The 43,033-nt window shown below is 72.7% G+C and carries 39 protein-coding genes and 1 pseudogene (1 of these 40 cut by a window edge); 10 read left to right on the top strand and 30 right to left on the bottom strand.

Features of this window, described 5'->3' with window-relative positions:
* Positions 1-2,540 carry the 3' portion of a S9 family peptidase gene (locus tag D2L64_RS16210; protein WP_119577384.1) on the top strand. Its footprint begins 196 nt before the window's first position, so the window shows 2,540 of its 2,736 coding nt (coding positions 197-2,736); the start codon falls outside the window, past its left edge; the stop codon is at positions 2,538-2,540.
* A gap of 90 nt (positions 2,541-2,630) precedes the next feature.
* Entirely contained in the window at positions 2,631-3,635 is a 1,005-nt protein-coding gene (locus D2L64_RS16215; protein WP_119577386.1) for an aminoglycoside phosphotransferase family protein, read from the top strand.
* Positions 3,636-3,671: 36 nt separating this feature from the next.
* Here D2L64_RS16215 and D2L64_RS16220 read toward each other — a convergent pair whose 3' ends face one another.
* From D2L64_RS16220 to D2L64_RS16240, 5 genes are all read right to left on the bottom strand, one after another.
* Complete coding sequence (locus D2L64_RS16220) at positions 3,672-5,462, bottom strand: IucA/IucC family protein (protein ID WP_119577465.1); 1,791 nt, start codon at positions 5,460-5,462, stop codon at positions 3,672-3,674.
* A gap of 71 nt (positions 5,463-5,533) precedes the next feature.
* Positions 5,534-6,112, bottom strand: a complete 579-nt coding sequence (locus tag D2L64_RS16225) for a GNAT family N-acetyltransferase (RefSeq protein ID WP_119577388.1) — start codon at positions 6,110-6,112, stop codon at positions 5,534-5,536.
* On the bottom strand, positions 6,109-7,389 hold the full coding sequence (locus D2L64_RS16230; protein WP_119577467.1) for a lysine N(6)-hydroxylase/L-ornithine N(5)-oxygenase family protein: 1,281 nt from the start codon (positions 7,387-7,389) through the stop codon (positions 6,109-6,111). The genes D2L64_RS16225 and D2L64_RS16230 overlap by 4 nt, the downstream gene beginning before the upstream one ends.
* Before the next feature lie 35 nt (positions 7,390-7,424).
* Positions 7,425-8,954 (bottom strand): pyridoxal phosphate-dependent decarboxylase family protein, encoded by a 1,530-nt coding sequence (locus D2L64_RS16235; protein ID WP_119577390.1) that lies wholly within the window; start codon positions 8,952-8,954, stop codon positions 7,425-7,427.
* A gap of 140 nt (positions 8,955-9,094) precedes the next feature.
* Positions 9,095-10,126 carry an ABC transporter substrate-binding protein gene (locus D2L64_RS16240; protein ID WP_119577392.1) on the bottom strand — a complete coding sequence of 344 codons (1,032 nt, stop codon included), beginning with the start codon at positions 10,124-10,126 and terminating at the stop codon, positions 9,095-9,097.
* A 70-nt stretch (positions 10,127-10,196) separates the two neighbouring features.
* Between D2L64_RS16240 and D2L64_RS16245 the strand changes: the two are divergent.
* From D2L64_RS16245 to D2L64_RS16265, 5 genes and pseudogenes are all read left to right on the top strand, one after another.
* Positions 10,197-11,293: pseudogene (locus tag D2L64_RS16245) on the top strand (FecCD family ABC transporter permease).
* Positions 11,290-12,312 (top strand): FecCD family ABC transporter permease, encoded by a 1,023-nt coding sequence (locus D2L64_RS16250; protein ID WP_119577396.1) that lies wholly within the window; start codon positions 11,290-11,292, stop codon positions 12,310-12,312. Before D2L64_RS16245 ends, D2L64_RS16250 begins: the two are co-directional and overlap by 4 nt.
* A 29-nt stretch (positions 12,313-12,341) precedes the next feature.
* Positions 12,342-13,154: an ABC transporter ATP-binding protein gene (locus D2L64_RS16255; protein ID WP_119577469.1), complete on the top strand. Its 813-nt coding sequence runs from the start codon at positions 12,342-12,344 to the stop codon at positions 13,152-13,154.
* Positions 13,151-15,193: a penicillin acylase family protein gene (locus D2L64_RS16260; protein WP_119577398.1), complete on the top strand. Its 2,043-nt coding sequence runs from the start codon at positions 13,151-13,153 to the stop codon at positions 15,191-15,193. The genes D2L64_RS16255 and D2L64_RS16260 overlap by 4 nt, the downstream gene beginning before the upstream one ends.
* Positions 15,186-15,734, top strand: coding sequence for a GNAT family N-acetyltransferase (locus D2L64_RS16265; RefSeq protein ID WP_119577400.1), 549 nt, complete (start codon positions 15,186-15,188; stop codon positions 15,732-15,734). The genes D2L64_RS16260 and D2L64_RS16265 overlap by 8 nt, the downstream gene beginning before the upstream one ends.
* A gap of 81 nt (positions 15,735-15,815) precedes the next feature.
* Here D2L64_RS16265 and D2L64_RS16270 read toward each other — a convergent pair whose 3' ends face one another.
* Genes D2L64_RS16270 through D2L64_RS16300 form a run of 7 tightly spaced genes read right to left on the bottom strand, consistent with a single transcriptional unit; the run spans position 15,816 to position 21,487 of the window.
* A complete protein-coding gene (locus D2L64_RS16270) occupies positions 15,816-16,523 on the bottom strand; it encodes a RibD family protein (protein WP_119577402.1) in 708 nt (235 codons plus the stop codon).
* A complete protein-coding gene (locus D2L64_RS16275; RefSeq protein WP_119577404.1) occupies positions 16,520-17,155 on the bottom strand; it encodes a GTP cyclohydrolase II in 636 nt (211 codons plus the stop codon). The genes D2L64_RS16270 and D2L64_RS16275 overlap by 4 nt, the downstream gene beginning before the upstream one ends.
* 11 nt (positions 17,156-17,166) lie before the next feature.
* Positions 17,167-18,147, bottom strand: coding sequence for a lysylphosphatidylglycerol synthase domain-containing protein (locus D2L64_RS16280; protein WP_119577406.1), 981 nt, complete (start codon positions 18,145-18,147; stop codon positions 17,167-17,169).
* 45 nt (positions 18,148-18,192) lie between these two features.
* On the bottom strand, positions 18,193-19,044 hold the full coding sequence (locus D2L64_RS16285; RefSeq protein WP_119577408.1) for a class I SAM-dependent methyltransferase: 852 nt from the start codon (positions 19,042-19,044) through the stop codon (positions 18,193-18,195).
* A complete protein-coding gene (locus D2L64_RS16290; RefSeq protein ID WP_199714560.1) occupies positions 19,041-20,075 on the bottom strand; it encodes a glycosyltransferase family 4 protein in 1,035 nt (344 codons plus the stop codon). Before D2L64_RS16290 ends, D2L64_RS16285 begins: the two co-directional genes overlap by 4 nt.
* A gap of 1 nt (position 20,076) precedes the next feature.
* Positions 20,077-20,502 (bottom strand): 6-pyruvoyl trahydropterin synthase family protein, encoded by a 426-nt coding sequence (locus D2L64_RS16295; RefSeq protein WP_119577410.1) that lies wholly within the window; start codon positions 20,500-20,502, stop codon positions 20,077-20,079.
* Positions 20,503-20,506: 4 nt separating this feature from the next.
* Positions 20,507-21,487, bottom strand: coding sequence for a zinc-dependent alcohol dehydrogenase (locus D2L64_RS16300; protein WP_119577473.1), 981 nt, complete (start codon positions 21,485-21,487; stop codon positions 20,507-20,509).
* A gap of 94 nt (positions 21,488-21,581) precedes the next feature.
* On the opposite strand from D2L64_RS16300, the gene D2L64_RS28605 reads away from it, so the two are divergent.
* The gene (locus D2L64_RS28605; RefSeq protein WP_119577412.1) at positions 21,582-22,373 is read left to right on the top strand and encodes a CDP-alcohol phosphatidyltransferase family protein; all 792 of its coding nucleotides are present in this window, start codon (positions 21,582-21,584) and stop codon (positions 22,371-22,373) included.
* Positions 22,374-22,387: 14 nt separating this feature from the next.
* Positions 22,388-24,130, top strand: coding sequence for a sulfatase-like hydrolase/transferase (locus tag D2L64_RS28520; protein WP_456080979.1), 1,743 nt, complete (start codon positions 22,388-22,390; stop codon positions 24,128-24,130).
* A 42-nt stretch (positions 24,131-24,172) separates the two neighbouring features.
* On the opposite strand, the gene D2L64_RS16315 is transcribed toward D2L64_RS28520, so the two are convergent.
* The 7 genes from D2L64_RS16315 to D2L64_RS16345 form a co-directional block, all read right to left on the bottom strand.
* Entirely contained in the window at positions 24,173-25,282 is a 1,110-nt protein-coding gene (locus D2L64_RS16315; protein ID WP_119577477.1) for a ricin-type beta-trefoil lectin domain protein, read from the bottom strand.
* 103 nt (positions 25,283-25,385) lie between these two features.
* Positions 25,386-26,411 carry a TRM11 family SAM-dependent methyltransferase gene (locus D2L64_RS16320; protein ID WP_233558979.1) on the bottom strand — a complete coding sequence of 342 codons (1,026 nt, stop codon included), beginning with the start codon at positions 26,409-26,411 and terminating at the stop codon, positions 25,386-25,388.
* A 24-nt stretch (positions 26,412-26,435) separates the two neighbouring features.
* Entirely contained in the window at positions 26,436-26,687 is a 252-nt protein-coding gene (locus D2L64_RS16325) for a hypothetical protein (protein ID WP_119577416.1), read from the bottom strand.
* 54 nt (positions 26,688-26,741) lie between these two features.
* Positions 26,742-27,398: an ATP-binding cassette domain-containing protein gene (locus D2L64_RS28525; RefSeq protein WP_407663116.1), complete on the bottom strand. Its 657-nt coding sequence runs from the start codon at positions 27,396-27,398 to the stop codon at positions 26,742-26,744.
* 106 nt (positions 27,399-27,504) lie between these two features.
* Positions 27,505-27,867 (bottom strand): PadR family transcriptional regulator, encoded by a 363-nt coding sequence (locus tag D2L64_RS28300; RefSeq protein WP_119577418.1) that lies wholly within the window; start codon positions 27,865-27,867, stop codon positions 27,505-27,507.
* Entirely contained in the window at positions 27,839-28,717 is an 879-nt protein-coding gene (locus D2L64_RS16340; protein WP_233558980.1) for an alpha/beta fold hydrolase, read from the bottom strand. Before D2L64_RS16340 ends, D2L64_RS28300 begins: the two co-directional genes overlap by 29 nt.
* Positions 28,718-29,052: 335 nt before the next feature.
* Entirely contained in the window at positions 29,053-29,667 is a 615-nt protein-coding gene (locus tag D2L64_RS16345) for a TetR/AcrR family transcriptional regulator (protein WP_119577422.1), read from the bottom strand.
* Between the two features lie 131 nt (positions 29,668-29,798).
* Between D2L64_RS16345 and D2L64_RS16350 the strand changes: the two genes are divergently transcribed.
* Entirely contained in the window at positions 29,799-31,031 is a 1,233-nt protein-coding gene (locus D2L64_RS16350; protein WP_119577424.1) for an acyltransferase family protein, read from the top strand.
* Between the two features lie 68 nt (positions 31,032-31,099).
* Here the strand turns inward: D2L64_RS16350 and D2L64_RS16355 are convergent, their stop codons facing one another.
* The 11 genes from D2L64_RS16355 to D2L64_RS16405 all read right to left on the bottom strand — a co-directional run.
* The gene (locus D2L64_RS16355; protein WP_119577426.1) at positions 31,100-32,299 is read right to left on the bottom strand and encodes an RtcB family protein; all 1,200 of its coding nucleotides are present in this window, start codon (positions 32,297-32,299) and stop codon (positions 31,100-31,102) included.
* 420 nt (positions 32,300-32,719) lie between these two features.
* A complete protein-coding gene (gene mnhG / locus D2L64_RS16360) occupies positions 32,720-33,097 on the bottom strand; it encodes a monovalent cation/H(+) antiporter subunit G (RefSeq protein WP_119577428.1) in 378 nt (125 codons plus the stop codon).
* On the bottom strand, positions 33,094-33,357 hold the full coding sequence (locus D2L64_RS16365) for a monovalent cation/H+ antiporter complex subunit F (RefSeq protein ID WP_119577430.1): 264 nt from the start codon (positions 33,355-33,357) through the stop codon (positions 33,094-33,096). Before D2L64_RS16365 ends, mnhG begins: the two co-directional genes overlap by 4 nt.
* Positions 33,354-33,983 (bottom strand): Na+/H+ antiporter subunit E, encoded by a 630-nt coding sequence (locus tag D2L64_RS16370; protein WP_233558981.1) that lies wholly within the window; start codon positions 33,981-33,983, stop codon positions 33,354-33,356. Before D2L64_RS16370 ends, D2L64_RS16365 begins: the two co-directional genes overlap by 4 nt.
* On the bottom strand, positions 33,980-35,557 hold the full coding sequence (locus D2L64_RS16375; protein ID WP_119577432.1) for a Na+/H+ antiporter subunit D: 1,578 nt from the start codon (positions 35,555-35,557) through the stop codon (positions 33,980-33,982). The genes D2L64_RS16370 and D2L64_RS16375 overlap by 4 nt, the downstream gene beginning before the upstream one ends.
* Positions 35,554-36,021, bottom strand: coding sequence for a Na(+)/H(+) antiporter subunit C (locus tag D2L64_RS16380; RefSeq protein ID WP_119577434.1), 468 nt, complete (start codon positions 36,019-36,021; stop codon positions 35,554-35,556). Before D2L64_RS16380 ends, D2L64_RS16375 begins: the two co-directional genes overlap by 4 nt.
* Complete coding sequence (locus D2L64_RS16385) at positions 36,018-38,846, bottom strand: Na+/H+ antiporter subunit A (protein ID WP_119577481.1); 2,829 nt, start codon at positions 38,844-38,846, stop codon at positions 36,018-36,020. Before D2L64_RS16385 ends, D2L64_RS16380 begins: the two co-directional genes overlap by 4 nt.
* A 203-nt stretch (positions 38,847-39,049) precedes the next feature.
* A complete protein-coding gene (locus D2L64_RS16390; RefSeq protein WP_233558982.1) occupies positions 39,050-40,027 on the bottom strand; it encodes an ion transporter in 978 nt (325 codons plus the stop codon).
* Between the two features lie 67 nt (positions 40,028-40,094).
* Complete coding sequence (locus D2L64_RS16395; RefSeq protein WP_119577436.1) at positions 40,095-41,135, bottom strand: extracellular catalytic domain type 2 short-chain-length polyhydroxyalkanoate depolymerase; 1,041 nt, start codon at positions 41,133-41,135, stop codon at positions 40,095-40,097.
* Between the two features lie 209 nt (positions 41,136-41,344).
* A complete protein-coding gene (locus D2L64_RS16400) occupies positions 41,345-42,178 on the bottom strand; it encodes a M15 family metallopeptidase (protein ID WP_233558983.1) in 834 nt (277 codons plus the stop codon).
* A 2-nt stretch (positions 42,179-42,180) separates the two neighbouring features.
* The coding region (locus tag D2L64_RS16405; protein ID WP_147376248.1) for a D-alanyl-D-alanine carboxypeptidase family protein at positions 42,181-43,033 on the bottom strand (853 nt) is incomplete at its 5' end.

The following is a 43,033-nucleotide window of genomic DNA, read 5'->3' on the forward strand; positions in this document are numbered from 1 at the left end:
TGGGCGCTGCCGCCGTCGAGTTCTGGTCGGGCGACGAGCGACTCGGTCGGGTCCGTCCGCACCCGGACGGCCGGACCTTCAGCCTCCGGCTCGACGGGCCCGTCCGGCTGGACGAGTTGACGGTGCGGGCCGGCGGCAGGCGGCTCGACCAGCCTGCACCACGCAGTCCGCGCCGCGCCCCGCCGGTCACCGCCACGCCCGGCCCACTGCCGGCCGGCAGCGTCGACCCCGGACTCGCCGGTCCCTACCGGCACATCACCGGGGAGTACGATCTGCCCGCCGTCAAGCTGCCCGATTTCCCGGAGAAGGTCGAGATGCGGGCGGTGGTGGTCGCGCCGCAGGGTGCCTCCGGTGCCCGGCCCCTCGCCCTGTTCCTGCACGGGCGGCACGTCAGCTGCTACCGCGGCGACGTGACCGTGCCGCTGGTGTGGCCCTGCCCGACCGGGGCCGAGCCGGTGCCGAGTCACCGTGGCTACCTCCAGGCACAGCGGCTGCTCGCCTCGCAGGGCTACGTGACGGTGTCCATCTCGGCCAACGGGATCAACGCCCAGGACTGGGAGCCCGAGGACGGCGGCGCCCAGGCCCGCTCCGCACTCGTGCGGCTGCACCTGGGCAAGTGGGCCGACTGGGCCGGCTCCGGCCGGGCCGGCGCCCCGGCGATCGTGCGTGCCGCGCCGCGCGCCGACCTGTCGCAGGTGTTCCTGATGGGCCACTCCCGCGGTGGCGAGGGCGTCAACCGCGCGGCGATGGACTCGCTCACCCCGCCGCCGGCCGCGAACGACGGCTATTCCGGTCGAGTCCGCTGGACGATCCGCGGCATGATGCTGATAGGTCCGACCATCTACGGCCACAACCCGGTGCCGGACGTCCCGTCGGTGACGATCCTGCCCGGCTGTGACGGTGACGTCTACGACCTCCCGGGCCAGTTGTACGTGGACGCGACCCGGGGCGTCAGCCGCAGTCGGGCGCTGCGCAGCGCGCTGTACGTGGTGGGCGCCAACCACAACTTCTTCAACACCGAGTGGACGCCCGGGCAGTCGGTAGCGCCCTCCGAGGACGATTTCGAGTGGTCCTCCGGTGGCGAGCACGACCCGGTCTGTTCCCCCGGTACCCCGACCCGGCTCACCCCGGCCCAACAGCAGAATCTCGGCGCGACCTACATCGCCGCCGCCGCGCGGCTCTTCGTCGGCGGCGACGACCGGATTCGGCCGCTGCTGGACGGCAGTGGCCGGCGGGCACCCTCGGCCGACCCGGCCCGGGTGTTCAGTCACGCCCTCGGCGGCAACCGCACACCGTTGATCGTCCCGGATCCGTCGACGAGGCTGTCCGGTGGAGCGCGGATCTGCGACCAGGTCAGCGACGACGCGGAACGCTCCTGCCTCGATCCGGCCGACCCGAACGCGCTGCTGGCACACTTCATGCCATTCTGGTCCGGCCCCGAGCCCGACCGGTACGCGGCGGCGTTGAGCTGGTCGGCCGCCGGGCGGCCGATCCGGCTGGCCCCGGCACGGCCGGTCACCGTGGCCGGTGCCGGTGCGCTGGCGATGCGCGTCATCGTGCCACCCAACACGACCGGGACGAGGCTGGACGTCACCGTCGTCGGGGTGGACGGCCGGCGCAGCCGGCTGGGTGAGGTACGGATCGACGGCCTGCCCGGCACCGACTACACGACCTCGTACTGGGCGCAGGAGGTACGGGTGCCGCTCAAGGGCGCACCCGCCCGGTTGGCCGCCATCGAACTCACCCCGCGTACCGCGTCCGGCCGCGCCTGGCTGCTCGACGCGTGGGGTTGGCAGCCGGGCACGCCCGACCCGGGCGCACCGCGCCTGCCACGGATCGACGTCGGCACCCTCCAGGTCCGCGAGGGCGACTCCGGCGCGAAGACGTACGAGATCCCGGTGAACGTGACGGGCAGCGGCAACGGTGTGGTACGGCTGTTCCTGTCCGACGAAGTGGCGTTCACGCAGCGATCCTGGCTGGCCACCGTGCGTCCGGGTCAGCGCAGTGTCCGGGTGCCGGTCGAGGTCGTCGGTGACACGGTGTGGAACTACACCGAGCGGCACACGCTGCTCGCCAAGGCGGAGCGGGGCGTCGTGGTCGGTGATTACCACGGAGGGCTCGCGGTCGTCAACGACGACCCGGACCCGGGCGTCTCCGTCGAGTCCAGCTCGGTACGGGTCGCCGAGGGCACGACGCTGAGCTGGCGCTTCACCACGTCCGCGCCGACCGAGGCGGGCATCTTCGCGTACTACCTGCCGACGGCTCCGGCCGACGGTGTGGAGTTGTCCACCACCGACGTGGACCCGGACTGGTACGCCCAGAACGCCTACGACTCGGTGGAGCCGTCCCGGCCGCTGTCGCAGAGCTGGCTGTATCCGTCCCTGTTCATCCCCCCGGACGCGACCGCCGGCGAGTTCTCCATACCGACGATCACCGATGCGCTTGTCGAGCCGGACGAACTGGTCGAGCTGCAGGTGTACGGCATCGCTGGCAGTCCGGTGCTGCCCGAGGTACTGACCGGCGTGGTCACCGACGGCTGACGGCGACGGGCCCGGGGCCGCCCAAGGTGAGTGCGGCCCCGGGCCCGGCACGGGTCGGACAGCGGGCCACCGGCCACATACCCTGGTCGGGTGTCGAGGCCCAGTCCCACCCAACGGACCCTCTCCCCCGATGACGTGGTCGACTTCGTGCGCGCCTCGTTCGGCCCCGACCACCGAGTGATCGACTGCGGACCGTTGTCCGGTGGCGGCTTCGCCGCGGTGTGGTGGGTCCACCTCGACGATGATCGCGCGGTCGTACTCAAGGTGGCCCCGCCGCCCACGGCACGACTACTGCGCTACGAGACGGACCTGCTGGCCGCCGAGGCCCGTTACTTCCGGCGGGTCGCCGAGGGCGCACCGGGAGTGCCGGTGCCGCAGGTGCTGCACCACGGTCGGAACCACCACCTCGGCGAGTGGCTGTTCACCACCCGGCTGCCCGGCCGGGCCCTGCCCGACCTGGACGGTGCCGACGCCGAGGCCCGCGCCGACCTGGGTGCGGCGGTGGCCGCCGTGCACCGGATCACCGGCGACCGGTTCGGCTACGACGGCGGCCGGGCCGCCGGGTCGACCTGGCGGGCCGCGTTCGCGGCGGTCATCGACGACCTGCTCGCCGACGCCGCCGACTGGGACGTGGCGCTGCCCGCCCCGCCGGAACGGTTCCGCGGGCTGGTCGCCCGGCACGGCGACCTGCTCGACCAGGTACGCCGACCGGCCCTGTTGCACTTCGACTGCTGGGACGGCAACGTGCTGGCCGCGCCCGACGACACCGGCACGTACCGGATGTGCGGCCTGGTCGACGGCGAACGGTTCCTTTACGGCGACCCGCTGCTCGACCTGGTCTCCCCGCTGCTGTTCCGCCGTGCCGAGGACGAGCCGGACCACCCGTTCCTGCGTGGCTACGCCGCCGCCACCGGCGGCGCGCTGGTGTTCGACGCCGGGATACGCCGCCGGTTGGCGCTGTACCGGATGCACCTGCACCTGCTGATGACCGTGGAGATGCCCAGCCGGGGCATCACCGTCGACAACGACCCCGGTCGGCACACCCTGCTGGCCGAACTGCTGGAACGCGACCTGGCCGACCTGGCCCGCGACTGAGCGCGTCGCCTAGGGGCAACCCCACCCCCGCGCCGGCTACCCGGACGTGGTGGCGAACCGGGCGAGCGGGTTGGCCAGCGCGCCGACGAGTTGCAGGGCGGCCGACGGGTCGGCCAGGTCGACCATCTGCTGGTTGTCGCGCAGTTGCAGCCGGTTCAGGCAGGACAGGGCGAACTCGGGGGCGAACAGGTCGTAGCGGGCCAGCCGGTCGGCCAGCTGCGGTACCCGGGCGGCGTAGTCGGTGGCGCAGTCGGCGACCGTACGCCAGAAGGTCTCCTCGTCGGCGATGCCCTGGTCGGCGAGGGTGGCGCCGAGGAAGCGGAAGAAGCAGTCGAAGACGTCGGTGAAGATGGACAGCAGCTTCATGTCCTCCGGCACGTCGGCGCGGATCCGTTCGACCGCCGGAGGCAGGGTCGCCTCGGTGCTCATCACCACGATCTCCTCGGCGATGTCCTTGAAGATCACCCGCTGTACGGTGTGGTCGCGCAGCACCAGGATGACGTTCTCGCCGTGCGGCATGAACGCCAGGTCGTAGGCGTAGAAGGCGTGCAGCAGGGGGGTCAGGTAGGCGCGCAGGTAGCGGCGTAGCCATTCGGCCGGTGCCAGCCCGGAGGCGGTGATCAGTTCGGCGGCGAAGGACCGGCCGTCGGCGTCGACGTGCAGCAGCGACGCCATGGTGGCCAGCCGTTCGCCGGAGGCCAGGGTGGGCACCGGGCTCTCCCGCCAGAGCGCGGCCAGCATCTTCCGGTACGGCGAGTAGCGGTCGGTGGCGGCCTCGTACTGCCGGTTGCGGTAGCCGACGGCGGCCCGCTCCCGGATGATCGTCAGCCCGGTTTGCTGGAACACCTCGTCGGCGGCGATCAGGTCGGCCAGCCAGTCGTTGATGGCCGGGGTGGCCTCCATGTACGCCGCCGACAGTCCCCGCATGAAGCCCATGTTCAGCACCGACAGCGACGTCTTGACGTAGTGCCGGTGCGGCGCGCTGACGTTGAAGAAGGTGCGGATGGACTGCTGGGCGAGGTAGTCGTCGGTGCCCTCGCCGAGGTGCACCAGTCGACGGCGGGCCACCTCACCGGCGAAGGTGACCGACAGCTTGTTCCACCACTGCCAGGGGTGCACCGGGATGAGCAGGTAGTCGGCCAGGTCCAGGCCGAGGGCGGCCATGGTCGAGGTGAACCGGGCCAGTGTCGCCTCGTCCAGCTCGGCCCGGAGCAGTCCGTCGTAGTCGAGGTCGGCGGCGCTGCTGAAGGTGGCGTGGTCGCGGTGGGCGGCCAGCCAGACCAGGCGCACCGGCCGGGCGGCCTCGGGGGCGTAGCGGTGGTACTCGTCGACGCCGAAGCCGAGGCGACCGTTGTTGGCCACGAAGCAGGGATGCCCCTCGGTCATCGACGTCTCGACGGTCTGGAAGTCGGCCTCGACCAGCTTGGCCGCCGTCGGCAGGGCCCGGTCCAGCTTGTAGGCGATGCCGGCCAGGGTGGAGCTGATCTCCTCCAGGTAGACCGGCAGGATCCGGTCGGTGAGGCCGAGCGCGTCGCGCAGGTCGAGGCAGAGGTCGACGGCGTCCAGCGGCAGCGGCTCGTCGGCACGGTGCCGGGTGATGCTGTCCGGGTCGATGTCCCAGTGCTCCAGGGTGCGCAGCCGGGCGGTGAACCGGTAGCGCACCGCGCCGGAGTCGCTGGTCACCGCGTACCACCGTCGGCCGGCGGGGTCGGCGGCCGGGCCCTCCGGTTCGGGGGTGATCAGCCGTTCGTGGGCGAACTCGGCGAGGGCCTTGCGGACCAGCAGCCGGTTGGCCCGCTCCCAGGTCTGCGGCCGCAGGTGGCCCACCGGTGAGCAGCAGGAACGCGGCGCGGCGGAGTCCCGCGTCCGTGCAGGATCGGATTGCCGGTCGGTGGTGGTCACAGCGTTGCTCCTTGGCTACGGGTCGCGGCGAGGAACCGCTCGCGGGTGCAGATGCTGAGCAGGGCCTGCTTCTCCGGCTTGGCGATCGGGCCGAGCACGTCGAAGCCGACGGCGGCGTTGAGGGCGTGCACGGCGGTGTTGCCGACGTCCGGCTCGACCACCACCCGGGCGGTGTCGGGGTCGGCGAACAGCCAGGACATCACGGTGGTGAGCACGGCGCGGGTGAAGCCGTGCACCGGGGTCTCGGTGGGCGCGCAGAGGAAGTGCATGCCCACGTCGCCGGGCCGGGCGTCGTAGAGCCCGACCAGCTCGACCTGGGCCGGGTCGTACCGTTCGGCGAGGAAGGCGGGTCGGCCACGCCACAGCCCGAGGAAGGCGTCGTGGTGCGGGTGCGCGGCGATGCGCCGGTACTCCTCGGTGACCCGGGCCGGGTCGGCGTCCTGCATCAGCCAGAAGGTCGCCTTGGGGTGGGTGACCCACCGGTGCAGCAGCGGGGCGTCGGCGGCCACGTCGAGCGTACGCAGGGCGAACTCGCCCAGCACCGGATCGGTGCGGGTGTACACGGGGCCGTTCACGCGGGTACCCCGAACTCCTGGAAGGTGATCGACTTCTCGATCGGGTAGACCTCGCGGCCGAGCAGTTCGCGGATGATCCAGGCGTTGCGGTACGGGCCCATGCCGAGGTCCGGTGAAGTGATGCTGTGCGTGTGGGTGCCGCCGTTCTGCAGGAAGACACCCCGTCCGGTGTGGTCGACGCTGTAGTTGCGGGCCACGTCGAGGCGGCCGTGGCCGTCGAAGCGCAGCCGGTCGCGGATCGGGTCGCAGAAGGCCGGCAGCTGGTAGCGGTAGCCGGTGGCCAGCACCAGCCCCTCGGTGTCCAGCAGGTGCTCCCGTCCCTGCTCGACGTGGTGCAGCCGCAGGGTGTGCCGGCCGGTGGCCGGGTCGTGGGTGACGCCGGTCAGTTCGGTGTTGGTCAGCAGCCGGGTGTTCACCGGGCCGGGCACGCTGCGGGCGTAGAGCAGGTCGAAGATGTCGTTGACCAGGTCGGCGGAGATCCCCTTGAACAGCCCCTTCTGCTCGGCTTCGAGCCGGTAGCGGGTCGGCTCGGGCAGGGCGTGGAAGTAGTCCACGTAGTCCGGTGAGGTCATCTCCAGGGTCAGCTTGGTGTACTCCAGCGGGAAGAACCGGGGTGAGCGGGTCACCCAGTTCAGCTGGTAGCCGTACGTGTCGATGTCGGCGAGCAGGTCGTGGTAGATCTCGGCGGCGCTCTGCCCGCTGCCGACGACGGTGATGCTGCGTTTGGCCCGCAGCTCGTCGCGGTGTTCCAGGTATCGGGAGTTGTGCACCGCGTCGGAGTCCAGCCCGGCGCAGGCCGCCGGCAGGTGCGGCGGGGTGCCGGTGCCGAGCACCAGGTGCCGGGCCCGGTGGGTGACGGTGCCGCCGTCGACGGTGGCGGTGACGACGTACCGGTCGTCGGTCGGGTCGTACTCGACGGCGGTGACCTGGTGGCCGAAGCGCAGGTTGGGCAGCTGCGCGGCGGCCCACCGGCAGTACGCGTCGTACTCGGCGCGCAGCGGGAAGAAGCTCTCCCGGATGTAGAAGGGGTAGAGCCGGCCGATCTGTTTGAGGTAGGCGAGGAAGGAGTACGGCGAGGTGGGGTCGGCCAGGGTGACCAGGTCGGCCAGGAACGGGGTCTGCAGGCGGGCCGACTCCAGCAGCATGCCGGGATGCCAGGAGACGTCGTCGCGGGCCTCCAGGAACAGCCCGTCGAGTTCGGTGAGCGGCGCGGTCAGGCAGGCCAGGCCCAGGTTGTACGGGCCGAGGCCGATCCCGATGAAGTCGTGGCTTTCCATCCGGCCCTCCAGGCTCGGGTGCGGGGTCGGCATGCTCAGCCGACCGGGCAGGTGAGGTCGACGGCGGGTACGGCGTGGGTGTGCGCGTACCGGCCGGCGTGCTCGGCGATCAGGTCCAGCACGTACCCGACGTCGTCGCTGCCGGTGGCGGGGTTCAGCACGGTGAACTTGAGGTACTGCCGGCCGTCGACCCGGGTGCCGGCGACCACGGCCAGGCCGGAGGCGGCCAGCGCCGCCCGGGCGTGCAGGTTCGCCGCGTCGGCCAGGTCCGCCGGGGTGCCGGCGGGCCGCCAGCGGAACACCACCGTGCTCAGCGCCGAGCGGGTGAGCACCTCGAAGCGGGGGTCGGCCGCGGCCAGTTCCCACGCCTGTGCGGCCCGGTCGCAGACCTCGTCGAACAGTTCGCCGACGGCGTCCGGACCCATCACCCGCAGGGTCAGCCAGAGTTTGAGGGCGTCGAAGCGGCGGGTGGTCTGCAGGCTCTTGTCGACCTGGTTGGGGATGCGTTCGGCGACCGCCCGGGCCGGGTTGAGGTAGTCGGCGTGCCAGGTGGCGTGCCGCAGCGTACGTCGGTCGCGGACCAGCACGGCGCTGGAGCTGACCGGCTGGAAGAACGACTTGTGGTAGTCGACGGTCACCGAGTCGGCCCGCTCGATGCCGTCGAGCTGGTGCCGGCGGGTCGGCGAGACCAACAACCCGCAGCCGTACGCGGCGTCGACGTGCAGCCACACGCCGGCGGTGGCGCACACCTCGGCGATCTCGTCGAGCGGGTCGATGGTGCCGAAGTCGGTGGTGCCGGCGGTGGCGACGACGGCCATCACGGTCAGGCCGGCGCGCCGGCAGCGGGTGACCTCGTGGCGGACGGCTCCGGCGCGCATCCGCCGGTCCGGGCCGGTCTGCACCACCACTACCGCGTCCGGGGCCAGGCCGAGCAGCTTGGCGGCCTTCTGCACGCTGAAGTGGCCGGCGGCCGAGGTGATGATCCGCAGCTGGGGCAGCAGGATCCGCCGGTCGGTCGGGCTCGCCCCGGCCAGGGCCTCCTCCCGGGCCAGCAGCAGCGCGTGCAGGTTGGACTGGGTGCCGCCGCTGGTGAACACGCCGTCGGCGGCCGGGCCGAGGCCGATCCGGGCGGCGGTCCAGTCGATCAGGCGTCGTTCGATCAGGGTTGCGCCGGCGCTCTGGTCCCAGGTGTCCATTGAGGAGTTGACGGCGCTGAGCACGGCCTCGCCGAGCAGGGCCGGGATGACCACCGGGCAGTTGAGGTGCGCCAGGTAGCGCGGGTGGTGGAACCAGACGGCGTCGCGCAGGTACACCTCGTCGAGTTCGTCGAGGGCGGCGGTGGTGTCGCGCAGCGGCCGGTCCAGGTCGATCGCGTCCACCAGCGGCGCCAACTGCTCCGGGCGTACGCCGGTGAACGGTCCGGTCGCCTCGGCGACGCGCCGGGCCACCCGGTCCATGCCGGCGGTGACCGCGGCGCGGTAGTCGTCGGCTGTGCCGTCGTTGAACAGGTGGGCTCGGGCGGATGCGGGCCGGGTCGGCGTCGCGGTGGGCACCGGCAGGGTCATGGACTGTCCTCCACGCTCGGCGGATCGGTTCTCGGGCAGCCGGAACCCGCCGCCGGCGCGGCGCGCGGCGGCGGGTGCTGCGGTCGGTGCGGGGTGGGGGGCGACCGGTGGGTCGGTTCACACCGGTCGCCCGTGGCGGCTCAGGTGAGCTTCTTCGCGCCCTGGATCGCGGTGGCGAGGTTCTCCAGCAGCGGGGCCGCCCCGGCGTACGAGAAGCGGGGTACGGCGTCCCAGCCGGTCACCTGGCCGGCCTGCACGGCGGGCAGTTGCTTCCAGGTGGGCTTGGCGGTCAGGTCGGCCGGTTGCAGAGCGGTGCTGCGGTTGTCGAGCAGGATCAGGTCGGCCGGGAACTTGCCGGCGTTCTCCCAGCTGAGCGCCTCGAAGTAGTCGCCGGCTTCGAGTTTGGTGGGCACCACGATGTCGACGCCGAGTTCGGCGAAGTACATCAGGTCGGTGCTGACCTTGGGGTTGGAGACGTAGAACAGGTCGGGGCTGCCGGAGGCGGCCATCACCTTGATGCCGGGGTTGGCCTTGACCGCCTGGCGCACCGCCTCGGCGGCGGCGTCGAAGCGCGCCTTGGCGTCGGTGACCTTCGGGGCGGACAGGTCGGCGCCGAGGGACTCGGCGAGCTGGGCGTAGCGCTCGATCGGTTTGGTCATCGGTACCCGGGCGGTGGTGATGGTCACCACCGGCGCCAGCGGAAGGATCTTGTCCTTGCTCTCGTCCGGGACGTACCAGTAGGCGCCCGGGTCGTACATGTGCGTGACCAGTAGTTCCGGGCGCAGTGCGGCGTACTTCTCGACGCTGAACTCGCCCCAGACGTTGCCGAGGATCTCCACGCTCTCGACGTCGAGGTCGCCGGCCTGCGGTTCCTTGCTGCCATCGGACTTCTTGGTCTCGCCGAAGACGCCGACCACCTCCTGCCCCAGTCCGAAATCGACCAGCGCGGCGGCCGACCCGGTGAAGGCCACCACGCGGCCGGGGCGGGCCTGCGCGGTGACCGTCTCGGGGCGGTCGTCGGTGAACGACCACGGCCCGGAACTGTTACCACTGCTGGGGTTTGCCGTGTCGTCCCGGCCGCAGCCGGCGAGCACGGCGGCGAGGGCGGCGGCGCCACCGGCGGCGAACAGCCCCCGGCGGGAGAGGCGGCGTACGGAAACGGGATCAGGCATGGCGTCGTCTTTCGATCAGGGTCCAGGGTGGCCATGGACAGCCGGGGTTAGGCTAACCTAACCTAACTGCCTGTCAAGTCCCGCTCGGCGTTTCGCACCACACTGGAGTTCACACTGTCCGTCATCGAGTCGCCACCCCACGAAACGCCGCACCGGGCTCCACCACCACCGCCGTCGCGTCGTGCCGCCTACCGTGCCGCCGGTCTCGGTGCCGCGGCCCTGGCGCTGGTCGCGGTCGTGGTGCTCAGCATCGCCGTCGGCGCCAAGCCGATCCCGCTGGCACAGGTGTGGCCGGCGCTCACCGACCCCACCGCCGCCGAGTACGCCGTGGTGCACGAGATGCGGCTGCCCCGCACCCTGCTCGGCCTGCTCGCCGGCACCGCGCTCGGGGTGGCCGGCGCGGCGATGCAGGCACTGACCCGCAACCCGCTCGCCGACCCCGGCCTGCTCGGCATCAACGCCGGTGCGGCCGCCGCGATCGCCACCGCCGCGTTGCTGTTCGGCGTCGGCGCGGGCGCCGGCCAGATCTGGTTCGCGCTGGCCGGCGCCGCCGCGGTCACCGTCGGGGTGTACGCCGTCGGCGGTGGCCGCACCGCCACCCCGGCCCGGTTGGCGTTGGCCGGTGCCGCACTCAACGCGGCCCTCTACTCCTACGTCAGTGCGGTGATGCTGCTCGACGCGGCCGGCCTGGAGCGGCTGCGGTTCTGGACGGTCGGCTCGCTGGCCGGTGCCGACGAGGACACCGTGCGGCGGGTACTGCCGTTTGTCGCGGTCGGACTGCTGGCCGCGCTGGCCGCCGCCCGCCCGCTCAACGCGCTCGCCCTGGGCGACGACAGCGCCCGCGCCCTGGGCGCCCGGCCGGCGTTGATCCGGGCCGCGGTGATCGTCGCCATCACCCTGCTCTGCGGCGCCGCCACCGCCGCCTGCGGGCCGCTGGTCTTCGTCGGGCTGCTGGTGCCGCATCTGGTACGCGTGCTCACCGGGCCCGACCTGCGCTGGCTGCTGCCGTACTGCGCGCTGCTCGCCCCGGTGCTGCTGCTCGGCTCCGACGTGCTCGGCCGGGTGCTCGGTCGCCCCGGCGAGTTGCAGGTGGGGCTGGTCACCGCCGTGCTCGGCGGGCCGCTCTTCCTCTGGCTGGTGACCCGGACCAGGACGGCCCGGCCATGATCGTGATCCGTACCCCGGGCGGCTTCTCCCTGCGGGTGCACGCCCGCGCCCTCACCGTCGGCGCGGTCGGTACGCTGCTCGCGCTCGCCGTCGGCGTGCTGGCCGTCGGCCACGGCGACTATCCGATGTCACCGGCCGACGTGCTGCGCACCCTGACCGGTGGCGGCAGCGCCGCCGAGCAGTTCATCGTCGTCGAACTGCGGCTGCCGCGGCTGGTCACCGCGCTGGCCGTGGGTGCCGCCCTCGGGCTGGCCGGCGCGGTGTTCCAGGCGCTGGTCCGCAACCCGCTGGGCAGCCCGGACGTGCTCGGCTTCACCCAGGGCGCGGCGACCGGCGCGTTGCTCGTGGTGGTGGTCGGCGGCGGCAGCACCGCCCTGGCCGGGGCCGCCGCCGCCGGTGGCGTGGTCACCGGCCTGCTGATCTACCTGGTCGCCTGGCGGCGCGGGGTGCACGGCTACCGGCTGGTGCTCGTCGGGATCGGCGTGTCGGCCATCCTGACCGGGGTCAACGGCTACCTGCTGACCCGGGCGCCACTGATGGAGGCGGCCCGGGCGATGCTCTGGCTCACCGGCAGCCTCGACGGTCGCGGCTGGTCCGACGCCGGGCCGCTGCTGGTCGCGCTCGCGGTGACGGTGCCGGTGCTGCTGGCCTGCGGGCCGGCGCTGCGGATGACCGAACTCGGCGACGACGCGGCCAGCGGGCTGGGCGTACCGGTGGCCCGGCTGCGGATGGTCCTGCTCGCCGCGGCGGTGCTGCTGGTGTCGCTGTCGGCCGCCGCCGCCGGCCCGGTGTCCTTCGTCGCCCTCACCGCACCGCACCTGGCCCGCCGGCTGACCCGGGCGCCGGGCACCAACCTGCTGCCGGCCGCGGTCGTCGGCGCGCTGATCCTCGTCGTCGCCGACCAGATGGCGCAGCGGATCTTCCCCCAGCAGCTGCCGGTCGGTGTGGTGACCGGGGTACTCGGCGGCGGCTACCTGGTCTGGCTACTGGCCACCGAACGCCGGGCGGGCCGGCTGTGAGCACCATCGACGAGAACGGAGCGACCAGCATGACCTCCCGGCTGGGTGGCAGCGGGCTACGGCTCGCCTACGAGCGGCGCGTCGTCGCCGACGACCTGACCGTCGCCGTCCCCGACCGCTCGTTCACGGTCATCATCGGCCCGAACGCCTGCGGCAAGTCGACCCTGCTGCGGGCCCTGTCCCGGCTGCTCAAGCCGGCGGCGGGCGCGGTGCTGCTGGACGGCGAGGACATCCACCGGCGACCCGCCCGGGCGGTGGCCCGTACCCTCGGTCTGCTGCCCCAGTCACCGACCGCACCCGACGGCATCGGCGTGGCGGAGCTGGTGTCCCGGGGTCGTTACCCGCACCAGGGGCTGCTGCGGCAGTGGTCCCGCGACGACGAACGGATCGTGGCCGAGTCGATGGCCGCCACCGGCGTCGCCGACCTGACCGACCGGCTGGTCGACGAGCTCTCCGGCGGCCAACGGCAACGGGTCTGGCTGGCGATGGCGCTGGCCCAGCAGACCCCGCTGCTGCTGCTCGACGAGCCGACCACCTATCTGGACATCGCCCACCAGATCGAGGTGCTCGACCTGTGCGCCCGGCTGCACGAGGAGCAGGGCCGTACGCTGGTCGCGGTGCTGCACGACCTCAACCACGCCGCCCGCTACGCCACCCACCTGATCGCCATGCGCGGTGGGCAGGTGGTGGCCGCCGGTGAACCGGGCCGGATCGTCACCGCCGAACTGGTCGAGGAGGTCTTCGGGCTGCCCTGCCGGGTCATCGACGACCCGGAGACCGGCACCCCGCTGGTGGTCCCGGCCGCCCGCACCCGCGCGCGGCAGCACGGAGGGCGGGCATGAGCGGGCGGAGGTACCGCGACGCGTACGGGATCCCGCACCTGGCCGCCGACGACCACGAGGCGTTGGCCTTCGCCCAGGGTCGGGTCACCGCGCTGGACCGGGCCTGGCAGATCGAGGTGGAGCGGCACCGCTCGCAGGGCACCAGCGCGACCTTCCTCGGCCCGGACGCGGTCGGCTGGGACGCCTTCGCCCGTCGGGTCCGGCTGGACGACACCGCCCGGCGCTGCCACGCCGCCCTCGACCCGGCCACCGCCCGCTGGGTGGGCCGGTACGTCGACGGGGTCAACGCCGGCCTGGCCGCCGGGGCGCAGCGGGCACCGGAGTTCGCCGCCACCGGGCTGACCCCCGGACGTTGGCAGCCGTGGACGCCGCTGGCGCTCTGGCTCACCCACCACGTGCTCTTCGCCGGTTTCCCCGGCAAGCTCTGGCGGGAGCACGTGATCCGCCGGCTCGGTCCGGCCGCCGCCGGGCTGTTCGCCGTCGACGGTCCCGTCGCCTCGGGCAGCAACGGCTGGTTGCTGCCCGCCGGGCGGACCGCCACCGGCGCGGCGCTGATCGCCGGTGACCCGCACCGGTTCATCGAGGCCCCCGGCATCTACCAGCAGATCCGGCTGGCCTGCCCGGAGTACGACGTGCTCGGCTTCGCCGTGCCCGGGGTGCCGGGCATCGCGCACTTCGGCCACGCCGGACAGGTCGCCTGGGCGATCACCAACGCGATGGCCGACTACCAGGACGCGTACGCCGAGCGGCTGCGCCGCCGGGACGGCCGGGTCGAGGCGTACGGGCCGCGCGGGTGGCGGCCGGTACACCGGCACGTCGAGACGATCGAGGTGGCCGGTGCGCCGCCGGTCGAGGTCGAGGTGATCGAGACCGAGCGGGGGCCGGTGATCTCCGGTGGCCCGGACGAGCATCCCGACCTCACGGTCAGCCTGCGTCATCCGCCCCGGGTCACCGGCGAACTCGGTTTCGCCGTCCTGCCGGCGCTGCTGCGCGCCCGCACCGTCGACGACGTGGACGCGGCCCTGGACGGCTGGGTGGAGCCGGTGAACGTGGTGCTGGCCGCCGACACCGCCGGTGGGCTGTTGCACCGGGTCGCCGGCCGGGTGCCGCGCCGCCATCCCGACAACGGGGTGCGGGTGGTGCCGGGCTGGGACGAGGCGTACGCCTGGCGGGGCTGGCACCCGATGCCGAAGTCCCCGGTCGGGCAGGTGGCGGTGATGGCCAACGAACGGGGCATCTCCGCCGGGCTCGGGGTGGAGTTCGCCCCGCCGTACCGGGCCGAGCGGATCCGTGCGCTGCTGACCGCCCGCACCGACTGGCGGCCGGAGCAGCTGGGCGTCGTACACACCGACACCCGGCTGGCGGCGGCCGGACCGCTACTGGAGCTGCTCGCCGACGTGGCCGGGCTGAGCAGCGCGGCGACCGCGCTGCGCGACCGACTGCTGCGCTGGGACCGCCGGATGGACGCCGACAGCGTCGACGCGGCCCGCTTCGCCGACCTGCGGGCCGCGGTGGTCCGCCGGCTGGCCGCCCACCCGACACTGGCCGTGCTGGCCGAACCGCCGGCCCACCCGGAGGTGTTCGGACCCTGGCTGGCCCTGCTGCCCCGGGTCGGGTACGCGGTGTTGCCGCTGCTGCACGCCGACCTACCCGGACTGGACCGCGACGCGCTGCTGCGGGCCGCCGCCGAGGAGGTCGCCGCCACCGACGACCCCCGCCGCTGGGGGCAGCGGCACCGGCTGGCGCCGTGGCGGGCGCTGCCCGATCCGGCCGCACCGGCCGGGCCGGAACTCTCCGGCGACCACGACTGCGTGTTGGCCACCGCCAGTGTGCCCGGCCTGACCGACCTGTGTTCGCGGGGGCCGGCGGCCCGATACGTGTGGGATCTGGGGCGGCGCGCGGACAGCCGGTGGGTGGTGCCGCTCGGCGCGACCGGTGCCGGGCCGCACCGCGACGACCAGTTGCCGGTGTGGCTGCGTGGCGAGCTGGTCGAGGTGACCTGCGACTGGGATCGGCTGACCGAGGAGCACGATGACTGACCGGCACCACCACCAGCGGCACGTCCCCGGTTTCGGTGTGGTCGCCTTCCGGCCGGTCGACCCGGACGCCGACGCCGAGGTCATCCACGGCTGGACCAGCCAGGAACGGGCCCGCTTCTGGGGGATGCGCGACGCCGACCGCGACCGGGTCGCCGAGATCTACCGGTACGTCGACTCGCTACCCACCCACCACGCCTGGCTGACCCTGCGCGACGGGCAACCGGTGGCGTTGTTCCAGACCTACCAGCCCGAACACGACCCGCTCGGCGAGGTCTACCCGGTCCGCCCCGGCGACCACGGCGGCCACCTGCTGATCGGTACGCCGGTGCGACCCGAGCCGGGCTTCACCGGCACGCTGCTCGGCGAGTTCGTCGCGTTCGTCTTCACCGACCCGGGCCGGCTGCGGCTGGTGATGGAGCCGGACGCCCGCAACGACAAGGCGATCGCCCGGCTGCGGCGGGCCGGCTTCGTCGAGGGCCCACTGGTCGACCTGCCGCACAAGCGGGCCCGGCTGATGTTCCTCGACCGGCCCGCCGGGTGACCGGGGCAACCGAGCCGCCGTTACGGCGGTGTCGACCGCGCCGGGATCCCACCGTCGCACCGGGATGATCGACCTGCCGGCTCAGGCGATCTCGCAGCGTTGGGACAGGGCGTAGCGGGTCAGCACCACGTCGCCGATCTGACGGGCCTCGACCACCTGGGCGCGGCGGGCGGAGTGCCACGGGAAGTGGCCGTCGCCGACGAACCGCGGCGCCCGGCGGTCGCCCACGAAGAACGGGGCGACCACCAGGTGCAGTTCGTCGGCGAGCCCGGCGGTGAGAAACTGGCCGTGCACCACCGCGCCGCCCTCCACGAGCAGCCGGCGTACCCCCCGGTCGGCCAGGTCGGTCAGGACGCGGGTCAGGTCCACCGGGTCACCGGCGTCGACCACGGTGGCCCGCTCCCCCAGCCGGTGCCGGGTCTTCTCCACCGCCGCGCCGGCACTGTAGACGATCCGTTCGGTGTCGCCGACGGTGAAGAACCGGGCCGCCGGGTCCAGGTCGCCGCAGCCGGTGACGGTCACCCGGATCGGGGACTCCGGCAGTCCACGGGCGACCCGGTCGGCCCGGCGGCGGTCGCAGCGCACCAGCAGCCGGGGGTCGTCGCGGCGGACCGTGCCGGCGCCGACCAGGATCGCGTCGCAGCCGGCCCGGACCTCGTCGACCCGGTCGAGGTCGGCGTCGTTGGACAGCAGCAGCCGTTCGTCGGTGGCGTCGTCGATGTAGCCGTCGATCGAGGTCGCGCAGCTGAGCACCACGTACGGCCGGTGCGGTACGGCGGAGGCGGTCACCGGACGAACGGAAGGTCGACGGTACGGGCGGCGCGGCTGGCCTTCGCCGCGAGGTAGTCGGCGTTGGCCGGGGAGAGGAACACACCGGTGGGTACCTGCTCGGTCACCGTGATGCCGAGCCGGGTGAGCTGCTCGGTCTTCTCCGGGTTGTTGCTCAGTACCGCGATCGGTCCGACGCCGAGGGCGGCGAGCATCTGCGCGGCGACGGTGTAGTCCCGTTCGTCCTCGGCGTGACCGAGGGCGACGTTGGCCTCGAAGGTGTCCAGCCCGGCGTCCTGCAGCGCGTACGCGTCGAGCTTGGCGTACAGGCCGATGCCGCGTCCTTCCTGCCGCAGGTAGAGCAGGTACCCGCCGACCTCGGCGATGCGCTGCACGGCCTCGCGCAGCTGCGGGCCGCAGTCGCACCGCTGGCTGCCGAACACGTCACCGGTGAGGCATTCGCTGTGCGGGCGGACCAGCGGCACCGCCCCGGTGCTACCGGCGTGGTCACCGAGGGCGAACGCGAGGTGCTCCCGGCCGTCGACCAACCCGTCGAAGGTGTGCAGCCGGGCGGTGGTGGTGTAGCCGTCGGGGAACCGCAGCGGCACGGTGACCTGCGTCCGGATGGTGGCGACAGGCAGTGATTCGGACATGGGTCTCCTCGTCAGACGGTGGCGGGTACACGGACACGTCGGGCCAGCAGCACGGCGGCTCCGGGCAGGCTCGCGACGAGCACCAGGGCGCCGTACACCGTCGCGGTGGCCACCCCCTCGGCGGCGGTCAGGCCGGCGGCGGCGAACGCCCACGCGGCCACCCCCTCGCGGGGGCCGAACCCGGCCACGTTGGCCGGCACTCCCATCGCGAGCAGGGCCAGCAGGGTCAGCGGTAGGAGCAGGCTCAGTGGGGCGGTGGAGCCGGCGGTGCGGGCAGCCACCAGGAACGTGGCGAGGTGTCCGGCGACCGCCAGCGCGGAGGCGAGCAGCACGCCGGCCCAGGAGCGCCGGCCCAGCAGTCCGGCGCGGACGTCGGACACGGCAGTGACCAGCGTGCGGGTGACCCGGGAGGCGCCGGAGTCCGGCAGCAGCCGGGCGGCCAGCACCAGCGCGACGAACACGGCCACCACGATCCCGGTGGCCACCGGCAGGTACGGCCGGACCGGCGACGGGAAGGCGAACAGCAGGACGACCGCGACGGCGATCAGCACGACCTGGCCGGCGACGCGGTCCCACACCACGGCCCGGATGCCCCGGCCGACGTCGCCGACGTCCCGGCCGTGGCGCACCGCGCGGTGCACGTCACCGAGGATCCCGCCGGGCAGGGTGGCGTTGAGGAAGATCGCCCGGTAGGTGTGCGCGACGGCGTCGCGCAGCGGCAGCCGGGCGCCGAGCCCCTCGGCGACCAGGCGCCACCGCCAGGCGACGCAGACGGTGCTGAGCGCGCCGAGGGCGAGCGCGGCGGCCAGCGCGGCGGCGTCGATCAGCCGCAGGCCGGCCAGGAACGGCCCGGTGCCCAGCCAGCCCAGCAGCCCCACCAGTACGGCGAGCCCGAGCGCCGGCTGCAGCCAGCCCCAGCGGTTGCGGCCCGCCGGGGCGGCCGTGGGCGCGACGGCACCAGCTTCACCCCCCACGCGACCCTCCCCCGGCATGGTGATCTTCCCTGACTGTACGCACGTAACCGGCGGGCCGCCGGTTCAATCAGGCAAGGCCAACAGGTCGGTGTGCTCGACCAGTACCCCGAGTCGGCCCCCGTCAGCCTCGGCGAGTCGACGCCGGGCGTACTCGCGGGTGATCTCCGTCAACTCGGGGCGTTGCTCGCAGGCGGCGGCCAGCCAGCCGGTGAACCACCGCGCCGCGAGGGTGGCCTGGGCCGGGCCGAGCCGCCACGGGCTGGGCCGGGTCCGCACCGTCATCCCGTGCCGGGTGAACCCGTCGGCGCAGGCGTCGACGGCGTCCGGGCCGAGCAGCCGCCGGCCGCCCGCCGCACGGCGCTGGTGGGCGTTGAACGCGGCGCCGATCTCGTCGTCCAGCGGATCGGCCGGGGTCAGCCGCACCGTGCCGGTCACCGAGATCAGGAACAGCGCCGGGCAGCGGGCCCCGGCGCTGGCCGCGACCAGACGGTCGATCTCGGCTGCAGTCAGCATGTCGAGCAGTGCCGAGGCGGTGACCAGGGCCGCGCCGGCCAGGTCGGCGGCGGTCAGCCGGGTCAGGTCGCCCTGGCGGGTGGCCACCGTCACCGGGGAGCCGTCGGCGGCGGTGGCGGGCATCCCGGCGCGGGCCCGGGCCAGCAGGTCCGGGTCCTGGTCGTAGAGGATCCAGTGCTGCGGGCCGGGCAGCAGCGGCGCCAGCCAGCGGCCCAACGATCCGGTGCCGGCGCCGAGGTCGTGCACGACGTACGGTCCGTCGCCGGTCAGGGTGACGCGGACGGCGTCGACCAGGTCCGCCGCGCGGGCCGCCACGTCGGCCGGCTCGCGCAGGGCCAGCCACTGTGCGAAGTCCGGCGGCAGTTCGATGGGCGGTGCCGCTACCACCTGGTGTTCGGTCATGACGCCGTCGCCTCCCTGAGGGCCGTGGTGATCCGGTTGGTGGTGCTGGTCCAGTCGTCGAGGGCGGCCCGGCGCAGGTGGGCGGCCCGGCGCAGGCGCTCGCGCAGCGTCGCGTCGGTCAGCCAGTGGCGTACCGCGTCGGCCAGGGCGTCCGGGTCCTCGGGCGGCACCAGCAGTCCGGGGCGTTCACCGGCCGCGTACCCAAGGGCGTCGGGCAGGCCGCCGACCGCCGTGGCGAGCACCGGGATGCCGCGCGCCAGCGCCTCGGTGACCACCATCCCGTACGTCTCGCCCCGCGACGGGTGCACCAGCAGGTCGGCGGCGGCGTACGCGGCGGCGAGCCGGTCACCGACCAGCGGACCGGCCAGCCGGATCCGGTCGCCGAGCCGGTGGCCGGCGATCCGGTCGCGGAGCCGGTCCACGAACGCCGGTTCCCGGTGCAGCGGGCCGGCGCAGGTCAGCGTCCAGTGCGGGTCGGGTACCGCGGCGAGCGCCTCGACCAGCACGTCGTGGCCCTTGTGCGCGGCGACCGCGGCGACGCAGAGCAGCGCCGAGCCGGTCGGTGAGCCGGTCACCGCGGGCGCCGGGTCCACCCCGGGGGCGGCGACGTGCACCCGGGCGGGCGCCAGCGCGTACCGGCGCAGCAGTCGGTCACGGGTCCAGGCGCTGGTGGCCACGACGGTGCGGGCCGCCGCGAGGGCCCGCGCCTCGGTGTCGTCGTCGCGGGGCAGGTGCACCAGCGGGACCAGCCGCAGCCGTCGGGCGTGCGCGGTGAGCGCGTCGGGGACCACCGAGGCGACCAGGCCGTCGACGAGCACCAGGGCGTCGTCGGGCAGTCCGGCGAGGACCTCCGCCAACCGGGTGTGCTCGGCCGGCGCCGGCTGCGGCCAGGCGCCCGGTACGGCGTGTTCGCGTACCGTCCAGCCGGCGTCGACGAGTCCGGCGCAGATCCGGCGGTCGTAGCCGTTGCCGCCGCTGGGTGCCGCCGGGTCGTCGATGTCGCCGGGCAGGATCACGTGCAGGGTGGGCACGTCAGGCGGTGTCCCCGGCGCCCGCAGCCGGCAGCGACCGTTCGTAGCTGGCCCAGGCGACGTGGGACTCGTGCAGGGTGACGGTGAGGCCGGTCAGGCCGTGGGCGCCGGGGCCGAGGTCACCGGCGCGCACCCGGTCGGCGAGGCGGTCGGCGATGGTGCGGGCCAGTACCTCGGTGGTGGTGTTGGTGCCGGCGAAGGCGGGCTCGTCGTCGAGGTTGCGGTAGTTCAGTTCGGCGAGCACGGCCTTGAGCTGGTCGGTGGCGAGTCCGATGTCGACCACGATGCCGTCGGCGTCGAGGTCGGGGCGGCGGAAGGTGGCGTCGACCACGAAGGTCGCGCCGTGCAGCCGTTGGGCGGGGCCGAAGACGTCGCCGCGGAAACTGTGGGCGATCATGATGTGGTCACGGACGGTAACGCTGAACACGGAGTCACTCCCCGTCGTAGGTGATGAGATGGCACAGCGCCGGCAGGTCGCCGGTGCTGAGTCGGGACAGGACGTCGGGCAGTTCGGCGAAGGGTGACCGGCCGGTGAGCAGCGCGTCGAACGCCGGGTCGGCGAGCAGGTCGAGGGCGAGCGCCATCCGGTCGGCGTAGCTGCGGCTGCCGCGGCGGGCGGGGGCGACCGTGCCGACCTGGCTGCTGCGGATGGCCAGCCGTCCGGAGTGGAACGCCGCGCCGAGGGACAGCTGCACCTGCCGGTCGCCGTACCAGCTCAGTTCGAGCACGGTGCCCTCGGGCGCGAGCAGATCCAGGCCGCGTTGCAGGCCGGCGGCGGTGGCGCTGGCGTGCACCACCAGGTCGCGTCCGCCGGTGGCGGTCTCGGGTGCGGCGAAGTCGACGCCGAGCGCGGCGGCCACCTCGGCGCGGGCCGGGTCGGTGTCGACCAACTCCACCCGCACGCCCGGGAAGCGGGTCAGCAGGGCCGCTACCGCGCAGCCGACCATGCCGCCGCCGATCACGCTGACCCGGTCGCCGACCAGCGGCGGCGCGTCCCACAGCGCGTTGACGGCGGTCTCCACCGTGCCGGCCAGCACCGCGCGGGCCGCCGGCACCCGTTCCGGTACGACGGTGACCGCGTCGGCGGGCACCACGTACGCGCTCTGGTGCGGGTGCAGGCAGAAGACGGTACGTCCGCGCAGGTGCGCCGGGCCCTGCTCGACCTCGCCGACGCTGAGGTAGCCGTACTTGACCGGGGCGGGGAAGTCGCCCTCCTGGAACGGGGCGCGCATCGTCGCGTACTGGCTGGCCGGCACCTGCCCGGTGAAGACCAGCGTCTCGGTGCCCCGGCTGACCCCGGAGTACCGGGCGCGTACCCGCACCTCGTCCGGGCCCGGCTCGGGTAGCGTCACCGGGCGGATCTCCCCCACGCCCGGGGCGCGGAGCCAGAAGGCACGGGCGGCTCGCGTCACCGGCATTTCTCCTCACCTGCGTCCGGACCGAACCGATCCGTCATGTTTTCCGTACCTCCCCACAGGGGTCGTCGATCATAAACACGGAGGCACGGTGTCCACAGTTCGAACCGGTCCGCAAATCGGGCTTATCGTCCAGATTGTCCTGCTGGTGGGGCTCGCCGCGACCGTCGGCCTCGGCCTCGCGGGCTGGGCGGCGGGGCTGGCGTACGGCGCCGTGACCTGCGTTGCGCTGCTGCGGGCCGGCTCGGGCCGACTCGGCCCGGCCGACTGGGTCACGATGGGCCGCGGACTGCTGGTGGGCGGGGTCACCGCGCTGATCGTCGACACCCTGGTCGCCGGCCGTCCCGCGCCGGTGGCGGTGCTGGTGACGATGACCGCCGTGGCCCTGGCGTTGGACGCCGTCGACGGCAAGGTGGCCCGCCGGACCCGCACGGTCAGCGCGCTCGGTGCCCGGTTCGACATGGAGGTCGACTCGGTCCTGGTGCTGATGCTGTGCCTCTACCTCGCTCCGTCGGTCGGGCCCTGGGTACTCGTCATCGGCCTGGCCCGGTACGCCTTCCTCGCGGCGAGCTGGGTGCTGCCCTGGATGGACGCGCGGCTGCCCCCGCGGTACTGGCGTAAGGTGGTCGCCGCGGTCCAGGGGATCATGCTCGTCGTCGCCGCGTCCGAGCTGCTGCCCGGGCCGGTGACGATGCTCCTGCTACTGGTGGCGCTCGGCCTGCTGGTCGAGTCGTTCGGGCGGGACGTGGTCTGGCTGTGGCGGCATCGGGCGCCTCGTACGATGCCCACCATCGTCGTCGCGACGGTGCCGCGCGGCATCCGGCTGGCCGACCGGGTCGACGACCGCGACCTGCCGACCGCGCCCGTCCTGTCGCTGCGCTGACCCGGGAGAACCAGTTGTCGATCGCCGATCCGGTGCCCGCCGCGGGCACCGACGAGACCATCCGCGTGGCCGGAGCCGACGCCGCGCCGCCGACCCCGGCGCCCGAGGGTACGAGCGCCGACGCACCGCAGGCGCCGGTGAGCCGGCGGCGTCGGGTGACGGCCCGGGTGGTCACGGTGCTGGCCGCCGTGTTGGTGCTGGTCGCCTTCACCCTGCCCAACCAGCCGTGGCGGATGCAGCCGGGCGCGTTCCTGCGGATCCCGCTGGAGGCGTTGCTGCTCGCGGCCCTGCTGCTCGCGCTACCCGGCCGGCCCCGCCGGGTGGTCGCGGCCGGCGCCGGGCTGCTGCTCGGGCTGGTCGTGGTGGTGAAGATCGGCGATCTGGGTTTCTACTCCTCGCTGGGCCGCCCGTTCGACCTGGTGCTGGACTGGACCCTGCTGGACGATGCGTTCGCCTTCGTGGCCGAGTCGATCGGTCGGCCCGCCGCCATCGCGATCGCGGTCGGCGTGGTGCTACTGCTGCTGTCGGTGCCCACCCTGACCGCGCTGTCCACCCTCCGGTTGTCCCGTCTGCTGGTTCGGCACCGCACCGGCGCCACCCGGGTCGTCGCGTCGCTGGTGCTGGTCTGGGCGCTGCTCGCCGTGTTCCAGGCGCGGATCGTGACCGGGGTGCTGGTGGCCGACAGCAACGCCAGCGCGGTGGTGTACGAGCATGTCATGGAGGTGCACGAACGGATCACCGACCGCGCGGCCTTCGAGACCGAGGTGGGCCGTGACCCGTTCCGTGACGTCCCCGGCGACCAGTTGCTGACCGCGCTGCGCGGCAAGAACGTGCTGATCGCCTTCGTGGAGAGCTACGGCCGTGACGCGGTCTCCGACCCGGAGTTCGCCTCCGTCCAGCGCCTGCTCGACGAGGGCGCCGGTCGACTCCAGACGGCCGGTTTCTCCTCGCGCAGCGGCTTCCTCACCTCGCCGACGGTCGGTGGCGGCAGCTGGTTGGCACACGCCACGCTGCTGTCCGGGCTGTGGATCGACAACAACCAGCGCCACAAGAGCCTGCTCGCCAGCGACCGGTTCACCCTCGGCGACGCCTTCCAGAGCGCGGGCTGGCGTACGGTCGGGGTGATGCCGGCGGTGAACCAGGCCTGGCCGGAGGGGCAGTTCTACGGCTACGAGCAGTTCTACGGCGGCCCCGACCTCGGCTACCAGGGTCCGAAGTTCGCCTTCTCCCCGATGCCGGACCAGTACGCCATCCACATGTTCCACCAGCGGGAGCTGGTCGGGCCGCGGGATCGGCCGGTGATGGCCGAGCTGGCCCTGGTCTCCAGCCACTCCCCCTGGACCAAGGTGCCGTCGGTGGTGGACTGGGACGACATCGACGACGGTGAGGTGTTCCGCAAGGGCATCATCGGCACCCCGACGGCCCAGGCCCGCACCGGCTACCGGCACGCGGTGAGCTACACGCTGCGTACGCTGATCTCCTACCTGGAGACCTACGGCGACGACGACACCGTGCTGGTCTTCGTCGGTGACCACCAGCCGGCACCGGTGGTCACCGGCGACAACCCCAGCCCGGACGTGCCGATCCACCTGGTCGCGAAGGATCCGGCGGTGCTGGAGCGGATCGCCGACTGGGGCTGGCAGGAGGGCCTGACGCCGGACGCCGACGCCCCGGTGTGGACGATGGACAGCTTCCGTGACCGCTTCCTGACCACCTTCGGTTCCGCCCCGGCCCGACCTCAGGCCCAGTCGCGCTGAGGTCGGTGGGCCGCCCGGGGCCGGCGGGGGCGCGTCAGGCGCCTACCGCCGGCTCCACCGCTGGTTGGCCTGACCGTTGCAGGTCCACAGCACGAGCCGGGTGCCGTTGGCGGTACCGGCGGCGTTGGCGTCCAGGCAGAGGCCGGACTGTACGCCGGTGATGGTGCCGTCGGCGTTGACGTTCCACTGCTGGTTGGTCGCGCCGTGGCAGTCGTAGATGGTGACCCGGGTGCCCGGGGTGAGGCCGTACCCCTCGGCGTCGAGGCACTTGTTGCCGTACACGGTCAGCGCCCGGCCGGACGTGTGGGTCCACTGCTGGTTGGTGCCGCCGTGACAGTCCCACAGCTGTAGTTGGGTGCCGTTGGCCGTGCTGTAGCCCGGCACGTCGAGGCAGCGACCGGACTGGGCGCCGACGATCGCGCCGGTCGTGCCGCCGGTGCCGGGGGTGCCGATGCTGCCGGGCACCGACTGGAGCGCGGCGTACCAGACCGCGGCCATCTTGTCGTAGCCGTTGGCGGTGGGGTGGATGCCGTCGATCAGGTCGCCGGTGGTCAGCGCGGCGTGCATGTTCACCAGGTGCACCCGCTTGCCCGCGGCGACCTTGCTCTGCACGATGCCCGGGATCGCCGCGTTGAAGGTGCGTACGGCCGCCGCCTGGTTGGTGTTCGTGATCGTGATGAGCTGCGCGACGAACACCTGCGCGTCGGGGACGGTGTTGGTGATCTTGTCGATCAGCGTGGAGAGCCGGTTCGGCGCGGTGCTGACGTTGTAGTTCTGCAGGATGTCGTTGGTGCCGATGTGCAGCAGCACGGTCTGTGGCCGTTGGGCGTTCAGCCAGCCGACGACGTTGGCGTCGATCTGGTCGATGCGCCAGCCGGGATGCCCCTGGTGGTCCCGGTCGCCGAGGCTGGCCGGCCCGTTGACCTGGGATCCGACGAAGTCGACGGTGTATCGGCCGCCGACCAGGCGTTGCCACAGGCCGATCCGGTACCCGCCGGGGATCTGGGTGCCCTCGGTGATGGAGTCACCGAGCGGCATCACCCGCACCCCGCCGTTGGACTCCGCCTGCGCGGTGCCGGCCGGGGCGAGCGCCGTCGCGGCCAGCAGGCCGAGCGCCGCGACCGCCGACAGCCATCGTGCCCTGGTACGCATCATCGAACTCCTGCCATGGAACGGTAAGTGAACGTTAACAACGACGTTAATCGATTGTTACGGTCTCGTTCCCGGCAGTCAACCTCGGCCCGGCCGGCGCGCCCTAGCCGGGCTTGCGGGCCACCAGGACGTCACGGACGATGGCCTGGTCCACCGGGTGGGCCAGGCCGCGCCACGGCCCCTCGTCCAGCACGACGAGGCCGGCGTCGGTCAGGTGCCGCGCCGCCGCCTCCCGCCCGGCCACGTTGGTGTTCCAGGAGATGCCGAGCGCCCCACCGGGCCGCAGCAGCCGCGCCCAGCCCGGCACGGCGGCGCCGAGCAGCGCCAGCGGGTCGCGGGCCAGCACGTCGGCGGTACGACTGCCGTGCTGCACCCCGTACGGCGCGTCGGCGACCACCAGGTCGACGCTCGCCGGCCGGAAGAACTCACCGGCCCGCGTGGTGTCGGCGCTGACCACGTCCACCGCCTGCACGTCGCCGGCCTTGTGCGCCTCCCTGGAGGCGGCCACCTCCAGCCGCAGCCGCCGGCCGACCACCTTGCGTTCCCGGCGCACCGGGCCGGACTCCAGCACCCGGTGCTTGATCCGCTTACGCTTCAACCAGGTGGTCAGGAACGCCTGGTACGCCTCGAAGTCCTTGGCGTCGCGGTCCAGGCCGGCGGCGTCGAAGCCGTACATCATCGCCTGGTTGACGGTGGTACCCCGACCACACAGCGGGTCGAGCACCCGGAACCGCCGGGTCAGCAACTCACCGGCCCAGGCGGAGGCGAGCAGGGTGACGTTGAGCAGCAACTTGGTGAACTGCTCGTTGGTCTTGCCGGGGTACTTCAGGATGGTGACCAGGTCGTCGTCGTAGCGGTCCAGCCGGGCCAGCGGCACCGGGCGCAGCAGGTCGCCGGCGAACTCGAACAGCGCGTACGCACTCGACAGGTTGCCCAGCAGCGCCGCGTCCCGCTCGCTCAACCCGCCGTCGACACCGAACGTGACGTACGGGACCCCGCCCACGGTGGCCGTCTCGACTCCCGAGATCCGCCCGTCGAGCACCGCCGCACCGAAGATCTCCAGCTCGGCCCGCGTCAACTCGACGGCGGCCCCCGAGTAGACCCGGTTGCCCGAAGGCAGAATCAACACCCCATACCGCTCCACAGCGAGCCACTATCCCACGCCGGCCACCCCACCCTCTCCCCCACCCCCGACCGCGTTGATCATGAAGTTGTTGCCCCGACACGCCGGAGCGGGGGGCAACAACTTCATGATCGCCGGGGTGGGGTGGGGTGGGGGTGACCACCCGTTGGACTTGATCAGGGTGCCGGTGGTGGCCGACGCGCGCAGGCTGCCGGCGAAGAGTTGGTTGACCCGGCTCGCCTCGGCGGCGGTGGCCACCTGCAACCCGGTCGCGGCCAGCACCGCCGCCAGCGCGACGGTGGCCGCGCGCAGCCCGCCGCGGGTCGTCGGATCGGCTCAGCCGGTGCGCAGTTCGGCGGGGTTCGTACTGGAGCGTTGCAGCAACACGCTCACGGCGATCACGAGCAGCACGGCCAGCAGGGCGAACGACATGATCGCCCCGATCTCGGCCCACGGCACCGGGGTCGTCAGGGTGTGGGTGGCCACCCGGTACTCCAGGTACCGGCCGGCCTCCGCACCGGCGCACTGCGCCGGGGTGCCGACGCAGAACTGCCGGCTCCAGGTCGCCGTGGCGCTGCCGGTGAAGGCGCGCATCCCGAGCATCCCGACCAGCCCCGCGAGGACGATGCCGGGTACCGCCGGCAGCAGCACCCGCCAGCACCGAGTTGCAGCGGCAGGGTCACGTTCTCGACGCCGGTCAGTTTCCGGCACGATCTGCCCGAACTGGAAGAGCACCCCGAAGGCGGTACGGCGCAGCCGGGAGCGGGCCGCCTCACCGGCGGTACCGATCTCACGGCCGGCGAAGCGGACGCTGCCCCGGTCCGGGCGCAGGATCCCAGAGAGGCAGTGCAGCAGGGTCGACTTGCCGCAGCCACTCGGGCCGGTCACCGCGACGATCTCACCCCGGTCGACGGTGAGCGACACGTCGCGCAGGGCCGCGGTCTGGCCGTACCACTTCTCCAGGTGTTCCGTCTCGCAGATCGGCCCGCTCACGCCCGGACCTCCGCGCGCAACTGGCTGATCCGGTCCAGCGTGGTCGCCATCCAGCGCAGGTCCGCGTCGAGATGGTTGAGCAGGTAGTCGGCCGCGGCCAGTTCGGTCACCGAGACGCCGCCGCCGGTCTTGACGGCGAGACGTGCACCGCCGGCGGCACCGCCTGGCTCAGCCAGCCGTCCAGTTCGATGCGGCCGTGCCGGGTGAGCCGGTAGGCGACGCGGTCGGATCCACCGGCCCGCTCGTGCGCCGCCTCCGCGATGTATCCGTCGCGCAGCATCCGGGCCAGGGTCGTGTACATCTGCCCGAAGGCGAGCGGCCGGACACCGAACAACCTGGGAGTAGCATCCGTCAACGCACCGTCCGCCCGCCGTGTCGACCGACGAGAGGCAGGCCGCGAGCATCGGACGGGACGTGCGGCGCGATGACGTGCGATGCGATCAGGTACGGCCGGGGCTCGGCCCGGCATCCAGGAATGCGCCGATGGCGCCGGAGACGGCCGGCCAGTCGGCACCGAACTCGGCGAAGTGACTGTCCGATTGGCTCTCGACGAGTTCGGCCCGCCGGATCGCGCGTACCAGATGCTCGGCGTGACCGAAGGGGACGGCGCCGTCGCGGCGGGTGGCGATCACCAACGTCGGCTGCCCGATCTCGGCGCTGACGTCGGGGCCGGGCCGCACGTCGTTGCGGAATCCCGAGCCGGAGCGCATCCGGGAGAAGAGTGCGACCAGCGCCGCGCGCTGCTCGGGGCCCAGTCGCGCCACCACCTGTCGAGGCGGCATCGTGGAGAGGCCGCCGAACAGCATCCGCAGGCCGCTGTCCGGCGAACGGCGCAGCAGCCAACGGATTCCACCCCAGGTCAGGCGCTCGGTGGCGGGCGGGAAGAGCAGACCCGCGAGCAGCCGGGTACCGCGGGTCGGCCACTTCAGCGGCGCCTGGGCGGTCTGCAAGATCAGCCGCTCGACCAGGTCAGGGTGCCGGGCCGCCAGCGCCATCGCGCTGCGCCCACCGGCGGAGATGCCGACCACGGCCGCGACCCGGTCGATGCCGAGCCGCCGGCAGAGGTCGGCGACGACATCGGCGAAACCGGCGGGCGTCGTGCCGGTCGATGTCGGGGTGCGGCCGTAACCGGGGCGGGAGGGCGCCAGCACGGTCAGGTCCGCGTCGGCGTACGCGGACTCGTCCAGGGTCAGACCGGCCCGCATGTGCGCGCCGTGCATGACCACCACTACGCGGTCACCCCGGCGGTCCAGCCGGTACTCCACAGTGCCGGCGGCAAGCCGGGCCACGGTCGTCGACAACTCCCCCGTGTCGCTCACCCGACCATGGTAGGACGCATCCACGACGGCCGCCGTCCCGCAACCAGGCACCCTGCGCATACGTGGACTCAGGAACCGACCGCCGCGGAACGCTGGCCGGAAGCAGATCCCTGGACAGACGTGATTTCAGGGTGAAATTTTTATTTCACCCTGAAATCAGCGTCCCCCGCATCAGTTGCGGGACGGAAGCGGGCGGCGTACCCATCGGATCACTCCAGCTGGCGATCGGTGGATCTCCGCCGGGACGAGGCCCGGCTCGCCGAGGACGCCGAGCGCCGGATCACCGAGGGCTGGATCACCGAACGCTGGACACCGAACGGCGCTCAGGGTTGGCGTCATCCGGGGGCGGTCGGGGGCGGGCCGAAGAGGCCGTGGCGCAACAACTGCTGGTTCGCGGCGCTGCGCCGGGCCAGCACCTGCGGGTTGAACATCGGCTGGTCGAGGTTGGGTTGCATGACCGGCTCCAGCAGCAGCGGCCCGAGGATCAGGCACAGCATCTGGAAGGGCGCCCACTGCGGGTCGCCGCCGATCCGGCCGCCCTCCGCGCCGGCCAGCCGGTCCAGTTCGATCTGCGCGCCGGCCAGGAGCCGGGCGAACAGGGCGGCGCTGGACGCGCTCTCCTCCAGCAGCACCCGGCGCAGGTATCCGCGCAGCAGCGGATCGGCGCCGAACATCCGGGCCGAGACCGCGCCGAGCGAGACCATCAGTTCCTCGGTGCCATCGATGTCGCGCAGCGCCGTACCGATGCGGTCGAGCACCTCGGCGTCCACGGCGGCACGGAGGCCCTCCTTCGAACCGAAGTGGTGGACCACCAGGGCGGGCGACAGACCCGCCGCGGTGGCGACGGCCCGAACCGAGGTGGCCTCGAAGCCCCGTTCGGCGAAGAGTCGCAGCGCGGCCTCGCGCAGACGCGCCCGCCCAGTCAGGTCCGATGCCGGCATCGCTCGCATGCAGGAAACCGTATGCCACCGCCGGGTCGGGGCCCGGAAGGGTGCCACCGCCGGGCTCGGGGGCATCCCCGAGGCCGATCCCCGGGGGTCACCCGATCCCAGACTGAACAAGTGTTCAGTAGTTTGAACGCATGAACAATCTGCCTGCGGGTGGCCCGGTCACGGCGCCGCCGTCGGATCCGCCCGGACCACGTCCCCGCCGCCCCCACCTGCACTATCTGGACAACCTACGGGTCGCGATGATCCTCATGGTGGTGGTGCACCACGCGGCCCAGCCGTACGGGCCGGCCGACTGGTGGTACTTCCGCGGCGATCGGCAGCACGAGGACCTGGCCACGCTCTCGGCCGTCGGCGGGGCGTTCCGGATGAGCCTGTTGTTCTTCGTCGCCGCGTACCTGGTGCCGCGCTCGGTCGACGGCAAGGGCGGCTGGGCGTTCGCCCGCGGTCGGCTCGCCCGGCTCGGCGTCCCGTTCCTGGTCGGTTCCGCCACCATCATCCCGGCGCTGATGTACACCTACTACGTCCAGTACCGCGGCTATCCACCGATCTCGTACGGCCGCTACTACCTCGACGTCTTCCTGGGCTTCGGGCCGGAGCCGGCGGGATGGACCGGTCCGATCTGGCCGGACCTGCAGTTCGGCCACCTCTGGTTCATCCAGAACCTGCTCGTCTTCAGCCTGCTCTACCTCGCCTGCCGTGCGTTCGCCCGGCTCGCCGGTCGGTGGTGGAAACGACCGGCCCCCGCCTGGCTGACCCGGGCGCCCGGCCACCGGTCCCTGCTCGGTCTCACGTTCGGCCTGGCCGTGATCGCGTTCCTGGTCCGGGTCGACTACCCGCTCGACGAGTGGGTGCCGCTGTTCGAGTTCGTGCAGGCCGAACCGGCCCGCCTGGCCCAGTACACCGCGTTCTTCGCCGCCGGAGTGCTGGCCTACCGGTACGACTGGCTCGGCCGGCTGTCCCGCCGGGTCGGCTACACCTGGCTGGCCGTCGGTTCGCTGCTCACCGCCGGCCTCTTCGTCACCGGCACCGACACGCCCTACTTCGCCACCGGCGGCGCCTCCGCCGCGTCGGCGTGCTGGACCCTCGTGGAGACGGCCCTCTGCGTCGGTCTGAGCGTCGGCCTGCTCACCCTGTTCCGGGACGTGTTCACCGGCCACCACCGGCTCAGCCGCGCGATGGCCGACGGCTCCTACACCATCTACCTCATCCACCTGCCGATCGTGGTGGCGCTCCAGTTCGCCTTCGCCGGCGTCGACCTGCCCGTGCCGGTTCTCTTCGCCGCCGTCGCCACGCTCGCCATGGTGGCCAGCGTGGCCATCGCCGTACCGCTGCGCCGGCTACCCGGCCTGCGGGCCGTGCTCTAGGCAACCGGACCAGGCTCGCCGGGCGGGACGACCGGCGCCCGCCCCCCGCGGGCGCCGGTCGATGGTGCTCAACCCTTCACGCAGACCACCTGCTTGAGGTGTGCCACCACCTCGACCAGGTCTTCCTGCTGTGCCATCACCTCGGTGATGTCCTTGTACGCGCCGGGGATCTCGTCGACCACCCCGGCGTCCTTGCGGCACTCCACGCCGGACGTCTGGGCCGCCAGGTCGGCGGTGCTGAACGTCCGCTTCGCCTGGGCACGCGACATCCGCCGCCCGGCCCCGTGGGAGGCCGAGCAGTAGGCCGCCTCGTTGCCCCGGCCGCGCACAATGTACGAGCCGGTGCCCATCGACCCCGGGATGATGCCCAGCTCGCCGGTGCCGGCCCGGATCGCGCCCTTGCGGGTGACCAGCACGTCCACGCCGTCGTAACGCTCCTCGGCCACGTAGTTGTGGTGGCAGCTGATCGGCTCGTCGTAGCCGACCTGCGGAAACCGGTCCCGGACCACGTTCATCAGCACGGCGAGCATGACCGCCCGGTTACGCCGCGCGTACTCCTGCGCCCACCACAGGTCCCGGCGGTAGGCCGCCATCTCCGGCGTGCCGGCGAGGAAGACCGCCAGGTCCCGGTCGGGCAGGTCGGCGTTGTGCGGCAGCCGCCGCGCCACCGAGATGTGCCGCTCGGCGAGTTCCTTGCCGATGTTGCGGGAACCGGAGTGCAGCATGAGCCAGACCCGGCCGGCGTCGGCGCCGCCCTGCTCCAGGCAGACCTCGATGAAGTGGTTACCGCCACCGAGGGTGCCCAGCTGCCGCTGGGCCCGGGTCTGCAACTGCGCGACCTTGCGGTCCAGGTCGGTGAAGCGCCGCCAGAAGTCGTCCCAGCCGCGCTGTTCCAGCCCCCGCACCCGACGCGGGTCCACCGGGTCGTCGCGCTTGGCGAAGCCGACCGGAACGGCGTCCTCGATGGCCCGGCGCAGCCCGGCCAGGTCGTCGGGCAGGTCGGCGGCGGTCAGCGAGGTGCGTACCGCCGACATGCCGCAACCGATGTCGACGCCGACGGCGGCCGGTGCGACGGCCTGCCGCATGGCGATGACCGAGCCGACGGTGGCGCCCTTGCCGAAGTGCACGTCCGGCATCACCGCGACGCCCTGCACCCAGGGCAGGGTGCCGATGTTGCGCAGCTGCCTGGCGGCCTGCGCCTCGATGCCGTACGGGTCGGTCCACACCCGTACCGGCGCCCGCGTCCCGGCGAGCACGCTGAATCCCATGGCGTTCTCCTGAAGTCGAGGCTGATCCCCCGCCGGTCCACGGCGCTGGACGTCCCCGGACAGGGAGACGGAGCAGCACGAGGGCAGGGTGCGGAAGGTAGGGAAAGGCCGCCCGACCCGGACAGGGTGGGGCGGCCTCGGCGACGGGCAGAGGGCCCCGGTCAGGGGCGCGGCTCCGGTCGCCGGGGCAATCGGACGCGGCGGCACGACGCCGGTTTGCCACCGGAGTACCAGCCGTGACACGAGCTGCGGCGGGTGATGCGGGCAGGTAGCGACACGGGATTCTCCTTCCGGCTTCCGTCGGTCCGTTGTGGTGTCGACGACACTAGAGCCGCCGCCCCGGGACCGCAAAGGATATTCGGATCCGGCCCGCCGGACGCCGGACCGGGCGCCGGCGGGCCGAGCCCGGAACTCCTCGGTTCAGGCCCGGGCCGCGTCCTCCCGCTCGCCGGCCACCCGGTCCAGGTGCGCGGCGAGTTCGTCGGTGAGCAGCAGGTCGCCACGGATGTCGTCCTGTGGGTAGCCGGCCCGCCCGACCATGTGCGCGGCCACCGGCGCGGTGGCCAGCTGGAAGATGCCGACCAGCACCAGCGTGGTGACGTCCACGCCGGTACGCAGCCGCAGCCCCGCGCCGACCAGGACCAGCAGCAGCCCGAGGACCTGCGGCTTGGCCGCGGCGTGCATCCGGGTGAGCAGGTCGGGGAAACGGACCAGGGCGACCCCGGCGGCGAGGCTGAGCAGGGCGCCGCTGATCAGGCAGAAGGCGGCGACGATGTCGAGCACGGCGTCGAGGCTCATTTGCTGTTTCTCCGGGCGGCGAAGCGGGCGACACTGACCGACCCGACGAATCCGAGAACCGCGAGGACCACCAGCACCGGCAACGCGGTGCCGTCGCGGCTGTAGGCGGCCTCGGTGGCGATGGCGGCGACGATGATGGCCAGCAGCACGTCGGTGGCGACGGCCCGGTCCAGGATCGACGGACCGCGGATGATGCGGGTCAGGGTGAGCGCGCCCGCCACGGCGAGCAGCGCGGTCACGGTCACGGCGACGATGGTCATGTCGTTGCCCCTTCCAGGTCGACCGGTGGCGGTGGGGTGGAGCCCGCACGGACCTGCCGTAGTTCCTCGGGCGAGCCGATGGCGGCGATGATGCGCGCCTCCAACGCCAACACCTCGTGCCGGAACTTCTCCACCTCGGCGAGGCTGTCCACGTTGATGACGTGGATGAACAGGGTGCCGGTGTTGCGGTCGGCCTCCAGGATCAGGCTGCCCGGCACCAGGGACAGCGCCTCCGCGGTGAGGGTGAGGTTCAGGTCGCTGTTCACCCGCAGTTTCACCGCGATGATGGCGCTGCGCGGGATGTGCCGGGGGCGCAGCGCCAACCAGGCGATCTGGACCGAGGCGACCACCAGGTCCCGCAGGAAACGCAGCAGGAAGCGCAGCGCGCCCCACGGGTGGACCCGTCCGGCGAAGGTCACCGGCGGCAGCGGGAAGACGGCCAGCAGGATCGCGGCGACCACCAGTCCGCTGATGACGTTGGCCCAGGAGAACGTGCCCCAGAGCAGCACCCAGACGATGACCAGGAAGGTCATCGCGACGATCCGGTTTCGGCGTCGCGCGGTGCGGCTCAGTGGCGGGTTCGGTGGCTCCGTCGGCTCGGCCGGGGTCATCGGGTCGGGCTTCACGGCGCACCTCCCGGGAAGACGGCGTCGACGTACGGGGTCCGCTGCAACAGGTCGTTGGCGGCGTCGGTACTGAGATCGAAGAGCGGACCGGCCACCAGGGTCAGCACCAGGCCGAAGGCCACCAGGGCCACGGTCGGCGCGATCATCATCCCCGGCAGTACGGCACCGGTCTGCCCGGCGGTGACGGGCTGCTGCGGCTGCACGGCCCCGCTGGTGCGGGCCGCCTGGGCGGCGTCACCAGGTTCCGGCATGTCCGGGTGCGGTGCCCGCCAGAAGGCCAGGTTCCACACCCGAGCGACGGCGTAGAGGGTTAGCAGGCTGGTCAGCAGGCCACCGGCGACCAGAATCCAGGCCAGCACACCGCCGTCGTCGATGCCCGCCTGGACCAGGCCGAGCTTGCCGAGGAACCCGGAGAACGGTGGGATGCCGGCCAGGTTCAACGCGGGCACGAAGAACAGGACCGCGAGCAGCGGCGAGAGCCGGGCCAGGCCGCCGAGGCGGTCCATGGCGGTACTGCCGCCTCTTCGTTCGACCAGGCCGGCGGCGAGGAACAGGGTGGTCTGGATGGTGATGTGGTGGACCACGTAGAAGATCGCCGCGGAGAGTCCGAGCGACGAGGTGAGCCCGACACCGAAGAGCATGTAGCCGATGTGACTGATCAGCGTGAACGACAGCAACCGCTTGATGTCGGACTGGGCGACCGCGCCGAGGATGCCCACCACCATCGTCAGCACCGCAGTCACCAGCAGCAGGGTGGCCGTACGGCCACCGGGGAACAGCAGCGTCTCGGTACGGATGATCGCGTACACGCCGACCTTGGTGAGCAGGCCGGCGAAGACGGCGGTGACCGGGGCCGGTGCGGTGGGATAGCTGTCCGGCAGCCAGGCCGACAGCGGGAAGACCGCGGCCTTGATGCCGAAGGCCAGCAACAGCATGCCCTGCAACACCAGGCGCAGGTCGTCGGGGAGGGCGTCGAGCCGCTCGACGAGCTGGGCCAGGTTGAGCGTGCCGGTCGAGGCGTACACCAGGCCGATCGCGACCAGGAAGATCACCGAGGAGAGCAGGCTGACCACGACGTACGTGGTGCCGGCCCGGATCCGGGTCTCCGTGCTGCCCAGCGTGAGCAGCACGTAGCTGGCGACCAGCAGGATCTCGAAGCCGACGTAGAGGTTGAACAGGTCACCGGAGAGGAAGGCGTTGCAGACGCCGGCGGTCAACACCAGGTAGGTGGGGTGGTAGACCGACAGCGGCGTCTCCTCGTTGCCGTCGGCCATACCCTGCCCGATGGAGTACACCAGCACGCAGAGGGTCACCGCGGCGGAGACCACCAGCATCAGTGCGGCGAGTTGGTCGGCGACGAGCACGATGCCGATCGGGGCGGCCCAACCGCCGACCTCCACCACCAGTGGGCCGTCGATGCTGGACCGCACCAGCAACAGCACGGCCACCGCGACGGTTGCGGTGAGCACAGTGAGGCTCACCCACCGCTGCGCGCGCGGGCGCCCGAGCAGGATCAGGGTCAGCGCCGCGCCGAGCAGTGGCATCACCACCGGCAGTGGAACCAGGTACGTCATCCGGCCCTCCCCGCGTCGGCCGAGGCGGTCAGCGACCGCTCGGGGTCGGCTTCCGCGTCATCGTCGTCGTCACCGGTGCCCGCGTCGGCGTCACCGGGGCCCTCGTCGCGCTCCGCGAGATCCATGATCCGGCGGTCCTCGACGTCGTCCTGTACCTCGTCGTGCCCGTTGAGGTGCCAACTGCGGTACGCCAGGGCGAGCAGGAACGCGGTCATGCCGAGGGTGATGACGATGGCGGTGAGGATCATCGCCTGCGGTAGCGGGTCGCTCATCTCCTCCTGCGGTGCGCCGCCGACGATCGGTGGTGCACCGGCCCGGCCGCCGGTGAGCAGCAGCAGGTTGGCGCCGTTGCCGAGCAGGATGACGCCCATCAGGACCCGGGTGAGGCTGCGTTCCAGCAGCAACGTGACACCGGCGGCGACGAGCACGCCCACCACGATGACGTAGGTGAGGTTGGGGGTCACACCAGCTCCTTTTCCCGTGCCTCGGCGTCCTCGGCGTCCTCGGTCTCCTGCTGGCGGTCCATCTCCGCGCCGAGACTGCGCAGGATGTCCAGCACCAGACCGACGACGATCAGGTAGACGCCGACGTCGAAGAAGGCCGAGGTGACGAAGTGGACCTTGCCCAGCACCGGTACGTAGAAGTCGAGCAGGGCGGTCTGCAGGAACTCGCCGCCCAGCAGCATCGCGGCGAGGCCGGTGCCGACGGCCACGAAGAGCCCGGCGCCGAGGACCGCACCGGCGTCGACCGGTGCGGCGCCGTTGAGTTCGGTACGGCCGCCGGCCAGGTAGCGCACGGCCAGGGCGAGGCCCGCGACCAGGCCCGCGGCGAACCCGCCACCGGGGGCGTTGTGGCCACTGAACAGCAGGTAGATGGAGAACAGCACGATGGCGTGGAACAGCAGTCGGGTGACCACCTGCAGGATGACCGACTGGGCGCGGGCGGTGGCGCCGGTGGTCAGCCAGCGGGGCCGGGACTCCGCCCGCCCACCGCCGGGGATGTCGCCGCGTCGGTCGAGGTCGCGGGCATGGCGGAAGATCAGGCTGGCCACGCCGGTGGCGGCCACCACCAGTACGGCGATCTCGCCCATGGTGTCCCAGGCCCGGATGTCGACCAGGGTCACGTTGACCACGTTCTTGCCGCCGCCGTAGGAAACGGCCTGGTCAGGGAAGTCGACGGAGATCGGGATGGCCTGGCGGGCGCCCGCCGCGACGTAGGCCATGCCGGCGGTGACCACGCCGACGGCCACGCCGATGGCGACCCGCCCTCGGCGGCTGGAGCGGATCGGCCGTTCCGAGAACTTCACCGGCAGCCGGCGCAGCACCAGCACGAACATCACGATCGTGACGGTCTCCACGAGGAACTGGGTCAACGCCAGGTCCGGCGCGCCGTGCAGGATGAACATCAGCGCGATGCCGTAGCCGGCCACACCGACCAGGATCATCGCGGTGAGGCGGCGCAGCGCCCGGGCGGCCATGATCGCGGCGATCACCACCACCGCAGCGGCGAGTCCCTGCAACGGCGTGTCCCACAGGTGGAACCGCTGCGGCCAGGGACTGCCGGCCAGCAGCGCGCCGCCGGGCAGGACCACCAGCACGACGAGGATGACGCCGAGGTAGAACGGCAGCGAACCACGCTGGGTCTTACCGGTCAGCTCCACCGCGAGCCGGTCGATCAGGCTCATGCTCTTCTTGTAGGCGGCGGCGCCGTCGAAGGGCAGCCGCAGGGTGGCCCGGACCCGCTCGCGGCGCATCAGGTGGAACAGCCCGGCACCGCCGGCCACGGCCAGCGCCGACAGCCCGAGCGCGGGGGTCAGGCCGTGCCACAACGCCAGGTGGTAGCCGGGCTCGGCGCTGCGGTAGAGGTCCGCGTACGGGGCGAGCAGGCGGTCCACCGCGGGGGCGAGCAGGCCGGTGGCGGCGCCGGCCAGGGCCAGTACGGCAGCCGGGGCGAGGAAGGGCCAGGAGATCTTCCGGACGCTGGTGGCCGGGACGTCGGGCTTGTCGGCGAAGGCGCCCCAGAGGTAGCGCAGCGTGTACGCCACGGTCAGCACCGAGCCGGCGAGCACCCCGGCCAGCACGACCAGGTCGGCGGTGCCGCCGTGCAGCAGCGCCTCGACCGCCGCTTCCTTGGCGACGAACCCGGCCATCGGCGGCAGCCCGGCCATGGAGGCCGCGGCGAGGCCCGCCACCACCGCCAGGGCGGGGGCGCGACGCCCCACGCCGCTGAGTTCACGCAGGTCGCGAGTTCCGGTGGCGTGGTCGACGACGCCCACGGTGAGGAACAGGGTGGCCTTGAACAGGGCGTGTGCCAGCACCATCGCCACGCCGGCCAGGGCGGTGTCCCGGGTACCCGCGCCGAGGACCACCATCAGCAGGCCGAGTTGGCTGACCGTGCCGTACGCCAGCAGCAGCTTGAGGTCGACCTGGCGCAACGCCGACCAGCCACCGAAGAACATGGTGATCAGACCGGTGACCAGCAGGATCGGTCGCCACGGCGACAGGTCGGCGACGGCCGGCCCCAGCATGGCGACCAGGAACACGCCGGCCTTGACCATGGCGGCGGCGTGCAGGTAGGCGCTGACCGGGGTGGGCGCGGCCATCGCGCCGGGCAGCCAGAAGCTGAACGGGAAGATCGCCGACTTACTCAGCGCGCCGAGCAGCACCAGCACCAGGGCGACCGCGAGGTATCCACCGCCGGGCAGGTTCTCGGCGACCTCCGACCACCGGTAGGTGCCGGCGTGCTGGCCGAGCATGACGAACCCGGCGAGCATCGCCAGGCCGCCCAGCGTGGTCACCAGCAGCGCCTGCATGGCCGCCCGCCGGCTGGCCCGCTTGGCCGGGTCGTAGCCGATCAGCAGGTAGGAGAAGACCGTGGTCAGCTCCCAGAAGACGTAGAGCAGCAGCAGGTCGTCGGAGACGACCAGGCCGAGCATCGCGCCGGCGAAGGCCACGAACACGGCGGCGAACCGGCCCAGTCCGGGGTCGTCGGAGCGGAAGTAGCGGGCGCTGTAGGCGAGCACCAGCGCGCCCACGCCGCCGACCAGCACCACCATCAGCCAGGACAGCGTCCCCATCCGCAGGGCCAGTTCCAGCCCGAGTTGCGGCACCCAGCTAAGCGTCTCCACCACCGGTTCGCCGGAGCGGACTCCGCTGGTCTGTGTCAGCGCCCACGCCAGCGTCGCGCCAGGGACCAACGCGACCAGGTAGAGGGCGTGCCGTCCCCAGAGCCGCACCAGCGCCGGGGCGATCAAGGCTGTCAGCGCATGGACCGCCACCAGTACCAGCACGCGCACCCTCCTCAAAGATCATCAGTCGGTGCAACGACCCTATCCGGTAAGGACCGCACTCTGCATCTGCCGTGATTTGGATCAAAGGTGTGTCCGGCGACAGAGTGCGCGAAACGGTGGCGGAGTTCACCTGCGTTTCATCGCCGGACGCACGCCCGAAACGCACCACCGGACGGACGTCCCGGACGGCGGAAAACGCTCGTTCAGTCCTTCAACACCCGGCGGCCCCGCCCGTCGTCCCGGTCGATGCGCAGCTCGCGTTCGAGTTCGACGATGAGGGTACGGAGGTCGTCGAGGCGTTGACTGACCGCGATCCGGTCCAGTTCGTCGGGTATCCCGTCGCCGTCCTCGTCGTAACCGGGGGCCATGCCCTCGGTCATCTCCAACCGGCGCGCTTCCTCCATCGAGTTCACGAAGACCGCGACCAGGATGTTGAGCAGCAGGTTGACCGTGATCACCACGAAGCTGCCGTAGTAGAGCACGGTCCAGGCGGACAGCTCCATGCCCTGCTCGACGAGGTCCGGCAGGGTCTCCAGGGAGAGCAGCACGAACAGCGTCAGCAGGGACCGGCCGATGTCCCCGTACTCGTCCGGATAGACCTCTCCGAAGATCAGCCAGCCGGCCATGCCGTACACGTAGAGGGTCACCATGGCCAGGGCGAGGAACCCGGCGACGCCGGGCAGGCTGCGCCACAGCGCGGCGACGATCATCCGCAGGCCGGGTGAGAACCGCACCAGCCGCACCATCCGCAGTACGCGGATCACGCGCAGCAGCGCCGAGTCGCCGTGCAGACCGGGGATGAAGATCGCCGCGGTCACCAGGAAGTCGAAGACGTTCCAGCCCTGCCGGAAGAAGTCCTGCGGCCGGCGGCCGTAGGCCAGCACCCGGATGGCGATCTCGATGACGAAGATCACCCGGAAGCACCACTCGACGCCGTACAGCGCGGTGCCGGCCGGACCCAGGTCGGGGTAGGTCTCCAGGCCGAGGACCACGCCGTTGGCCAGGATCACCACGACGATGACGAGTTCGAACGAGCGGGAGGCCGAGATCGTGGCACACGCCTCGACCAGGCGGGACCGGGGTGCGGTGTCGGCCGGCCCGCGTCGCTGGGCCGGCACCGGGCTCTCGCTCACCGGGCCGCCGGCCCCGGCGGCACCGTCGGGGCCGGCCAGACCGGCCACCGTGCGTCACGGTCACATCGACGTACGGCAGTCATGGTCCACAGCCTACGGTGCGACCGGGACCGGATCAGCCACCGAGTCGGCGGACCATGTTCATGATTGTCTCCACCTGGGCGCCACCCTTGATGGGGTAGTTCGTGGCGCCCAGGTAGCCCCACCAGTCCCAGCACCCGTTCGGGTTGCTCGGCACGGCGATGGCCTGCGGGTACAGCACGATGGTGGCGTTGGTGTCGGCGTACTGGTTGAGGTTGGCCCGGTCCACGAAGGCGGTGCCGACCCGGCTGTGGCCCTGCAGGCAACCGTGCAGGGCCACCAGCAGCCGGCAGGTCGCCCCGGCCGCGCAGGACGCCGGGACATAGGCGAATCCGTTGGCGTCCATGCTCAGCCCGCTGGCCCAGCCGCCGGGGGCGAAGGTGTGCTGACTGAACCGGACCAGGGTGCCGCCGAGCGGACCGGTGTTCGGCGGCTGCACCGTGCCGTACAGCTTGCGCAGGAAGGTGTGCTGCGGATCGGTGCCGCAGTCGTTGAGGTACGGCGCCGCGGTGGCCGTACAGCCGACGGTGCCGTACGGGGTGACCCAGCCGTGCCCGGCGGTGGAGCCGCTGTCGTACTGCACGCTGGCGCCGAAGTGCTGCTGGTAGCGGACCAGGTCGTCGCTTACCGACCGCTGCACCGTCCGGTCGGCTCCGCCGTGGAAGACGTAGACCGGTTCGCCGGACAGGCCGCCGACCGGGTCGATCCAGCCGTACCCGGCCCAGGTGCGGGTGTAGGTCTGCAGGGTGCTCAGGTACGTCGGGTAGATGTTGTCGCCGCAGCCGTACAACGCCTGGGCGACGTTGTTCTGCGCGCAGTAGTAAGGGCCGGCGGCGAACAACGCCGCTCCCCTGACCTTCTGCGAGTAGGCCACCTGGAGTTGGGTGGCCAGGTACGCCCCGGAGGAGACACCGGCGACGTACACGCCGGAGACGCGGTACGTCGACAGGCTGCCGGAGACGGGCGCCTTGGTGTACGGGGTGGCGGCGGCGTACCCGGGCGACGGGGCGTACGCGGGGGCGAGCAGCAGCACCGCGACGATGGCGGCGAGCAGCCGGCGGGCGGGTGTGGACATGACGCTCTCCCGGGGTCTGAGTGAGCGCCGGCGGTGGTGTCGGCGTACGGCGACGCTAACGTGACGCACGTCACCGGCGACATGAGTGCGGCGCACACGTCGGCGACCGGCGCTGTGGTGCCGATCGCCGGTGACTCGCCGGCTTCGAGGCCCACCGTCCCCCGTACGCCGCCATCGCTCACCGCCCGGTCCGCCGCCCCGCGAGCCGGTCAGCCGGCCGAGGATCGGGCGACCGGCAGGTCGAAGTAGGTCTCCGGCCAGGGTTCGTCGCGGTAGCGGAAGTGCCACCACTCCCGGTCGTAGCCGACGAACCCGCCGTCGGTCATCAGTTGCCGCAGCAGCAGCCGGTTCTGCCGGGCGGTGGGGTCGATCCGGGTCGCGTCGGTGTGCGCGAGGGGGTCGAAGCAGTCGAAGCCGGTACCCATGTCGACGCTGTTGTCGCCGAACCGTTCGGCGTACCCGGCGGCGCAGTCGGCCAGCGGCTGACCCGGCAGGTACCGGGCCTGCTCGGGTGCGGGCACGTCGACCAGGGTGACGTCGACGGTGCTGCCGCGGCTGTGCGCGGTGGGCGCGCCGAGGTAGCCGCGGTCGAACAGCTCCGACTTGGCCACCCGGGGGTAGAACTCCGCCTTCATCTGCTGTTCGTCGGGGCTGCGGGCCCAGGTGACGAACTCGTCGGCGGCGCGCTGCGGGCGGTAGCAGTCGTAGACCTTGAGGCCCCGGCCGGTGGCCAGTGCGGCGTCCTGCACCCGGCGCAGCGCGGTGGCGGCCGCCCCGGTGAGCAGACAGAGTGGTTCGGGGTAGCCGGCGACCGGCCGGCCGACGAAGTTGTGCGGGCCGGCGTACCGGATGTCGGTCAGGATCCGCGGGTCCGCGTCGGACAACACGACGAAACCGGGCAGGGTCGGTGCCGGCGAGGGCGGTGGTTGCGGCGCCGGCCGGGTGCAGCCGGCCGCGACGAGCAGCCCCACCGCCAGCCCGACGGCGAGGCCGACCCGGACCGCCGGCCGGTCGCGCCGCCCGGCCGCGGGCCGGACGGTCACGCTCAGCCGCGCGGGGTCGGGCGGCGGCCCGCCGCGCGCAGCCGGCGACGCCGGCCGAGGAAGCCCAGGGCGAGGACGGTCGAGCCGAGGGCGAGGACGACGTACGAGGCCGTGCGGAGTTGGCCGGCGAGTGCCCGCCGACCGGCCGAATCGGCACCGGAGGCACCGCCGGGCAACGCCTGGGGCGGCACCGCGGCGGACGGGGTGGCGGAGGCGGTGGTGGCACCGGGGCGTACCAGCACCCCGACCGAGGCAGCGTGGGGCAGGGCGAATCCCCAGTCGAGCAGCGCCGCGCCCTGCTGCCAGCCGCGCTGGTCGAGTACGTCGGCGCCGAGCAGCGTGACGACCAGCCGGCGACCGTCACGCTCGGCGGCACCCACGTAGGTGTGCCGGGCCAGGTCGGTGTAGCCGGTCTTGCCGCCCAGCGCACCCGGGTAGTGGTACAGCAACTGGTTGTCGTTGTCGATGGTGAACGCCGTGGCACGCTGCCTCGGCTGGGCCGGGATGGCCGCCTCGCGGGTGGCCGCATAGCGGCGGAAGTGTCCGTCGTCGAAGCACGCCCGGGCGATCAGGGCCAGGTCGTACGCGCTGGTGAACTGGCCGGGGCCGTCCAGTCCGGACGGAGTGGCGGCGTGTGTCTGGTACGCGCCGAGCAACCGGGCCTGCTCGTTCATCGCCCGCAGGCCGCCGGCCATCCCGTCGGCGCCGCCGCCGAGGCGGGCCAGCGCGTTGGCCGCCTCGTTGCCGGAGCGCAGCAGCAACCCCAGCCAGAGCGTCTCGACCCGGTACCGGCCGCCCGCCACCAGACCGACCGCCGAGCTGCCCGGCTCGATGTCGAGGTCGGCGTCGGTGACG

This window comes from Micromonospora radicis (assembly GCF_003583405.1).
GTDB classification, from domain to species: Bacteria; Actinomycetota; Actinomycetes; order Mycobacteriales; family Micromonosporaceae; genus Micromonospora; species Micromonospora radicis.

Coding starts and splice junctions, on each gene's coding strand:
- D2L64_RS16350 (WP_119577424.1), top strand. CDS start 29,799: ATGAACAATCTGCCTGCGGGTGGCCCGGTCACGGCGCCGCCGTCGGAT.
- D2L64_RS28300 (WP_119577418.1), bottom strand. CDS start 27,867: ATGCCGGGCCGAGCCCCGGCCGTACCTGATCGCATCGCACGTCATCGC.
- D2L64_RS16365 (WP_119577430.1), bottom strand. CDS start 33,357: ATGACCATCGTCGCCGTGACCGTGACCGCGCTGCTCGCCGTGGCGGGC.
- D2L64_RS16265 (WP_119577400.1), top strand. CDS start 15,186: ATGACTGACCGGCACCACCACCAGCGGCACGTCCCCGGTTTCGGTGTG.
- D2L64_RS16250 (WP_119577396.1), top strand. CDS start 11,290: ATGATCGTGATCCGTACCCCGGGCGGCTTCTCCCTGCGGGTGCACGCC.
- D2L64_RS16395 (WP_119577436.1), bottom strand. CDS start 41,135: ATGTCCACACCCGCCCGCCGGCTGCTCGCCGCCATCGTCGCGGTGCTG.
- D2L64_RS16240 (WP_119577392.1), bottom strand. CDS start 10,126: ATGCCTGATCCCGTTTCCGTACGCCGCCTCTCCCGCCGGGGGCTGTTC.
- D2L64_RS16275 (WP_119577404.1), bottom strand. CDS start 17,155: ATGTCCGAATCACTGCCTGTCGCCACCATCCGGACGCAGGTCACCGTG.
- D2L64_RS16230 (WP_119577467.1), bottom strand. CDS start 7,389: ATGGAAAGCCACGACTTCATCGGGATCGGCCTCGGCCCGTACAACCTG.
- mnhG (WP_119577428.1), bottom strand. CDS start 33,097: ATGAGCCTCGACGCCGTGCTCGACATCGTCGCCGCCTTCTGCCTGATC.
- D2L64_RS16260 (WP_119577398.1), top strand. CDS start 13,151: ATGAGCGGGCGGAGGTACCGCGACGCGTACGGGATCCCGCACCTGGCC.
- D2L64_RS16355 (WP_119577426.1), bottom strand. CDS start 32,299: ATGGGATTCAGCGTGCTCGCCGGGACGCGGGCGCCGGTACGGGTGTGG.
- D2L64_RS16375 (WP_119577432.1), bottom strand. CDS start 35,557: ATGACGTACCTGGTTCCACTGCCGGTGGTGATGCCACTGCTCGGCGCG.
- D2L64_RS16280 (WP_119577406.1), bottom strand. CDS start 18,147: ATGCCGGGGGAGGGTCGCGTGGGGGGTGAAGCTGGTGCCGTCGCGCCC.
- D2L64_RS16235 (WP_119577390.1), bottom strand. CDS start 8,954: ATGACCCTGCCGGTGCCCACCGCGACGCCGACCCGGCCCGCATCCGCC.
- D2L64_RS16285 (WP_119577408.1), bottom strand. CDS start 19,044: ATGACCGAACACCAGGTGGTAGCGGCACCGCCCATCGAACTGCCGCCG.
- D2L64_RS16315 (WP_119577477.1), bottom strand. CDS start 25,282: ATGCGTACCAGGGCACGATGGCTGTCGGCGGTCGCGGCGCTCGGCCTG.
- D2L64_RS16255 (WP_119577469.1), top strand. CDS start 12,342: ATGACCTCCCGGCTGGGTGGCAGCGGGCTACGGCTCGCCTACGAGCGG.
- D2L64_RS16345 (WP_119577422.1), bottom strand. CDS start 29,667: ATGCGAGCGATGCCGGCATCGGACCTGACTGGGCGGGCGCGTCTGCGC.